At 43.3% G+C, this 57,671-nt stretch carries 51 protein-coding genes, 1 other RNA gene and 1 pseudogene (1 of these 53 running past the window's edge); 12 read left to right on the forward strand and 41 right to left on the reverse strand.

Going from position 1 to position 57,671, the window contains the following annotated elements; all coding sequences use genetic code 11:
- The 3 genes and pseudogenes from MHN81_RS28265 to MHN81_RS17635 all read right to left on the reverse strand — a co-directional run.
- Positions 1 to 164 (reverse strand): annotated as a pseudogene (locus MHN81_RS28265) (endonuclease); the annotation flags it as partial.
- Between the two features lie 133 nt (positions 165 to 297).
- Positions 298 to 394, reverse strand: an RNA gene (gene ffs, locus MHN81_RS17630) — signal recognition particle sRNA small type.
- A gap of 147 nt (positions 395 to 541) precedes the next feature.
- On the reverse strand, positions 542 to 1,456 hold the full coding sequence (locus tag MHN81_RS17635) for a DUF3014 domain-containing protein (protein WP_239426326.1): 915 nt from the start codon (positions 1,454 to 1,456) through the stop codon (positions 542 to 544).
- 361 nt (positions 1,457 to 1,817) lie between these two features.
- On the opposite strand from MHN81_RS17635, the gene MHN81_RS17640 reads away from it, so the two are divergent.
- On the forward strand, positions 1,818 to 2,963 hold the full coding sequence (locus MHN81_RS17640; RefSeq protein WP_023401871.1) for a patatin-like phospholipase family protein: 1,146 nt from the start codon (positions 1,818 to 1,820) through the stop codon (positions 2,961 to 2,963).
- Here MHN81_RS17640 and MHN81_RS17645 read toward each other — a convergent pair.
- Positions 2,960 to 4,957: a monovalent cation:proton antiporter family protein gene (locus MHN81_RS17645; RefSeq protein WP_036977359.1), complete on the reverse strand. Its 1,998-nt coding sequence runs from the start codon at positions 4,955 to 4,957 to the stop codon at positions 2,960 to 2,962. The two genes, MHN81_RS17640 and MHN81_RS17645, sit on opposite strands and share 4 nt — an antisense overlap.
- 196 nt (positions 4,958 to 5,153) lie before the next feature.
- Between MHN81_RS17645 and MHN81_RS17650 the strand changes: the two genes are divergently transcribed.
- Complete coding sequence (locus tag MHN81_RS17650; RefSeq protein ID WP_023401869.1) at positions 5,154 to 6,050, forward strand: GGDEF domain-containing protein; 897 nt, start codon at positions 5,154 to 5,156, stop codon at positions 6,048 to 6,050.
- A gap of 42 nt (positions 6,051 to 6,092) precedes the next feature.
- Here MHN81_RS17650 and MHN81_RS17655 read toward each other — a convergent pair whose 3' ends face one another.
- The gene (locus tag MHN81_RS17655) at positions 6,093 to 6,434 is read right to left on the reverse strand and encodes a hypothetical protein (protein ID WP_023401868.1); all 342 of its coding nucleotides are present in this window, start codon (positions 6,432 to 6,434) and stop codon (positions 6,093 to 6,095) included.
- Positions 6,424 to 7,746: a tRNA lysidine(34) synthetase TilS gene (gene tilS / locus MHN81_RS17660; RefSeq protein WP_239426327.1), complete on the reverse strand. Its 1,323-nt coding sequence runs from the start codon at positions 7,744 to 7,746 to the stop codon at positions 6,424 to 6,426. The genes MHN81_RS17655 and tilS overlap by 11 nt, the downstream gene beginning before the upstream one ends.
- A 666-nt stretch (positions 7,747 to 8,412) precedes the next feature.
- Here tilS and accA point away from each other — a divergent pair.
- Positions 8,413 to 9,372 (forward strand): acetyl-CoA carboxylase carboxyl transferase subunit alpha, encoded by a 960-nt coding sequence (gene accA, locus MHN81_RS17665; protein ID WP_023401866.1) that lies wholly within the window; start codon positions 8,413 to 8,415, stop codon positions 9,370 to 9,372.
- Between the two features lie 71 nt (positions 9,373 to 9,443).
- Here the strand turns inward: accA and dnaE are convergent, their stop codons facing one another.
- The 16 genes from dnaE to rpsB form a co-directional block, all read right to left on the reverse strand.
- Positions 9,444 to 12,935, reverse strand: coding sequence for a DNA polymerase III subunit alpha (gene dnaE, locus MHN81_RS17670; protein WP_023401865.1), 3,492 nt, complete (start codon positions 12,933 to 12,935; stop codon positions 9,444 to 9,446).
- 2 nt (positions 12,936 to 12,937) lie between these two features.
- Entirely contained in the window at positions 12,938 to 13,531 is a 594-nt protein-coding gene (gene rnhB / locus MHN81_RS17675; protein WP_023401864.1) for a ribonuclease HII, read from the reverse strand.
- On the reverse strand, positions 13,521 to 14,675 hold the full coding sequence (lpxB, locus tag MHN81_RS17680) for a lipid-A-disaccharide synthase (protein ID WP_239426328.1): 1,155 nt from the start codon (positions 14,673 to 14,675) through the stop codon (positions 13,521 to 13,523). The genes rnhB and lpxB overlap by 11 nt, the downstream gene beginning before the upstream one ends.
- Before the next feature lie 112 nt (positions 14,676 to 14,787).
- The gene (gene lpxA, locus MHN81_RS17685) at positions 14,788 to 15,558 is read right to left on the reverse strand and encodes an acyl-ACP--UDP-N-acetylglucosamine O-acyltransferase (RefSeq protein ID WP_239426329.1); all 771 of its coding nucleotides are present in this window, start codon (positions 15,556 to 15,558) and stop codon (positions 14,788 to 14,790) included.
- Positions 15,559 to 15,560: 2 nt separating this feature from the next.
- Positions 15,561 to 16,013 carry a 3-hydroxyacyl-ACP dehydratase FabZ gene (gene fabZ, locus MHN81_RS17690; RefSeq protein WP_023401861.1) on the reverse strand — a complete coding sequence of 151 codons (453 nt, stop codon included), beginning with the start codon at positions 16,011 to 16,013 and terminating at the stop codon, positions 15,561 to 15,563.
- Positions 16,014 to 16,024: 11 nt separating this feature from the next.
- The gene (lpxD, locus tag MHN81_RS17695; protein WP_023401860.1) at positions 16,025 to 17,065 is read right to left on the reverse strand and encodes a UDP-3-O-(3-hydroxymyristoyl)glucosamine N-acyltransferase; all 1,041 of its coding nucleotides are present in this window, start codon (positions 17,063 to 17,065) and stop codon (positions 16,025 to 16,027) included.
- On the reverse strand, positions 17,065 to 17,583 hold the full coding sequence (locus tag MHN81_RS17700) for an OmpH family outer membrane protein (protein WP_023401859.1): 519 nt from the start codon (positions 17,581 to 17,583) through the stop codon (positions 17,065 to 17,067). Before MHN81_RS17700 ends, lpxD begins: the two co-directional genes overlap by 1 nt.
- Before the next feature lie 11 nt (positions 17,584 to 17,594).
- The gene (gene bamA, locus MHN81_RS17705; protein WP_023401858.1) at positions 17,595 to 20,066 is read right to left on the reverse strand and encodes an outer membrane protein assembly factor BamA; all 2,472 of its coding nucleotides are present in this window, start codon (positions 20,064 to 20,066) and stop codon (positions 17,595 to 17,597) included.
- A 72-nt stretch (positions 20,067 to 20,138) separates the two neighbouring features.
- Positions 20,139 to 21,491 carry a sigma E protease regulator RseP gene (gene rseP, locus MHN81_RS17710; protein WP_239426330.1) on the reverse strand — a complete coding sequence of 451 codons (1,353 nt, stop codon included), beginning with the start codon at positions 21,489 to 21,491 and terminating at the stop codon, positions 20,139 to 20,141.
- On the reverse strand, positions 21,491 to 22,699 hold the full coding sequence (ispC, locus tag MHN81_RS17715) for a 1-deoxy-D-xylulose-5-phosphate reductoisomerase (RefSeq protein WP_023401856.1): 1,209 nt from the start codon (positions 22,697 to 22,699) through the stop codon (positions 21,491 to 21,493). Before ispC ends, rseP begins: the two co-directional genes overlap by 1 nt.
- Positions 22,696 to 23,562, reverse strand: a complete 867-nt coding sequence (locus MHN81_RS17720) for a phosphatidate cytidylyltransferase (RefSeq protein ID WP_036977315.1) — start codon at positions 23,560 to 23,562, stop codon at positions 22,696 to 22,698. Before MHN81_RS17720 ends, ispC begins: the two co-directional genes overlap by 4 nt.
- Positions 23,563 to 23,573: 11 nt before the next feature.
- On the reverse strand, positions 23,574 to 24,347 hold the full coding sequence (locus MHN81_RS17725; RefSeq protein WP_023401854.1) for an isoprenyl transferase: 774 nt from the start codon (positions 24,345 to 24,347) through the stop codon (positions 23,574 to 23,576).
- A 218-nt stretch (positions 24,348 to 24,565) separates the two neighbouring features.
- The gene (gene frr / locus MHN81_RS17730) at positions 24,566 to 25,123 is read right to left on the reverse strand and encodes a ribosome recycling factor (RefSeq protein WP_023401853.1); all 558 of its coding nucleotides are present in this window, start codon (positions 25,121 to 25,123) and stop codon (positions 24,566 to 24,568) included.
- A gap of 104 nt (positions 25,124 to 25,227) precedes the next feature.
- The gene (gene pyrH / locus MHN81_RS17735; protein ID WP_023401852.1) at positions 25,228 to 25,968 is read right to left on the reverse strand and encodes a UMP kinase; all 741 of its coding nucleotides are present in this window, start codon (positions 25,966 to 25,968) and stop codon (positions 25,228 to 25,230) included.
- A gap of 141 nt (positions 25,969 to 26,109) precedes the next feature.
- Positions 26,110 to 26,961 carry a translation elongation factor Ts gene (tsf, locus tag MHN81_RS17740; protein WP_023401851.1) on the reverse strand — a complete coding sequence of 284 codons (852 nt, stop codon included), beginning with the start codon at positions 26,959 to 26,961 and terminating at the stop codon, positions 26,110 to 26,112.
- A 104-nt stretch (positions 26,962 to 27,065) separates the two neighbouring features.
- Positions 27,066 to 27,794 (reverse strand): 30S ribosomal protein S2, encoded by a 729-nt coding sequence (gene rpsB / locus MHN81_RS17745; RefSeq protein WP_023401850.1) that lies wholly within the window; start codon positions 27,792 to 27,794, stop codon positions 27,066 to 27,068.
- A 290-nt stretch (positions 27,795 to 28,084) separates the two neighbouring features.
- Here rpsB and map point away from each other — a divergent pair, with 290 nt between their 5' ends.
- The 3 genes from map (at position 28,085) to dapD (ending at position 32,522) form a co-directional block, all read left to right on the forward strand.
- The gene (gene map / locus MHN81_RS17750) at positions 28,085 to 28,873 is read left to right on the forward strand and encodes a type I methionyl aminopeptidase (RefSeq protein WP_023401849.1); all 789 of its coding nucleotides are present in this window, start codon (positions 28,085 to 28,087) and stop codon (positions 28,871 to 28,873) included.
- Positions 28,874 to 29,064: 191 nt separating this feature from the next.
- Complete coding sequence (gene glnD, locus MHN81_RS17755) at positions 29,065 to 31,683, forward strand: [protein-PII] uridylyltransferase (protein WP_239426331.1); 2,619 nt, start codon at positions 29,065 to 29,067, stop codon at positions 31,681 to 31,683.
- 11 nt (positions 31,684 to 31,694) lie between these two features.
- Positions 31,695 to 32,522, forward strand: a complete 828-nt coding sequence (dapD, locus tag MHN81_RS17760) for a 2,3,4,5-tetrahydropyridine-2,6-dicarboxylate N-succinyltransferase (protein ID WP_023401847.1) — start codon at positions 31,695 to 31,697, stop codon at positions 32,520 to 32,522.
- Between the two features lie 454 nt (positions 32,523 to 32,976).
- On the opposite strand, the gene putP is transcribed toward dapD, so the two are convergent.
- Entirely contained in the window at positions 32,977 to 34,455 is a 1,479-nt protein-coding gene (putP, locus tag MHN81_RS17765) for a sodium/proline symporter PutP (protein ID WP_036977311.1), read from the reverse strand.
- Between the two features lie 275 nt (positions 34,456 to 34,730).
- Between putP and MHN81_RS17770 the strand changes: the two genes are divergently transcribed.
- The gene (locus tag MHN81_RS17770) at positions 34,731 to 35,954 is read left to right on the forward strand and encodes an HDOD domain-containing protein (RefSeq protein ID WP_239426332.1); all 1,224 of its coding nucleotides are present in this window, start codon (positions 34,731 to 34,733) and stop codon (positions 35,952 to 35,954) included.
- Between the two features lie 229 nt (positions 35,955 to 36,183).
- On the forward strand, positions 36,184 to 38,211 hold the full coding sequence (locus tag MHN81_RS17775; RefSeq protein WP_239426333.1) for a TonB-dependent copper receptor: 2,028 nt from the start codon (positions 36,184 to 36,186) through the stop codon (positions 38,209 to 38,211).
- Positions 38,212 to 38,273: 62 nt separating this feature from the next.
- Here the strand turns inward: MHN81_RS17775 and MHN81_RS17780 are convergent, their stop codons facing one another.
- Genes MHN81_RS17780 through ccmA form a run of 10 tightly spaced genes read right to left on the reverse strand, consistent with a single transcriptional unit; the run spans position 38,274 to position 46,012 of the window.
- Positions 38,274 to 39,005, reverse strand: coding sequence for a VacJ family lipoprotein (locus MHN81_RS17780; RefSeq protein ID WP_239426334.1), 732 nt, complete (start codon positions 39,003 to 39,005; stop codon positions 38,274 to 38,276).
- A complete protein-coding gene (gene ccmI, locus MHN81_RS17785; protein WP_239426335.1) occupies positions 39,006 to 40,280 on the reverse strand; it encodes a c-type cytochrome biogenesis protein CcmI in 1,275 nt (424 codons plus the stop codon).
- Complete coding sequence (locus tag MHN81_RS17790; RefSeq protein ID WP_239426370.1) at positions 40,277 to 40,729, reverse strand: cytochrome c-type biogenesis protein; 453 nt, start codon at positions 40,727 to 40,729, stop codon at positions 40,277 to 40,279. Before MHN81_RS17790 ends, ccmI begins: the two co-directional genes overlap by 4 nt.
- Positions 40,730 to 40,752: 23 nt before the next feature.
- Positions 40,753 to 41,322 carry a redoxin family protein gene (locus MHN81_RS17795; RefSeq protein ID WP_239426336.1) on the reverse strand — a complete coding sequence of 190 codons (570 nt, stop codon included), beginning with the start codon at positions 41,320 to 41,322 and terminating at the stop codon, positions 40,753 to 40,755.
- Positions 41,319 to 43,277, reverse strand: a complete 1,959-nt coding sequence (locus tag MHN81_RS17800) for a heme lyase CcmF/NrfE family subunit (RefSeq protein ID WP_239426337.1) — start codon at positions 43,275 to 43,277, stop codon at positions 41,319 to 41,321. The genes MHN81_RS17795 and MHN81_RS17800 overlap by 4 nt, the downstream gene beginning before the upstream one ends.
- A gap of 1 nt (position 43,278) precedes the next feature.
- Positions 43,279 to 43,758, reverse strand: coding sequence for a cytochrome c maturation protein CcmE (gene ccmE / locus MHN81_RS17805; RefSeq protein ID WP_023401837.1), 480 nt, complete (start codon positions 43,756 to 43,758; stop codon positions 43,279 to 43,281).
- A complete protein-coding gene (gene ccmD / locus MHN81_RS17810) occupies positions 43,755 to 43,961 on the reverse strand; it encodes a heme exporter protein CcmD (RefSeq protein ID WP_063383319.1) in 207 nt (68 codons plus the stop codon). The genes ccmE and ccmD overlap by 4 nt, the downstream gene beginning before the upstream one ends.
- Positions 43,962 to 43,963: 2 nt before the next feature.
- Complete coding sequence (locus MHN81_RS17815; protein WP_023401835.1) at positions 43,964 to 44,701, reverse strand: heme ABC transporter permease; 738 nt, start codon at positions 44,699 to 44,701, stop codon at positions 43,964 to 43,966.
- Between the two features lies 1 nt (position 44,702).
- A complete protein-coding gene (gene ccmB, locus MHN81_RS17820; protein ID WP_023401834.1) occupies positions 44,703 to 45,389 on the reverse strand; it encodes a heme exporter protein CcmB in 687 nt (228 codons plus the stop codon).
- The gene (gene ccmA / locus MHN81_RS17825; RefSeq protein ID WP_080672674.1) at positions 45,389 to 46,012 is read right to left on the reverse strand and encodes a cytochrome c biogenesis heme-transporting ATPase CcmA; all 624 of its coding nucleotides are present in this window, start codon (positions 46,010 to 46,012) and stop codon (positions 45,389 to 45,391) included. The genes ccmB and ccmA overlap by 1 nt, the downstream gene beginning before the upstream one ends.
- Before the next feature lie 105 nt (positions 46,013 to 46,117).
- Here ccmA and MHN81_RS17830 point away from each other — a divergent pair, with 105 nt between their 5' ends.
- The 3 genes from MHN81_RS17830 (at position 46,118) to MHN81_RS17840 (ending at position 50,020) form a co-directional block, all read left to right on the forward strand.
- Positions 46,118 to 48,622, forward strand: coding sequence for a hypothetical protein (locus MHN81_RS17830; RefSeq protein ID WP_239426338.1), 2,505 nt, complete (start codon positions 46,118 to 46,120; stop codon positions 48,620 to 48,622).
- A 2-nt stretch (positions 48,623 to 48,624) separates the two neighbouring features.
- On the forward strand, positions 48,625 to 48,921 hold the full coding sequence (locus MHN81_RS17835; RefSeq protein ID WP_023401831.1) for an EscU/YscU/HrcU family type III secretion system export apparatus switch protein: 297 nt from the start codon (positions 48,625 to 48,627) through the stop codon (positions 48,919 to 48,921).
- Between the two features lie 226 nt (positions 48,922 to 49,147).
- Positions 49,148 to 50,020 carry a PD40 domain-containing protein gene (locus MHN81_RS17840; RefSeq protein WP_023401830.1) on the forward strand — a complete coding sequence of 291 codons (873 nt, stop codon included), beginning with the start codon at positions 49,148 to 49,150 and terminating at the stop codon, positions 50,018 to 50,020.
- A gap of 512 nt (positions 50,021 to 50,532) precedes the next feature.
- Here the strand turns inward: MHN81_RS17840 and MHN81_RS17845 are convergent.
- Positions 50,533 to 51,444: a glycosyltransferase gene (locus tag MHN81_RS17845; RefSeq protein ID WP_239426339.1), complete on the reverse strand. Its 912-nt coding sequence runs from the start codon at positions 51,442 to 51,444 to the stop codon at positions 50,533 to 50,535.
- Between the two features lie 98 nt (positions 51,445 to 51,542).
- Here MHN81_RS17845 and MHN81_RS17850 point away from each other — a divergent pair, with 98 nt between their 5' ends.
- On the forward strand, positions 51,543 to 51,761 hold the full coding sequence (locus MHN81_RS17850) for a hypothetical protein (RefSeq protein ID WP_023401827.1): 219 nt from the start codon (positions 51,543 to 51,545) through the stop codon (positions 51,759 to 51,761).
- 92 nt (positions 51,762 to 51,853) lie between these two features.
- Here the strand turns inward: MHN81_RS17850 and MHN81_RS17855 are convergent, their stop codons facing one another.
- The 7 genes from MHN81_RS17855 to MHN81_RS17885 form a co-directional block, all read right to left on the reverse strand.
- Entirely contained in the window at positions 51,854 to 52,972 is a 1,119-nt protein-coding gene (locus MHN81_RS17855) for a serine hydrolase domain-containing protein (protein WP_239426340.1), read from the reverse strand.
- Positions 52,973 to 53,149: 177 nt separating this feature from the next.
- Complete coding sequence (locus MHN81_RS17860; protein ID WP_023401825.1) at positions 53,150 to 53,575, reverse strand: DUF2802 domain-containing protein; 426 nt, start codon at positions 53,573 to 53,575, stop codon at positions 53,150 to 53,152.
- Between the two features lie 3 nt (positions 53,576 to 53,578).
- Positions 53,579 to 54,076: a chemotaxis protein CheW gene (locus MHN81_RS17865; protein ID WP_023401824.1), complete on the reverse strand. Its 498-nt coding sequence runs from the start codon at positions 54,074 to 54,076 to the stop codon at positions 53,579 to 53,581.
- A gap of 24 nt (positions 54,077 to 54,100) precedes the next feature.
- Positions 54,101 to 54,886 carry a chemotaxis protein CheW gene (locus tag MHN81_RS17870; RefSeq protein ID WP_023401823.1) on the reverse strand — a complete coding sequence of 262 codons (786 nt, stop codon included), beginning with the start codon at positions 54,884 to 54,886 and terminating at the stop codon, positions 54,101 to 54,103.
- Positions 54,879 to 55,664 (reverse strand): ParA family protein, encoded by a 786-nt coding sequence (locus tag MHN81_RS17875; RefSeq protein ID WP_023401822.1) that lies wholly within the window; start codon positions 55,662 to 55,664, stop codon positions 54,879 to 54,881. Before MHN81_RS17875 ends, MHN81_RS17870 begins: the two co-directional genes overlap by 8 nt.
- A 58-nt stretch (positions 55,665 to 55,722) precedes the next feature.
- Positions 55,723 to 56,877, reverse strand: coding sequence for a chemotaxis response regulator protein-glutamate methylesterase (locus MHN81_RS17880; protein ID WP_023401821.1), 1,155 nt, complete (start codon positions 56,875 to 56,877; stop codon positions 55,723 to 55,725).
- 84 nt (positions 56,878 to 56,961) lie between these two features.
- On the reverse strand, positions 56,962 to 57,671 hold the 3' end of the coding sequence (locus tag MHN81_RS17885) for a chemotaxis protein CheA (protein WP_023401820.1). It continues 1,549 nt past the right edge of the window; only the last 710 of its 2,259 coding nucleotides appear in the window; its start codon lies beyond the right edge, outside the window — the gene reads right to left on this strand; the stop codon is at positions 56,962 to 56,964.

Raw genomic sequence — 57,671 nt, forward strand, 5'->3', positions numbered from 1 at the left:
ACTAACGGTTGAGCCTCAAAAGCTTTTATTTCACGAGAGTATTCAAAGTGAAAACACGCATCGAACTCTAAGGATGATTCAACTAAGCAAGTGGCTTTGTTCTTTTGACTTGCGAACTTGTAGAGGTTTTTGACTCTGGAGCGACTTATTTTGTGCCTGATCATAACCATCACCGAATATGCGAGACGATCTAAAAGTAGGCTATGCAGGGTTATAATTCAATTTTTATGCGGGGTTTTACTACAAATTTGCAGACTTACACTTCAAACAACATCAATGAGGAAATTTGGGTGGTAGTCTTACCAGCCACATCCCGGCACACAAGTCATCCGCTGTGGCTGCTTCCTTCCGGACCTGACCAGGTTCACGAACTATTGTTGCGAGAGGACCAATAAGACTACCATTGAGGGCCTTGTTTGGCGCGGGTTGAATTATGGCGATTTTCTTACTGGGATGCAAGCGAAAACTAAAAAAGCTTGCTCGTTTGCTGTTTGTTTAAGCAAGTAAGCAAGCTTTTGATTATTTGAGTATTAAATTTGTACTAGTTAGCCAATGCACGCTGAAAAGCTTGTAGGCGCTTTTTGGCTTTTTTCATATTTTCAGGGCCCATACGCAAGAACAGTTTTTGTGCATCTGACAACTGCTCCCACTCTGCGTAAGCATACTTATAGGTCACTGACTCTTGAATAAGCGGCAAGTTTGACTCTGGAATAGGCGTTTCAAGTAACTCGCCCAGCGCTTCTTGTAAGGTATAATCAAATTCGCCGCCGTTGTAGCCAATCTCTTCATAGGCTTCATTGATAAGCGGCTTATACTGCTCATATAAACGCACAAGTTGCGCGGTGCTCATTGAGTTCAACATATTTACATAAGGCGTGTAGCGCTCAAAGCTATTCGGGTCCGTGATAATTAAGTCATCTTCAATGACCATAAAGTTATCGGCTGGTTTACTCACAGGGTAATGTTTTTTAGCCACTTTACCTTGCGCTAAATTGTCAATAAACACCACACTGCGCCTAACCATATCTTCTGTTACCAGCAGCTCCATCGCCTGTTTGCTCAGATAGTTTGCAACTGTGTCACGCACACTATTGTCGCTGTCATCTAAACTTGGTAGTACAGGTTCTACTGGCTCTTGAGGTCTTGGCTCAGGTTCTGTCACTTGAGACACCGTTGGCTCTTCAACCACTGGTTCTGGCTCAACACTTGGTGCAACCTCAGCTGATTTGTTTTGCTCAGCTTCTTGACGCGCTGTATTCACAACGGTTTTAGGGGTTTCTTCAGGCACGACGACATCCTGTCGAAATTTTGTATTTTCTGCGGGCTTACTATCTTTGTTCGCTAATACAAATACAGCCACAATGATCAAGGCAACCACTGCGATTGCCGCAAGAAGTAATTGACTGTTAGAAGGCTTTTTATTTGTCCTTGGTTCTGCTGAACTGTGCTCTGACATGGAGGCTCCGTAAAATTCGCTTAAAAAACTCGGCGGCTAAGGCATTTACCTCGGCGGCACTTTGTAATTAAAACACAAACTAAAAGATATCTCATCTGCGTCAACGCGCATTAACGAGAGTTTATCTCAAACTCGCACCGATTTGCTGACAATTACATGAACACCCGCGCAAACAAGCACCAAATCGACAATAAACCACATAATCATGACACTTTTTTACCACTTAATATTTGTCAAAATTACGTAACAGGCTGATATTTATAAGAGATGTAAAATATACATTCGTCATCAATTGATTATAGTATAAGAAAGCGACTTGTTTTTATCGTTGCAACTTACACCCTACTTCGAAGGAACAAATATGAAAAAAGTACAGTGTAAAATTGGCAAGCCGCATATCGCGTTGTTACTTACCGGTGGTGGAGCGAGAGCGGCATATCAAGTGGGTGTACTCAAGGCCATTGCGCTGAGTTTACCCAGAAGTGCCCCTCTACCATTTAAAATTATCAATGGGACTTCTGCCGGGGCTATCAACTCCACCGGCCTTGCGTGTTACTCCTCTAACATGCACCTCGCCATTCGAAAAATTGAATGGATCTGGAAAAATTTTCATACCAACATGGTGTATAAAAGTACATTGCTCGGCGCATTCGGACACTTATTTAATAACGTTATGCGCAGTTTTCAAGCTGATTACTTAAATCACCCACCAGCCAGTTTACTCGACAACACGCCGTTACGTGTCTTGCTAGAAGAGGTGCTTGATTTGGCGAGAATTGACCGAAATATTCAACGTGGTTTTATTGATGCTTTATCAGTGACCGTATCGAGTTACTCCAGTGGAAAATCGGTGGCATTTTTTCAGTCAAAGGAAGCCAAACCGTGGCAGCGCGCTAAACGAGAGGGCATTCAAACCCAGCTGAATATAGACCACCTTATGGCTTCTAGTGCTATTCCCATGGTGTTTCCAAGTGTTAGAGTTAAACATAACTATTATGGCGACGGTTCCATCCACCAGCTCTCGCCTTTGAGCCCATCAATACACCTAGGTGCAAGCAAGATATTCATCATTGGTGTTGAACAACCAAAAGTACAACAACCCCTTGGCTATGAGCCCCACTTCCCGGGTATGTCTGTCGTCGCTGGCCACTTGTTAGATAGTATTTTTAGCGATACTTTGCAGTCGGATTTAGAGCGACTTGAACGAGTCAACCGCACACTCAGTTTGCTGCCAGCCAGAGATAAACACAAAGAGTTAAAACGCGTTGATACACTTATTGTCAACCCATCACATAACTTCAATGAATTGGCTATCGATTTTTACGACGACCTCCCCATTGCGGTGAAGCTCCTACTGAGAACCATAGGTGTGAAAAAGCATTCTCAATCAAGTTTAACCAGTTACTTGTTGTTTGAAAAAAGCTATACCCAAGAGCTCATTAATATTGGATATCAAGACGGGCTAGAGCGACTGGATGAGATCAAAGCATTTTTAGAGTTAGATTAAGGCAAACCGTCTAGAATAAACTGCTCTGCCCGCTCTACCCGTCTTGGTTTGCCTTTGAGCAATAGCACATCGCTCGATTGCAGCAAAATATCTTCATCAGGCATGGAAATTTCAATACCATCACGTCTGAGCGCCTTAACCACCACTTTATGTCTAACGAGTTGTAACTCTGAGATGGTTTTATCCACTGCATAGGCATCTTCGGGCAGCGCAACCGCATGTAAATACTCTAGTCTATCGGTCACAAAGCTAGAGTGATTGTTTCCATACTCGTTCATTTCATCTGGACTGCCGGTAAAAAAGCCATGGAGGTATTCATAGCGATTCTGCCGCTCTTTACTCACCCGCTTAAATATTCGACGCATCGGCACCCCTGACATATAAAGCACATGAGAAACCAGCATGAGGCTTGCTTCCAAAGACTCCGGGACCACTTCAGTCACACCCAGTTGCTTTAAGTCCTCCAAATGGGTGTCATCTTGCATTCTTACCAAGATTTTTACTTCAGGGGCGTAGTGCTTCAAAGCATCTATTACTATTTGGCTTTGCTCAAAGTCATCCATGGTCACAATTACCAACCGCGCTTTATTGACACAGGCCGATTTTAAAATGGCCTTTTGCCCCGCGTGGCCAAAAATAACAGGCTCTCCTGCAGTTTGCGCTTCTTGCACAATAATTGGATTGCGCTCAATGGCGATATAAGGGATTGCTTCTGGTTTTAAAAATCGTGCGATAGTTTGCCCAACACGGGCATAACCAAAGATCACCACATGATCTTTCACTGTATTTTCTTTAAATCCCGCATAAGAAAAATCAGATTTGTGTTCACCATCTAATTTGAACAATTTAAGTAACCGCTCAATTTCTCCAATTAAGTACGGTGTAAGGGCCATAGATAACACACCGAGTGCAATCAAAAATGAGGCTGTATCTGGGGTTAGTAAATTATGCTGTCCTGCTAGGGCAACCAACACAAAACCAAACTCCCCCATTTGCCAAAGCATCACACCCGATGCCAGAGCATCTCTTTTCCTCTCCCCCATCAACTGGGCGCTAAAATAAATAATGGTTACTTTAGCCAACAACAACGCAGCAAGTGCCGCCACAATATAGCCAAATGCTGTTATCACATAAGCCACATCTAATTGCATGCCGACGGTCACGAAAAACAGACCCATTAAGATATCTCTAAATGGCCTTATTTCTGCTTCAAGCTGATGCCGGTATTGGCTCTCTCCGAGCATCATGCCTGCCAAAAATGCCCCCAGAGCCATTGATAACCCAAATGCATAGGTAAGCGCACCGGCACACAAAGCGACCACGAGCGTCGTTAAAACAAACAGTTCATCGGTCCTTGCCAGTGCAACCTCATTGAACACTTTGGGTAGTATCCACTTACCAATTGCCCATAGTAGCAAACACACAAAAGCGCCCTTAGCCAAAGCTAAGACCAGCGCGCCAACTAAAACTTGATTGTCGGTACTCGCCATAAGCGGAAAGATAATCAGCATGGGCACTACTGCGATGTCTTGAAACAGTAAAACCCCTATTGCAAGCTGGCCTTTACGCATATTCAACATACCGCTTTCTTTCATGATTTTTACGACGACAGCTGTTGAAGAGAGTGAAACAATACAGGCAATCATGAGAGACTCTGAGCCACTATAGCCAAATAACGAAACCAGCGATGTGCCGATTAGAATAGACAGCAAGACCTGTGCACTGCCTAAGCCAAATACCACACTGCGCATGGCCATTAGTTTAGGGATAGAAAATTCCAACCCCAAACTAAACAGCAAAAAAACAATTCCCACTTCAGCTATTAAATGGATCTCATGGCTGTTATCTATCAAGCCATAACCTGCGGCTACCAAACCAGTGAGTAAATAGGCTAAGATCGGCGGCAGCCCTACTCTTTTAAATGACCAAACCAAAATTACCGCACATAAAAGAAGAGCGACAACATCGGCAAAATGACCATGTACGGCGTTCATGAGCCCGGCGATGATTTTATCGGAAAAAAGCCCGGCAAAATTTTGCTGCAAACTGCCCCCTAAGTGTCAAAGAATTGTTTTGGATTATTTTTCATACAATTTAACTATAGCAACCAACTGTTTTTCAGCCAGTTTAATTTTTTGGCACGAAACTCGCTTATATGTTCGGGAATGTTGTAATTAGGGGAATTACCAGATGGAAAATGTCCATATTTTGGCACAACGAACGCCGACGCGCGGTGATTATGTTCCGTTCGCTACCGAACAGTACGTATCGCAAGCGCCTGAACAACCCAATGTGCTCGTTGAAAAGCTGCAAACAACGCTAGAGGTCAATGGTATTTTAGATATCTTTGCTTCTTACGTTAAGCGCATAACTGATCTTGCAGGGCTGCAGTTTCATTCAAACCAAGGACTGTTTCAAACTCAACAAGGTGACAACCAACTTAAGCCTTATACATTTGATCTAGACCTAGAGGGTCAGCACTTAGGGCAATTGGTATATTTCAGCAAATACAGTCTCAGTGGCACGATACGCGCACGCTTAATGCAACTGCATGCCTGTCTGCTTTACCCGTTAAGAAATGCCTTGATGTACCACCGAGTGCTGCAACTGGCAACGAAAGATACACTGACCGGGCTTTATAACCGTAGCCAGTTTAATGAATACCTGGATACTAAGCTTGAGCGCAGTCGTCGACAACATCGTAATTTCAGCTTGATGCTGTTAGACCTAGATAACTTTAAACAAGTGAACGATGAATATGGTCACAAAAAAGGTGATGAGGTACTCATTGGCTTTGCTAGCATATTAACCTCGAGTATTCGAGCAACTGATGCCGTATTCAGATTTGGCGGAGATGAGTTTGCGATCTTAATTGACGACCCTGCATTTACAACCAATAAAGTCATTGCTGAACGCATTATGCAACGTGTCAATAGCAATAGCCTTTTGGCCAAACACCAAGTTACCACCAGCATTGGCTTTACACTGGCGTCGAGCCAAGATTGTTCAAATGAGATCTTTGCCCGAGCAGACAGTGGTTTATACAAAGCAAAACAAGCCGGTAGAAATTGCGCACGGGCGGTTTAGCATATTCGGTACTTACCATCCCCTAATTGGTAAGTACCTCCCTTAACGCTGACTAGACAGCAGTTTAAATAGCCAAAGGAAAATGGCAAAACCACAAAAAAATCCACTTATCACCCAACCCAATGCCCAAAAATCGGGAAGCTCGCTTAACACGATAGACAACATAGGTGCTAACAGGCCTAAAATAAAATAACTTCCGCCTTTACCGTGCCAATACGCTAACAAAAGCCCGGCAGACAACGTCCCTACACCAAGTGATAACAAAAGATTTAGCCAATTTAGTGGAGAGCAGAGCGACAATAATATAAAAATCACCACACACGTAATGACAACAATGGGGGCTTTATTCGCCAAAGATTGACCTATTTGATTATTATTCTGCATCTTGGATCTGCCAATTAATGCCTGACTTTTCGGCATAATCTGAATTAATAAAATAACCTGCTACCGCAATGAGCGTCTCATTGTAATAGACCATGGGTATTCGCGTGCGCTCCCAACTGGGCACTCTGGCCTCTTTCAACCAATGCTTGACGGTATTACGACCGGGTTTACCAAATGGCTTTATTTTATCGTTTAGACGACCAAAGCGAATGGCCACGGACTCTGCTGCAAGCGGCTTTCTCACACCCTCACTTGAAATCGTAAGCAGTGTACGCCCATCAGCCAATTTCATCTCAGCGGTTAGGCTAATATTCTCAATGTCGGCCAACTCAATGTGATTTTTTGGTACCCAGTACAACAAGGCGTTGTAACGTTTAACAGATCCAGTGCGCAGCTCGATATTCACTTGTGCGTCCTCTCGTCCGTTAATCGCTTGGTCAATAATTTGTGCCAACTGCTTTTGCGACGGCATGCTGACGCCTTGTTTGGCAAACCAAGCTCGGACAACATTGCTTTGCCTAAGTGCTGACAAAGTTGCTAGTCGTACTATATCAAGTTGCTCATTGTCGCTGCATGATTCTAAGTCACTCTGTGAGATCTCATCAACCAAAGCTTGCTGCGCCTGCAATAACGATATTGATCTTAAAACGCTAGGAACAAAGCCACTAAAACGGGATTTTAAAAGTGGGATCACTTGATTACGTAAAAAGTTTCTGTCAAATACGTCGCTGTGGTTTGATTCATCTTCAATGTGTGTCAATGAAAAGGTCTGAGCAAACGCCTCGATATCTTTTCTCTCGATGCCCAGCAAAGGTCTAATACAATCCCGCCCACTAGCTAGCTGCGTTTTTGCCCGCATAGCCCCGAGTCCCTGTAAGCCAGAGCCTCGTTTGAGGCGAATTAAAAACGTTTCAATTTGATCGTCAGCATGTTGTCCAAGCACTAAAACTGCGCCTTCACTGGCATGCGTATCCAGTGCTAAATAACGCGCATCCCTTGCTTGCGCTTCCAAGCTGGTTCGTGATTTAGCTTGTATATCTACACTAACTGCGCGAAAGGGAACTGCCAGCTTTGCGCATAACTGTGTACAAAACTGCTGCCACATCAAAGCATTGTCAGATAAACCATGATTAACATAGATGGCTTGAAGTTTGACCGTTCCATTTAACTTGGCATATTGATGGCATAAATGTAGTAGTACCACAGAATCAACCCCGCCGGACAACGCAACACACAGCTTCTGCTGTAAGCCATTGTGATTTTGCTGCTCAAGCGCGGTGACAAACTTTTTATAAACGTTGGTCGATTCCATACTATTTCCTCTAACAATCCCGTGCGTTATACCTGATCCTCCCTAAATTGCAATGCGATATACGATGACAGCTACTTTATTGTGCGCCAGATCAGCGCTTGCTCAAAACCTGCCCTTGGTTTAAGTAATATTATTCTCCCAGAGATATATAATTTTGTTTCTCAAATAGGCTAGCCTTTAAACGCCACAACAACTTAATTATACAAAAAAACAATTTTACCAATTGCTGTGAACTGACATTGATTTATTGTAAAAGGTATTTTCAATATTTACATCGATAAAACAAACCCGAAATTAATTGACATCAGTGCTAAAATCTAGGTAAATCCCTACTTATGTTTAAAAAGTCGCATTATCTTGCTGGTCTGTTTTCAAGATGCAGCTCGGGGCAGTATAATGTGCATAAAATTGTATGTGATGACAGAGAACTCGCCTTCACGAAGGAAAAACAGTTAAAAAATGAAGAAGGTAAATGTAGCTAAAATACGCTATCTTCTGCAAAAACTGACTTAAATAAGCGATACTAACACTTAGTTTAAGCTCCATTTAGCACATTAGACTATGCTGAATATTATGCTGAAAAATAACTGAGTCACGGCATTTTGAATCTGTACTCTCTACATAAAACCGAGACAAACTTTAAAAAATTATCAGATAGGTTAGAAAATGAGCTTAAATTATCTAGAATTTGAACTTCCAGTAGCTGAATTAGAGCAAAAAATTAAAGAGCTACAAGCTGTTAGTCGCTCAGGTTCTTTGGACCTAAGTCTGGAAGAAGAAATCAGCAAGCTAAAAGAAAAAAGTGTTCAGCTTACTGAAAAAATTTACTCAGAACTAAACCCATGGCAGCTACTACAACTTGCTCGCCACCCAATGCGCCCTCACGCAAGTGATTACATCAAGCGCATGTTTACAGAATTCGACGAGTTTGCTGGCGACCGTGCATTTGCAAACGATCCTGCGATCATTGGCGGTACAGCACGACTAGATGGCAAGCCTGTTATGGTTATCGCACAGGAAAAAGGCCGCGACACAGCGGAGAAAATCAAACGTAACTTCGGTATGCCACGCCCAGAAGGTTACCGTAAAGCAAAGCGTCTAATGGAAATGGCAGAGCGTTTTAAAATGCCTGTTATCACATTAATTGATACACAGGGTGCATACCCAGGTATCGGTGCAGAAGAACGTGGTCAAAGTGAAGCTATCGCAATGAACTTAAAAGTGATGGCTGCATTAAAAGTACCTACAATCTGTAGTGTTATCGGTGAAGGTGGTTCTGGTGGTGCACTTGCCATTGGTGTAGGTGACCGCGTAAACATGTTACGTTACAGCACATATTCTGTAATCACACCAGAAGGTTGTGCATCAATCCTTTGGAAAAGCGCAGAAAAAGCACCGCTTGCAGCTGAAGCCATGGGTGTTTCTGCACAGCGTATTAAAGACAATAACCTTATCAATGAAATCGTATCTGAGCCGCTAGGCGGCGCACACCGCGATTACGATACTGCGGCGAGAAACCTAAAAGCACAAATTCTAAAAGATCTTGATGCAGTTTCTAAGCTAAGCCAAGAAGAAATGCTAGAGCAAAGATATCAGCGCTTAATGTCATTTGGTTATTGCAACTAAAGAGAACACAAATTGAAAAGGCCACCAAGTATTACTTGGTGGCCTTTTTTGTGTCTCGCTTTTGAGCTGAATTAGTCGAATATCAATTCAACTTCTTGCCCTGTGAGCTTTTTCAACGCTCGGATCAGCTCATCACTGGGCGTCACACACCACTGTGTACCTAACGTCAAATCAGCCGTCGCATCGGGTCGATGGTATTCTATAATCACTTGGCACGTACCAAACTTATATGGCTCAAGTACACGTTTTAGATCTTCGCCAAAGCCTGCGTCAATTTGCGTCATACTGAGTGTCATTTTAAGTGCATTGATGCGCTTTTCTCGCGCTTGAGCAATGGTATTCACGTCTCTGGCGGTCATGGTTATCCCCCCGGAGAAGTTATCAAAACTCACTTGTCCGGTGATCACCAATACCTGATTAACCTGTAGCAACTCTTCGTACATTTCAAACTGCTCAGGGAAGAAACGAACATCAATACGCGCACTCTTATCGTCTAACGTGATCAATCCCCAGCGATTGCCCTTTTTGTTTATTAACGTGCGGGCGTTAATGACAAGTCCGGCAGCAGTCGATTGCATATCCCTATTTGTAGGCTGTAAATCCACTAACTTGCCTGAGGTATAATGCTTTAATTCTTTACGGTATTGATTAATTGGATGACCGGTCAAATATAACCCAAGGGTCTCTTTTTCACCATGTAACCATTCGTTATCACTCAGCGGCGGTGCATGTACAAAGGCCTGTGCCACCTCATCTGGTTCAACAGCAAGTAAGCCAAATAAGTCGGACTGACCAAGTTGCTCTGCCTTGTGGTGCTGCTCGGCGGACTTCATAGCGTCTTTTAAGCTTGCCAGTAAAGTGGCGCGGCCGCCTTGCTTTTTCTCTGGACCAAGCTTATCTAGTGCACCCGCATAAATAAGCTTTTCAATTACACGACGGTTCAACCGTTTCAGATCAACACGCGCACAAAAATCAAATAGGTCTTTAAACTCACCGCCTTGTTCACGCGCTTCCAAAATGGCTTCTACAGGGCCTTCACCGACCCCTTTTATAGCGCCAATACCGTAAACAATTTCCCCTTGTAGATTAACAGCAAACTTGTACACGCCTGCATTTACATCAGGTGGGAGCAAGGTCAATTTCATGTTTTCACATTCATCAACCAAGGTGACGATTTTGTCGGTGTTATCCATATCTGCCGACATAACCGCAGCCATAAACTCTGCGGGAAAGTGGGTTTTCATCCATAGCGTTTGATAAGAAACAAGCGCGTAGGCAGCCGAGTGAGATTTGTTAAAACCGTAGCCCGCAAACTTTTCTACAAGATCGAAGATCTTCATCGCAAGTTCGCCGTCAACACCGTTATTTATTGATCCCTCTTCAAAGGTTGAACGCTGCTTTGCCATTTCCTCAGGTTTTTTCTTACCCATCGCACGACGTAATAAGTCAGCGCCACCAAGGCTATAGCCCGCCAATACCTGGGCGATTTGCATTACCTGTTCCTGATACAGGATGATCCCGTAGGTTGGCTCTAGAATTGGAGCCAAGCTCTCGTGCTGATATTGTGCATCTGGAAATGATATTTCTTCTCGACCGTGCTTACGGTCGATAAAGTTATCTACCATTCCCGATTGCAGAGGACCTGGACGGAAAAGTGCAACCAGTGCGATCATATCCTCAAAGCAGTCCGGCTTTAGACGGCGAATAAGATCTTTCATACCACGCGATTCTAGCTGGAAAACGGCGGTTGTTTCGGCTCTGAGTAACACTTCAAAGCTGGCATGGTCGTCAAGTGGGATGGCATTTATATCGACAAATGATTTCCCTTCACGCGCCAAGCGCTCATTGGCCATGTCCAACGCCCATTGTAAGATCGTCAAGGTTCTTAGACCAAGGAAGTCAAACTTAACCAGACCGGCAGTCTCTACGTCGTTTTTATCGAACTGCGTAACCGGGAATTTACCCTCTTCGTCACAGTAAAGTGCGGCAAAGTCAGTAATACTGGTTGGCGAGATAACAACACCACCTGCGTGTTTACCTGCGTTACGAGTACAGCCTTCAAGGATGCGGCATTTATCGATTAACTCTTTAACCTCGTCATCGCCATCATAAGCTTCTGGCAGCCTTGGTTCGACTTCAAAAGCTTTGGCAAGTGTCATACCCGGATCGCCCGGTACTAACTTTGAAATACGATCGACAAAGCCGTAAGGGTGTCCGAGTACTCGACCTACATCTCGAATTACGGCTTTGGCCGCCATGGTACCAAACGTGATGATCTGTGATACCGCTTGTCGCCCGTATAGTTTGGCAACGTGATCGATTACCTCATCTCGTCTATCCATACAGAAGTCGACGTCAAAGTCCGGCATTGATACACGTTCTGGGTTCAAGAATCGTTCGAATAGTAAGTCGAACTCAAGTGGGTCAAGATCTGTGATTTTGAGTGCATAAGCAACCAGTGAACCTGCACCCGAGCCTCGACCAGGGCCAACTGGAATATTGTTATCTTTGCTCCACTGGATGAACTCCATTACAATTAAGAAGTAACCTGGGAATCCCATTTGGTTGATTACATCTAGCTCAATTCTGAGACGATCATCATATTCAACACGCTTAACTTTGCGGTCTTCTTCGTCAGGAAATAAAAATTGTAAACGCTCTTCAAGGCCATCCTCTGACACCTTAACCAAGAAATCGTCAATTTTTAAATCGCCAGTTGGATAGTCTGGTAGAAAGTATGTGCCTAGCTGTACCGTCACGTTACAACGCTTGGCGATCTCAACTGTATTCTCAAGGGCTTCGGGAATATCACTGAACAGTTCAGCCATTTGTTCTGGCGTTTTTAGATATTGTTCCTTAGAAAAGCGTTTGGGTCTGTTTTTATCTTCTAGGGTGTAACCATCGTGAATAGCAACGCGGATCTCATGCGCTTCAAAGTCTTCTTCATGCAAGAAAACCACTTCATTGGTTGCTACAACAGGTAAGTTTCGCTCTGTTGCCAAGGCAACAGCAGCGTGCAAATACTCTTCTTCTTGCTCACGTTCAGTACGATGAAGCTCCAAATAATAATGATCTGCAAAGTGTTCTTCATAGAATGCGAGCGTGTCTGCTACAAGCTGCGGGTTGCCTTTGAGCAACGCCTTTCCGACATCGCCATCTTTCGCACCAGAGAGTAGGATCAACCCCTCTTTATATTGTGCTAACCACGCTTTGTCGACGACTGGGCGATGAAACACATGACCACGCAAAAAGGCTTCTGAAATCAGCAATGTCAGGTTTTTATAACCTTCATTGTTTTTTGCTAAAACCACTATACGGCAAGGTTCTTCAGGGAACTCATCACTTTTAAGCCACAGATCTGCGCCAACCATTGGCTTGATCCCTGCGCCATGAGCACCCCCATAAAAACGTACCAAACCACATAAGTTCATTTGGTCCGTAATTGCAAAGGCTGGCATTTCAAGCTCTTGCGCTCGAGCCACAATCGGCTTGGTTTTAGCCAAGCCATCTACCATAGAAAAATCGCTGTGTACGCGTAAATGTACAAAATTAGGCGTTGGCATAATTACGACTGCTCCGCTAGGATGCGCTGTACAGGCTTAAAGCTTTTTCGATGATGCGGCGTAACACCATGCTCGGCCAATGCTGCAAAATGCGCTTTGGTCGGATAACCTTTGTGACCAGCAAAACCAAACTCTGGATATTGTGCATCTAGTTCAATCATTTCATTATCACGCGTCACTTTAGCCAAAATAGACGCGGCACTGATCTCGGCTACTAAGCTATCCCCTTTGACCACGGCTTGTGCAGGAACTGAAATATCAGGTAGGCGATTGCCATCGACAAACACAAACTCAGCAGGGATTTTTAAACCTTCTACCGCACGTTTCATCGCCAACATAGTTGCGTGTAAAATATTCAGCTCATCGATCTCTTCGACAGTTGCGCGAGCAATACAGTAACACAGTGCCTTTTCTTTGATTTCCTCAGCAAGCGCGTTGCGTTTCTTTTCAGAGAGTTTTTTAGAGTCTGTTAGTCCTTCAATTGGTTTGGACGGATCTAAAATAACTGCGGCGGTTACCACATCACCAACAAGAGGGCCACGCCCAACTTCGTCTACACCCGCAATATGATTAACTTCTGGACGCTCAATCTGCATCTATAACCTCCGCAACAGCAACCGCTGCTTGTTCACTGGCATTCAAACGAATGTCTTTATGTATTTCATAAAAGCGCTCTATCAAGGCTGAGTTATCCCCTCTTAATAACGGCAATAGCGCATCTGTTAGCGCATCAGGGTTACAATCATCTTGTAAAAACTCAGCAACAAGCGGCGCATCAGCCAACAAATTAGGCAGTGAAAAGTGTTTAATGTTAAACGTGAAAAATGTGCTGAATATTTTGTAGCTGAGGGTTTTAAGGCGATAGCCAACCACCATTGGCTTTTTATACAGCATAGCTTCTAGGGTAGCAGTACCCGACGCCAATAACACCGCATCAGCAGCACTCATCGCCAATGAAGACTTGCCATCTAATAAGATGGGTCTCAGCTCTGGCGCGACTTTATTCAGTATTTGGGAAAATTGCTTTTGACGCTTTTCATTCACCAAAGGAACGACAATTTTTAAGTCTGGAATTTTATCTACCAACTGTTTTGCAGTCAGTAAATAGGTCTCACTCAATAGCCCTACTTCTGAGCCTCGACTCCCTGGAAGCAGCGCCAGCACCGTATCTGATTCACCTAACCCAATTTCACGCCTTGCAGCCAATGTATCTGATTCAAGTGGAATTTCATCCGCTAATGTATGACCCACAAATGTACACGGTACTTCATATTTGTCATAAAATGCTTTCTCAAATGGAAGTAGCGACAAAACCAAATTGGTTGCTTCTGCAATAGTATGGATGCGTTTTGGGCGCCAGGCCCACACGGACGGGCTCACGTATTGAACAGTTTTAATACCTGCAGCCTTGAGCGGCTTCTCGACGCGAAGATTAAAATCAGGTGCATCAACACCAATAAAAACGTCTGGTGGGTTGTCGATAAAGTAATTTACCAGCTCTTTGCGGATCTTAAGCAACCTAGGGAGGCGGCCGAGCACTTCCACAAGTCCCATAACTGCCAACTCTTCCATATCAAATAGGCTTTGGCAGCCTTGCGCTTGCATTTTAGGGCCCGCGATACCGACAAATTGAGCATTGGGAAAGCGCTTTTTTAACGCCTTAATAAGGCCTGCGCCAAGGATATCGCCAGATAACTCGCCTGCGACGATCCCGACGGTGATTAATTTTTCGTTTGCCATTTTTGTTCTTCTAGAAAATAAAAAACGCCATACTAAGTATGGCGTTATTATATCAGAACCAGCTCTTTGTTATCTGATAAATTACAATAAGGCGACAAAGAGCGCGCTTGGATTAGCGAACTAGTCCGCGTTCTGATGTCGCAATAAAGTCAAGCATTTGCTGAACAGCAGGAAATTGCTTTGCCTCATCTTGTAATGCAGCGACAGCTTCATCCAATTTAAGTCCTTTGCGGAACAAAGCTTTGTATGCTCTGCGAGTTGCCATTACTTCGTCAGACTCAAAACCTCTTCGTTTTAAGCCCTCGGTGTTAATAGCAACAGGTCTTGCTGGTGTGCCTGTAGTCGTTACAAAAGGCGGGACATCTTGATTGACCCCTGAGTACATACCAACAAAGGCATGAGCACCCACTTTACAGAATTGGTGTACACCAGAGTTACCCGCAAGAATAACCCAATCACCAATATGAACATGACCAGCAACACTTGCGTTGTTCGCAAAAATTACGTTACTACCGATGACAGCATCATGTGCTACATGGGTATACGCCATGAATAAGTTGTTACTACCAATGATGGTCACACCTTGATCTTGGATAGTGCCACGGTGGATCGTTGCACACTCTCTGATCACATTGTTGTCACCAATAATCAATTTGGTTGGTTCATCCTTGTACTTTTTATCTTGACAGGCTTCGCCTACCGAAGCGAATTGGAAAATATGGTTTCCTGAACCTATCTCACTTGGGCCTTTAATTACGACGTGCGATTCTATTTTACAGTCGTCACCGATAACGACATCATTACCGATATAACTGTAAGGTCCAACCGAGACATTGTTTCCTAATTTAGCGCCAGGCTCAATAATTGCAGTAGGATGGATCACGCTTAAAACTCTCTTCTAGCACACATAATTTCAGCACTACACACAACATTGCCGTCAACTTTCGCCTCAGCTGAAAACTTCCAGATGTTGCGGCGCTCTTTAACAAACTGTACGTGTAAATGCATCGTATCACCAGGAACAACTGGCTGCTTAAATCTAGCGTTGTCGATGGCTGCAAATAAGTATAGCTCATTATCACTGCGGTTCTCGACAGTCTTAAAACCGAGTAGACCCGTTGCCTGAGCAAGTGCTTCTAAGATCATTACGCCTGGGAAAATCGGTTGATCAGGGAAGTGGCCGGTAAAGATTGGCTCATTTGCCGTCACATTTTTTACTGCGTGTAAATACTCTCCGGGCTTATGATCGACAACCTTATCCACTAGTAGCATAGGGTAACGATGAGGAAGTAACTTCAAGATTTCTTGAATATCAAAGCTGTTTAATTCGTTGGCCAAAATAGTACCTTTTATTTATCCGTATGTTGTAACTGCTCGGTAAGATTCTCGAGAGCTTTAATGCGCGCTTTAAAATCAGAAAGATTACGCAAATGGGCAATACTCTTGCGCCACTCTTTGTTGGTGGTATGTGGCATACCTGATGAGTACACTCCAGGCTTAGTGATGCCTTTAGTAACCATACTCATACCAGTAATCACAACGCCATCGCACACCTCGTTATGGCCGTTAATAGCTACCATGCCGCCGATTTGGCAGTACTTACCGATTTTTACGCTTCCGGCAAGTACCGTACAACCCGCTATTGCAGTGCCATAACCAACTTCAACGTTGTGTGCAATTTGAATTTGATTGTCGAGAATGACATTATCGTGAATGATTGTATTGTCAATCGCCCCTCGGTCAATTGAAGTACACGCACCGACTTCAACGCGATCACCAATGATCACAGTACCAATCTGTGGTATTTTGACCCACTCACCTGATTCATTAGCGTAGCCAAAGCCATCACTGCCAATCACACTGCCTGATTGAAACAAACAATGTTCGCCAATTTCTACTTCATGGTAAACTGTGACGTTGGCCCAGAGCTTCGTGCCAGCGCCAATACGTGCATGCTGTCCAATAAAACTGCCAGCGCCAATTTCAACATCGTCACCAATCACAGCACCAGCTTCTATAACAGCATTTGCGGCAATTTTAACATTGTTGCCTAAAGAGGCACTCTCGTCTATCACGGCACTGCTGTGTATTGAGTTCGCCGCGCTTGGCGTTGTATCCATATATTGCGCAAGTTTTGCATAGGCCACGTACGGGTTATCACAAATGAGTTTGTTACCCGAAAAATAAGCCGCATCTTCCGCCGATAAGATCACAGCGCCAGCTTGCGTTGATTCAAGCTGGCTGCGGTATTTTTTATTTGCCAAAAATGCGATGTCTTGATCTTTCGCATTGAGTAAAGTGGCAATTTTTACAATTGGCTGATCCGCATTCCCCTCAAGGGTTGCTCCTAAATGATCAGCCAGTTGCGACAACGTATAGTGTTTAGTCATTACTTTTTGCTAACTGCTTCAACAATATCATCCGACAGATCGCTAACTTTATCAGGGTTGAAGTAGATTGTCGTTTCTTTTAGTCTAACTTCGTCAAACTTTCCTTTTTTAGCAACATTTTCAATTGCATCTAGGATCAGTTTTTGTATTTTTGCTAACTCTTGGTTTTGACGCTGTTTAATTTCTTGCTCAAGCGGGCGACCTTTCTCAGCAAGTGTTTTTTGCATGCCTTGGATTTTGTTGCGTAGCGCTGTTTTTTGCTCTTCGCTCATTGTCGCACTTTCACGCTTAAACTTTTCAGCTTCAAAACGGATGTCACCTTGTAGTTTTTCAAGTTCTTGGCGACGCTCTGAGAATTCACTTTTCAAAGTTTGTTCAATTTTTGCCATTTGTGGCAACTGCGAGTAAACAGTCTGCATATCAACAATGCCCACTTTATGTGCAAATGCATTGATTGAGTTACCCATTAATAACGCTGCTAAAATACCCATAGCAGAGGTTTTAAAAATCTTTTTCACAATTAAACTCCTTAGAATGTATTACTGATGTTGAAGCTGATGTTCTTAGTATCATCGTCATCTTCTTTCTTCAGCGGATACGCAAAACTAATTAACATTGGTCCCATCGGTGAGATCCATTGAATAGACATACCGGTTGAAACCCTAAAACGGCTTGGATCAGAGAAATCAGACAGTTGATTATACTGATGCTCTGGCAGGTTTGCGTAGCGGTCTACGTCAAACTCAGTATCCCAAACGTTTGCCGCATCGACAAAGAAACTCGTTCTAACAGAACTTGTGTTTTCGTCATCTAGGAATGGTGTCGGCACAATCATTTCAGCACCAAATACGGCTTTCGCATTACCACCAATACGACCAGCTGTAATCAATTGGTCGAACGCTGGATCGCCCCCGATAATGTTACTATCCGAGCCATCTGGGAGAGGAGAACCAATAATAGATTGAGGTCTACGTTGTACCGCAAGTGGTAGTATCGTATTTCGCTCAAAACCTCTCAATTCCATCTCAGTGATACGATAGAACTCTTGGAACGGAAGAACTTGATCAAAGCCATTTTCCGAACCGTAACCATTACCATATGCCAATGATGCTCTGGTTGAGAACACCCAACGGTGATCATTACTCACAGGCCAATAAAAACGCGAATCGTAACTTAATTTAAAGTAATTTAAATCAGAGTTTGGCGTCGTAATATTAAAGTTGGCATTTTGACGAGAGCCATCTGTTGGGAACATACCACGGTTTACTGTAATACGTGACCAGCCAATCCCTAACTCATACTTAGTGAAATCATACCCACCATCTGGGTCATTTGGATCTTGGAAGGTTAGTCTGAGAACTCGAGTCTGTTCATAATCAGCGATTCGGTCAAGTTCTTCTTCAACCCAACGGAAACTAAAGTTCAAACGGTTAACCGGGTTAATTGGAATACCAAAATGCGTACCAATACCGTAACTACGAGAGTCGTAATCAATTAGACCAATTTCAGAACCATCAAACTTACTGAAGAAGACACTACTACCTTGAGAAATACCATCAGGCGTGAAATATGGATCTGTGTACGATACGCTATAGCGTGTAGACGCCTTTGACGTATTGACGTTAAACGCGACTTGGTCACCAGAGCCTAAAAAGTTTGACTCACTCACACCGACATTAAACTGTAAGCCCGCATAAGAACCGTACGCAACACCTGCTTGGAAACTACCAGCAGGTTGTTCTTTAACGTTAAAATCTACATCTACTTGATCGTCCACACCAGGGATTGGTTTGACTTCAAAATCCACGGTCTCCATGTACGGTAGACGTTGAATTTGCAGTTTAGAACGCTCAAGGCTTTGATTAGATAGCCACGCACCTTCAAGTTGTGTCATTTCTCTTCGAACAACGTGATCGGCTGTACTTTGGTTACCATTGACAAGAATACGACGAACATAAACACGCTTGCCCGGATCTACGGATAAGGTTAAATGCACTTCTTTGTTTTCATCATCAATATCTGGAATTGTACGTACTTCAGCATTGGCATAACCAAAGCGTGCTAAGTAACCCTTGATGAATTCTTCTGATGAAGTAACCAATGAACCGTTATATAGCTCACCAGACTTTAACGGAATGACGCTTTCTATCAACTCTTCACGTCCAAGTAAATCACCGATAAAGTCAAACCCTTTAACCGTGTACTTTTCACCTTCTGAGATGTTTGCGGTCACGTAAACTGACTCGCGCTCAGGGCTAACAGAAACTTGCGTTGAGTCGATATTAAATCTCAAATAGCCTCGATCAAGATAGTAGCTACGGATTTTCTCCAAATCGCCTTCAATCGTTTGCTTTTGATAACGATCGCTAGATAAGAACTTCCACCAAGGCAAATCTTGCTGAGACTCCACTAATCGAAGTAATTGCTCGTCAGAGAATAACTCATTACCAACAAGGTTAATCTGACGCACAGAAGCTGCATCGCCTTCATCAAACTCAAACTTAAGCTTAACTCGGTTACGTGGCAACTCGACGATGCTTACTTCCATTTTTGCATTGTATTTACCAATACTATGGAAGAACTCGATAAGACCTTTTTCAATCCCGTCGATAACCGTTCTATCTAGAGTTTCACCTGTTCGAATGTCTTTACCATCCAAACTTTCCTGCAACTGTTCATCTTTTATGTCTTTGTTGCCGTCAAATTCAATTGAAGCGATGGTTGGACGCTCTTTCACCTTGAAAACAATTTGATTACCATCACGGTAAGCAGAAATATCGTCGAAATGCCCTGATGAAAACAGTGCCTTAATGGTTTTTGAAACCGTATAGTTATCAACTTCATCACCAACGTTAATTGGAATATGAGTCAAGGCTGCACCTAGTGCAACACGTTGTAACCCTTCAACTTTTAAATCTTCTACGATAAAGGAGTTTTGCCCTAGAGCAGCAAAACTAGCGCCAAGTAAACTCGTTACAGCTAAATGTTTTTTTATAGGCATTTTGTTATCTTTATCCTTTACAGCTTACGGCGAACTACGCGCCACGTGCGCTACCGCCCTTATTCTAAGAGCCTAGAGCCTCGATACATCATTAAACAGTGCAAAACAGGTCAGTGCCAGCAACATCATTGCTCCCAGCTTATAACCTAACTCTTGTGTCTTTTCAGAGACCGGTTTTTTTCGAATTAGTTCAATTAAGTAATACATCAAATGTCCGCCATCCAACATCGGCAGCGGTAAAAGGTTAAAAACCCCTAAGTTGACGCTTATCAGAGCTAGAAAGCTCAAAAAGGCAACTAATCCATAACTAACACTGTCACCAGCCCCTACTGCAATTCCAACAGGCCCACTGATATTTTTCACAGAGACTTGGCCTGTGATCAGGTTGCCTATCATATCGAAGCTCAGCATGGTCAGGGCATAGGTTTTCTGAACGCCAAGCACGATACTATCGAACACACCATACTGTCTAGTCTCAATGTACCCTGAAGGCCAACTTTTCTGTCTAGGTACAACCCCTAAATACCCAATGGATGTTCCCTGCGAAGTTTCACGGGCATCTGGTGTAATATTCAACGTTACTGTCTGATTGTCTCTCAGTACAGTGAGCACACTTTGTTTGTTGGGTGATAACTGGACTAGCTCGACAAATTGTGACCAACTAGAAACCTGCTCTTGGTTAAACGATACAACCACATCGCCAACTTGCACGCCCGCTTTTTGAGCAGCTGAGTGTTCTGCTACCAATGCTAGCTCTGTTGTAATATCAGGCCGATATGGCGTTATACCGATTGACGTCAATGGCGCTACATCCCGCTCATCTAGCTTCCAACCATCGACATTGAGTGCTCTTATCGCAATTTGGCCTTGTTTGTCTGTCACCTTAATATCTAAGCGCTGCTCACCGAGGCTTGATATCACTGCAAAGTTTACATCTTGCCAAGAGGTGACTTCTTCGTCTGCGATACGTTTGATGACATCTCCCGGTTGCACTCCTGCTTGATAGGCAATTGAGTTTGGTACAATAGTACCGACCACAGGCTTTATATTCTGTACGCCGATGATATACATTATTGCTAACGCAAATATTGCAAACAAGAAATTAGCCAATGGTCCAGCAACGGCAACCGCCATTCTGGCGTAGACGGACTTACTATCTAAGGTGCGCGTTCGGTCATGTTCTGCCACATCATCCACGCGAGAGTCCAACATTCTGACATAACCACCTAAGGGGATCACTGAAATGGCGTATTCTGTGCCGAGTTTGTCGTACCAAGTGATAAGAGGCTTACCAAAGCCTATTGAGAAACGCAGAACTTTCACACCGGCTTTTCTGGCAACCCAAAAGTGTCCATATTCATGTACTGCGACTAAAATACTGAGCGCAACAACGAAAGAACCAAGATTCCAGAAAAAATCAATCATTAGCGCATCTGCCTCATAACAAGTTCATTAGCACATCTGCGAGCTTCTGAGTCTGCGTCCATGATCTCCTCCAATGAGTTCACTTCACTCAGTGCACTCATTGACAAAACTTGCTCATTCACTTTGAAAATATCCATAAAGCCAATTTGGTTTTTCAAAAACGCTGCCACTGACACTTCATTCGCGGCATTGAGCGTAGTCGTGGCGGCTTGGCCTAGACGACACGCTTCTATTGCTAATTTTAAATTTGGATAGCGAGCGTAGTCTGGCTCGGTAAACGTAAAATCTCTCATGTCAGAAAAATCGAGAGGCTTTACACCCGCATCAATGCGCTCAGGGTAAGCTAACCCGTATGCAATAGGTGTTCGCATATCTGGTTGTCCCATTTGAGCGATAACAGAACCATCTTGATACTGTACCATTGAGTGGATCATGCTCTGCGGGTGGATCACGACCTCTATATCATCAGCCTGACAATCAAATAACCACTTGGCTTCGATAAACTCAAGGCCCTTATTCATCATCGTAGCAGAATCAACGGAGATTTTTTGGCCCATAGACCAATTCGGGTGAGCGACGGCTTCTGCAACCGTAACAGCATCTAGCGTTTTTATATCGCGGTTTAAGAAAGGTCCACCAGATCCCGTTAAGAGTATTTTTCGTATCCCCAAAGGCGCAAAGTTGGTTTGAATACCTTGTTGCATTTGACGAGGCATGCATTGAAATATTGCGTTGTGCTCACTGTCTATCGGCAGTAGTGTCGCACCGTGGCGCTTCACTTTATCCATAAACAACTTGCCAGACATGACCAATGACTCTTTGTTGGCCAGTAATACTTTTTTGCCAGCCTCGACCGCAGCTAATGTCGGCAGTAGCCCCGCAGCGCCAACAATGGCAGACATCACAATATCTACATCACTGTGCGCTGAAACGTCGCACATGGCTTGGGTGCCGCTAAGGACTTCTGTGTCTACATCCTGCAAGCGCGTTCTCAAAGACCGAGCTGCGGCTTCGTCATGCATAACCACATATTTAGGTTTGTGGAGTATGACTTGTTGGTGAACCACATCGACGTTTTTACCGGCAACAAGAGCAAAAACATTAAAGCGTTCTTTGTTTCGGCTGATTACATCTAAGGTTGATGTACCGATAGAGCCACTAGAACCGAGTATAACTACTTGCTCAGTCACTGACTTTACTGCGCTCATAACGTCACCGTCCACGCATAAAGTAACGCGAATATAGGTGCCGCAGCTGTCAGGCTATCTATGCGATCTAAAATTCCGCCGTGACCAGGCAAGCAACTTCCTGAGTCTTTCAACCCTGCTTCTCGTTTAAACATACTCTCAAGCAGATCACCAATCGCCGAAAATAGCGCAATAACGACCGTCAATAAACCGTACATTAACCAGTGTTTGTGTCCAACGTCTGCGCAAAAACAAAAAATTAAAACAAACACAACAGCCGTAAGCAGCCCACCAATAAGCCCTTCGATTGTTTTGTTCGGGCTCACATTTGGCATAAGCTTTCTCTTACCGAGATTTTTACCGGCAAAATAAGCACCAATATCTGCACTCCAAACAATGCCCAGCACGACCATAATTAACACTGAACCAAACTGTTCAGACGAATGGTATTCTGCGCTTCTTAGGACATTCAAAGCTAGCCATAAAGGGATGAGCGTTAAAAAGCCTGCGATCCCAGGCATAACCATCCCTTGGCTCCAAGACTTAGCCATTTTTGGATATCGCAGTACAAGCAGCGTCGCAACAATCCACCACGCCGCTGCAAGCGTAAATATATAATTGGCATCTGCGACTAACTTTTTCCCTTGCCAAAGACTTTCAATTGGCCAGTGAAAGTGCAATGTCGCAATCAATACACCCGTCACAGCAACATAGGCCAACCGATACAGTGGCTTGGTGATACCCATTAACGACGCCCATTCCCAGGCACCTAGTAACACAATTGATGCGGCTATCACACTAAATAGGTTCAGTGGGGTATAAAATACTAAAATTAGCGCCAGCGGTGCGAGCACAGCTGACGTCATAATGCGTTGTTTTAACAAACTGTATACCTTTAACTTGTTGAATTGCTCTCGGCGAGTAGTTGTTTTATTTGTTCACCTGTGCAACCAAAGCGCCTTTCTCTAGAAATATAGCAAGCGATAGCTTCTGAGAAAGCTTCTTCGTCAAAATCAGGCCAAAGAGTCTCTGTAAAATACAGCTCTGCGTATGCAGCTTGCCAGAGCAAGAAATTGCTTATCCGGTAATCTCCTCCAGTACGGATGAGAAGGTCTAGTGGGCTTTGATCAGCCATAGTTAGCTGTTTTGATAAAGCTTCTTCAGTGATATCAGCTACATCCAGCTCGCCACTTTTTACTTGTGATGCTAAAGATTGAGCTGCCGTGATGATATCCCATCGGCCTCCATAGTTTGCAGCGATATTTAATTGCAAGCCAGAATTCTCGGCAGTTAATGCATGAGCGCTGTGTACTTTATCTTGCAAGCTTTGAGGAAACTTTGATATATCGCCAATAATATTCAGTTTTACATTATTTTTATGTAACTTTTTTACTTCTTTACTCAAGACGAAAAGGAATAATTCCATCAAGGTACTGACTTCATCCTCAGGTCTACGCCAGTTTTCACTGCTAAATGCGAACAGAGTTAAAGACTCTATGCCTAATTTAGAGCAAAACTGTACAGCGCTGCGAACAGAGTCTACACCCTTTTTATGACCATAAGCTCTTGGGCGTTTACGGGCTTGAGCCCAACGTCCATTGCCATCCATAATTATGGCAACATGCTTTGGTAGTGATTGTTGAGAAATCGCGTCAGCGTTTAAAACCATAGTACTATTTTAAATAAAAAAAACGCCGCCTAGTATAGCGCAGTCGTCGCTGCAAACCTAATAAAATTCTTTATCTTCAAATTACAAAAAAACTGCTGAAATTTTACACCGAAACTTTATGAGTATGTAAATATCCTAAATCCGCAATAATTTTTACCTCTGAACAAGAAAAAAGCCGCTATAAAGCGGCTCTTCGTTTAAAGCTTTGGTGGCTGGAATTAGATTTCCATCAGCTCAGCTTCTTTTGCACTTAACTGTGTGTCCATTTCTTTAATGTGCGCATCTGTGATCTTTTGGATTTGATCTTCAGCTTGGCGCGCTTCATCTTCAGAAATTTCTTTGTCTTTTAGTAGTGCTTTGATGTCACCATTCGCATCGCGGCGAATGTTACGCACTGCTACGCGGCCGCCTTCTACTTCGCCACGAACAATTTTGATTAAGTCTTTACGACGTTCTTCTGTAAGTGGAGGAAGCGGTACACGAATAACAGTGCCAGCTGACATTGGGTTTAGACCCAAATCAGAAGCCATAATCGCTTTTTCAACCGCTTGCGCTAATGACTTATCGAAGACATTGATAGCAAGTGTACGAGAATCTTCGACAGTTACGTTCGCAACCTGGTTAAGTGGCGTATCAGCGCCATAGTATGAAACTGAAATACCATCAAGTAGTGCTGGGTGAGCACGACCAGTGCGAATTTTAGATAGTTGGCTAGCTAGCGCTGCCACACTTTTTTTCATGCGCTCTTGAGCGTCTTTTTGGATATCATTAATCACAGTTGCAATCCTATTTTTACTGTTCCAACCTCTAGCTAAATCACGCTATTTAGGCTGGGTTATTCTAAGAGAATGGGGCCTCAAGCCCCATTCTCAATTGCTGTTTATTCCGCTGCTTTTTTCGACGTGATCAGGGTACCTTCATCTTCACCCATGATGACACGCTTCAAAGCACCTGGCTTGTTCATGTTAAATACGCTTAACGGCATATTGTGGTCACGAGCCAAAGTGAATGCAGCTAAATCCATTACTTTTAGTTCTTTATCAATTATTTCGTCATGAGTCAGCTGGCTATACAAAGTTGCTTCAGGGTTTTTAACAGGATCATCACTGTAAACACCGTCTACTTTCGTTGCTTTGATTACTGTGTCAGCTTCAATTTCAATACCGCGTAAACACGCAGCTGAATCAGTGGTAAAGAATGGGTTGCCGGTACCTGCTGAAAAGATAACAACACGGCCTGATTTTAACAAGCTAATTGCCTCAGCCCAATTGTACGCATCACACACACCATTTAGTGGAATTGCAGACATCAAACGGGCATTAACGAACGCTCTGTGCAATGCATCGCGCATCGCCAAGCCATTCATCACTGTCGCTAACATGCCCATATGGTCACCAACAACACGGTTCATACCCGCTTCCGCTAATGATCCGCCGCGTAAAAAGTTACCGCCGCCGATAACCAAACCCACTTCTACGTCGAGTTCTACAAGCTCTTTGATTTCTTGCGCCATACGATCCAATACTTTTGGATCAATACCAAAGCCTTCATCTCCCATTAAAGCTTCACCGCTTAATTTAAGAAGAACGCGTCTAAAAACAGGTTTTCGATTGATAGTCATAATTTCCGGGCCAAGTTAAAATTGAGACAAAAAATAACCGCGCTTATGATAGACATAAATGCGCGGTTATTTTAGAGAATTTTCTTCATTGACGCAAAAGCAAATCAACACTTTTATGTCAATAAGATTATTCTATTGCGATTATTCGCCTTTTGCAGCAGCGATCTGTGCAGCAACTTCAGCAGCGAAGTCTTCTTCTTTCTTCTCGATACCTTCACCAACTTCTAGGCGAATGAATGAAGAAACAGTAGCACCTTTCTCTTTAAGGTACTCACCTACAGACTTCTTAGGCTCCATGATGAAAGCTTGACCAGTAAGAGAAATCTCACCAGTGAACTTCTTCATGCGGCCAACAACCATTTTTTCTGCGATTTCAGCAGGCTTGCCTTCGTTCATAGCGATTTCAACCTGAACCGCTTTTTCTTTCTCTACAACGTCAGCTGGTACGTCTTCTGGGTTTAGGTAGTCAGGCTTAGAAGCAGCAACGTGCATTGCAACGTGCTTAAGAGTTTCTTCGTCAGCATCACCAGTTACAACAACACCGATACGGTCGCCGTGACGGTATGCAGATAGCTTGTCACCATCGATGTACTCAACGCGACGAACGTTGATGTTTTCACCGATTTTAGCAACTAGAGCAACACGTGTTTCTTCGAACTTTGCTTGAAGGTCAGCAATTGTCGCTTTAGTAGCAACAGCGTCGTCAAGAACAGTGTTAGCGAAACCTAGGAAGTTTTCGTCTTTAGCAACGAAGTCAGTTTGACAGTTAACTTCAAGAAGTGCAGCGAAGCCTTCGCCTTGCTTGATAAGGATTGTACCTTCAGCAGCGATGTTACCTGCTTTTTTAGCAGCTTTAGCAGCACCACTTTTACGCATGTTTTCGATCGCTAGATCGATGTCACCGTTAGTTTCAGTTAGTGCTTTTTTACAATCCATCATGCCAGCGCCAGTACGCTCGCGAAGTTCTTTAACTAGGGCAGCAGTTACAGCCATTAGAATATCCTCAATTCTGAATTCGGTTTTTTGATAAGCGAATTACCGCTTGTAAAGAATATCAAGCCTTCATCACATTTGGATGAAGACTTGATGACAGCTAATTACTCAGCTTCTACGAAATCGTCGTTTTCTGCTTGAGCAACGATGTTGCTTTCACGACCTTCAGTGATAGCAGTTGCAACAGCTTTAGTGTAAAGCTGGATTGCGCGGATCGCATCGTCGTTACCTGGGATGATGAAGTCAACACCATCTGGGTTTGAGTTAGTATCAACAACAGATACTACTGGAATACCTAGGTTGTTAGCTTCGCGGATAGCGATGTGCTCGTGGTCAGCATCGATTACGAAGATAGCGTCAGGTAGACCGCCCATATCTTTGATACCGCCAAGGCTCTTCTCAAGCTTTTCCATTTCACGCGTTTTCATTAGCGCTTCTTTCTTAGTAAGCTTCTCGAAAGTACCGTCTTGGCTTTGAGTCTCAAGGTCTTTAAGACGCTTGATTGATTGACGAACTGTTTTCCAGTTAGTCAACATACCACCTAACCAACGGTGATTTACGTAGAACTGCTCACTTGAGATAGCTGCTTCTTTAACTGCTTCACCAGCTGCGCGCTTAGTACCAACGAAAAGGATTTTACCTTTGTTAGATGCAACGTTTGATAAAAACTTAAGTGCATCGTTGAAAAGTGGAACTGTCTTTTCTAGGTTGATGATGTGAACGCGGTTACGTGCACCGAAGATGAACGGCTTCATCTTAGGGTTCCAGTAACGTGCTTGGTGACCGAAGTGAACACCAGCTTGAAGCATATCGCGCATTGAAACGTTTGCCATTGTATTTTCCTCTATTTTAGTAGGGTTAGGCCTCCACATATCCCATAGCACCAACATGCTTATTGCGTATCTTTAACCGATACAAACATGCACCCAAGTGTATGTGTCGATATGTGTGTGTGTTAAAATTAAATTTTGCTTGTCTTAAGTACAAACAACCTCTAGATCAAATCTAGAAGATTTATTTGTAAAAAGACGGCGCGCTTTATACCATATAAAATAAATTAACTCAATGATGAGAACAAAAATTGCTCGTCATTGCTTTGTGAAAATTATGACTTGGAGTCTCAATGAGTGCAGTGATTAAAACCCCTGAAGAAATCGAAAAAATGCGTGTTGCCGGTAGGTTAGCGGCTGAAGTATTGGAAATGATCGAAGAGTATGTGAAGCCTGGGGTTACCACAGACGAATTAAACACAATTTGTCATAATTACATTGTGGATGTTCAAGGTTGCATTCCGGCGCCACTCAATTATCACGGATTTCCAAAGTCAATTTGTACCTCAGTTAACCATGTAATCTGTCACGGTATCCCAAATGAAAAGCCACTTAAAGAAGGCGACATTATCAATATTGATGTCACAGTCATCAAAGATGGTTACCATGGCGATACGTCAAAAATGTTCTACGTTGGCAAGCCAAGCATTCAAGGCAAGCGCCTAAGCGAAATCACTCAAGAGTCTCTTTACCTTGCTATTAAAATGGTAAAACCGGGTGTACGTCTTGGTGACATCGGTGCCGCAATTCAAAAATATGCTGAAGGTTTCAATTATTCAATCGTTCGTGAATATTGCGGTCACGGTATTGGCGCACAATTTCACGAAGACCCGCAAGTCATGCACTATGGTAAACCAGGTACAGGCGAAACCTTAAAAGCAGGTATGTGTTTAACAATCGAGCCTATGGTTAATGCTGGTAAACGCCAGTGTAAACTGCTCAAAGATGACTGGACAGTCGTAACTAAAGATCGCAGTCTATCCGCACAGTGGGAACACACCTTGTTGGTTACAGACAACGGTGTTGAAATCCTAACTCACCGTAAAGACGACACCATAGATCGTATTATTGAGCACGGATAATACAATTGTAGCTGCTTGCAAGGTCAAGCAGCTACCTACACAGCAACGGTCTAAAAATTGGCATAATTTTAGGTAAAAATTACGCAATTAGATGACTTCTGAAATAAAACCAATAAAAACGCGCGCTCCCTGCTTCAAGTCATTCCAATATACAAGTAAACTGACTTTATCTCGTGTTCCAAGGATATCTCGTGGCGTTACCCAATAAAGTAAAGTTGCTGCTCGAACAAGCAGAACAGCTCAATGATTACAAAGGCTGCCTGACCTATTTTTATAAGTGGCTAAATAATCAGTTTTCAAAACAACCTGTTAGATTACTCATCAACGCTCGCTCTGAATTTATCGACACCCTGCTTAAGGAACTGTTTGTTCAAACTGGATTGTCTAAATTCCCTCAATTGGCATTGATTGGCATTGGTGGATACGGGCGTGGTGAACTCCACCCATTTTCAGATATTGACTTTCTGTTGCTTACAGATGGCGAACCCAGTGAAGAATTGCGACATGCATTAGAAGTGTTTGTTACTTATTTGTGGGATCTAAACCTCGATATCGGTCACAGTGTACGAACCCATGAGCAAGTCTTGGAGCAAAAACGTAAAGATGTTCACTTTACCACCAGCTTGCTTGAAAGCAGACTTATTTGCGGTAACCTTGTTGAGTTCGAACGGTTAAAAAGTCACATCGTCAAGACACCAATTTGGCGCTCAGACGACTTTTTTATCGCCAAAGTTAAAGAGCAAAAGTTACGACGAAAAAAATGCCACGGTACCGCCTATAACCTCGAGCCAAATATTAAAGAAAACCCTGGTGGACTCAGAGATCTGCAAACCATTTTTTGGGTCGCAAAAAAGCATTTCCACGCAGAAACGCTTGAGGAGCTAATCGGTCACGGTTATTTAACGCACGAAGAATATCAAGAGCTGATGGAATGTCTGGAAAATCTATGGAATATACGCTTTGCTTTACACCTTGCGGCTGGCCGTAGTGAAAACCGTTTGTTATTCGACTACCAACCTCATGCTGCCGAATTGCTGGGCTTTGGCTCAGAAGGCAAACCGTCAGTTGAACGTATGATGAAACGCCTCTTCCGCATCATGAGCCGAGTGCGAGAAATGAATCAAATGCTGCTGGCTTATTTCGAGCAAAGTATTTTGCCGGAACAAGATGCACTTGTTATTACGCCTTTAGATGCGCACTTTGAGCGGATCGGGAACAAAATTCGAGTCAAAGACCCATCAGCCTTCTTTTTGAGAGAAAACCTCTTAGTGCTCTTTGAGCATATTGCTGATAACACTGATATCACCGACATTGATCCAAATACCATACGATCGGTTCGCCAAGTAAGAAGGCGCCTTCTTGGAGATTTGCAAGATTATGCAGCGTGTCGAGATGCATTTATGCGTCTGCTCAAACATCCAAATGGTATGGGTCGCGCTTTCACGCTCATGCACAAGCATGGGATCATTGCAGCCTACCTACCCCAGTGGCGTAGCATTTTCGGTCAAATGCAATTTGATTTATTCCATGCGTACACAGTCGATGAGCACACCCATAAACTGATCAATAACATTCATAAATATCGCGATAAGCAGCTTAACAAGGCGTTTCCAATTTGTGCTGAAATCATGACCCGCATGGATAAGCCTGAACTCCTTTATCTGGCTGGTATTTTCCATGACATTGCCAAAGGTAGAGGTGGTGACCACTCTGAATTAGGCGCTGTCGATGCCAACGCGTTTGCTAGCATGCATAAGTTAACGCCCTCTGACGCTAAGCTGGTCGCTTGGTTGGTAGAGCACCACTTGCTCATGTCTGTGACAGCACAGCGCAAAGATATTAATGACCCTGACGTTATCAATGAATTTGCCTCCAAGGTTAAAAACGAAAGGCAGCTAGATTATCTGTATTGCCTGACCGTTGCAGACATTCGTGCAACCAATGATAATTTGTGGAATGACTGGAAAAACACCCTGTTAAGAGAGCTCTATTTACATGCTCAAAGAGCTTTGAGGCTAGGCCTAGAACACCCAATGGATATGCGTGATCAGATACGAGATAAAAAAGCGCAAGCCATGCAAAGACTGATTGAGTCGGGACATTTAGAAGAAAAAGTAACCAAGCTTTGGTCTCGATTTAAACCCAACTATTTCACTGGCTTTAGTGAAGAACAAATTTCCTGGCAAAGTGAGTACCTACTTTCACTAAATGAGCAGAGTACATCAGGCGTTGCTGTATCTGAAAAACCCATGCATGGCGGTACTCAGGTGTTTGTTTATGCACCATATGAAGCCAGTTTATTTGCCAAGTTAGTTTCAGTGATCGGAAGCAAAAAAGCGCAAATCCAACACGCTCAAGTCATGACTACAAAAGATGGCTATGTGGTCTTTAGTTTCGTTATATTGGAAGTCAATGGCGACGCCATCAGTGGCAGTAGAGCCAAAAACTTACGCCGCGGCCTCGATAGTATTCTCGCAGATCCTAAAAAGAAGATACGCTTAAAGAAAAACCGCTCGCAGCGCTTTAAAGATTTTAATATCAAACCAAAGGTTATTGTCCGTCCACATGCTCGTGATGATAGAAACTTAGTCGAGATTCAGGCTGTGGATATTCAGGGCCTATTAACCAAAATTGCGGAAGTATTGCAGGTTCACAACCTACATATCCACGCCGCGCGGATCACCACAGTGGGCGAACGCGCAGAGGACTTTTTCGTAGTCTCAAATGAACATTATTTAGCCTTGAGTGAAGATGAAAAAACAGCTTTACATCATTCACTTATGAAAAAATTAAACGCCGAATCTGAATAAACGAGGAAACTATGTCGGATTTAAAAAGCATTATTGAACAAGCGTGGGAAAACCGCGATAACATTACACCTTCATCTGTCGCGCCAGAAGTGAAAAAAGCGATTGTGGATTCACTAGAGTTGCTCGACAAGGGCGCTGCTCGCGTAGCGGAAAAAGTCAGTGGTGAATGGGTGGTACACCAGTGGTTGAAAAAAGCCGTACTATTGTCGTTTAGAATTCGTGACAATCAACCTATGAGTGATGGTGTAAACCAGTTTTACGACAAGGTACCGCTTAAGTTCAGTGACTATACACCTGAGCAATTTCAGCAAGGTGGTATGCGCGTAGTGCCTAACGCCGTTGCTCGTCAAGGCAGTTTCGTTGGTAAGAACGTCGTGTTAATGCCGTCATACGTAAATATTGGCGCGTATGTAGATGAAGGGACAATGGTCGATACATGGGCTACTGTTGGTTCATGTGCGCAGATCGGTAAAAACGTTCACCTTTCTGGTGGTGTAGGCATTGGTGGCGTGCTTGAACCGCTTCAGGCAAACCCAACTATCATCGAAGACAACTGTTTTATTGGTGCCCGCTCGGAGATCGTTGAAGGTGTAATCGTCGAGGAAGGCGCAGTGATTTCAATGGGTGTTTATATTTCTCAAAGCACACGCATTTATGACCGAGAAACTGGCGAAATTCACTATGGTCGAGTGCCTGCGGGCTCAGTCGTTGTGCCTGGTTCTCTGCCAAGCAAAGACGGTACACATAGCCTATATGCCGCAATTATTGTTAAAAAAGTAGACCAACAGACACGTGAAAAAGTGGGTGTGAACGCCCTGCTTCGCTCTGTTCAGGACTAAGAATCCCCTGCCGTGCAAGCTTTTTGCACGGCTGCTTTGACAACCGCTTTCAAGGTTGCTTACAACCCTATCTGTGTGTGGTTAAAATCAAGCCACATTTAAACGTGGGGCAATCACAATGATATCAATCATTCGCCAACTCACTGTCACTGCACTTTTCTTTATATGACAGGGTGTGCTAACACAACCACTGTGCATATTTATGCCAAGTACACTCCCAATAAAGCGTGCATCAACTTGCATAACGCGTTGCAGAAGCAAGGTTTTGCTGTCAAAACCAATACGCTTGATTTTCCAACCACAATCTCCCGCAATACAATTTTACATTCATTGATGTTACTAGACCCAGATGCACTGCAGCTGGTAAAACAAACAGCACAAAATAGTGGGTTTCAAACAACCAAAACAAAAAAGGTGGGCCAAGCCCACCTTATAAAATACATGTAATTTTGTTTTACAAACCGCGATGCATTTCTTCAAACTTTTCTTCGATAGTTGCCGAAGGGGGTGAAGTCATTAAACTGACAGCGACAATCGCAATAGACGCGGCGATGAATCCCGGTACAATTTCATAAATAAATCCGCTTGGACTTTGCCCTGCAATGGTAAATGGTGCATAGATCCAAACCAATACAGTTGTGGCACCAACCACCATACCTGCCAGCGCGCCTGAGAAGTTCATACGCTTCCAAAACAGACTAAATAGTACCAATGGACCAAATGCAGCACCAAACCCGGCCCACGCGTTGCTCACTAAGCTCAAGATGGTACTTTCTCTGTCATGGGCAAGATAAATCGCAAGAACAGAAACCGCAGCCACACTAATACGCCCGACTAAAACAAGTTCTTTGTCCTTCGCATTTGGTTTAATAAACACTTTGTAAAAGTCTTCTGTCAATGAGCTTGAGCTGACTAACAACTGCGAAGAAATGGTGCTCATGATAGCAGCTAAAATTGCAGCCAATAAAAATCCAGCTATCAATGGGTGGAATAACAATTCTGACAAGACCAAGAAAATTGTTTCAGCATCTTTGACAACGATATTGTTTTCATGAGCGTATGCAGCGCCAAATAGACCTGTTGTGATAGCCCCAATCGTCGCAACAACCATCCAACTCATACCTATGTTTCTAGCCGTCGGCATATCTTTAACACTGCGAACAGACATGAAACGTACAATGATGTGCGGTTGACCAAAATAACCCAAACCCCAAGACATCGCAGAGATAATACCGATCACGCCACCAGCACCAACCCAAGTTAACATCTCTGGATTTAACTCATTCAATGTCGCAACGAGCGGCTGATCTAACAAGCTGAATGTCACTAGTGGCACTAATACAAGCGCAATGAACATAATGCAGCCTTGTACAAAATCAGTCAGGCTAACGGCCAAGAAACCACCAAATAACGTATAAAGAACAACAACACCGGTTGTTACGTATAAGCCAGTTTCGTAGCTCATGCCAAATGAGTTTTCAAATAACTTGCCACCAGCTACCACGCCTGACGAAGTATATAAGGTGAAGAACACAATAATTACGATCGCAGAAACAATACGAAGTGCATTGCTGTTATCTTCAAATCGATTAGCAAAATAATCCGGAATGGTGATTGCGTCGTTGGCAACCTCGGTATAAACACGCAATCTAGGTGCGACAAGCAAATAGTTCAAAAATGCGCCAATAACTAAGCCCACAGCGATCCAGGTACTGCTGAACCCAGTTAAAAACATCGCGCCAGGCAAACCCATTAAGATCCAACCACTCATATCAGAGGCACCTGCTGACAGTGCCGCTACACTCGGCGGTAAATTTCGACCGCCCAACATATAGCCTGATACATCATCGGTAGATTTACGATAGGCATAAAGGCCAATAGCCAGCATTGCCGCAAAATACAAAGCCAGCGATATCATTGTGCCAATTTCCAAAATGACCTCCGTCAATAAAGAGCTTCTCTCCGAATAGCAGTTAATCAAGTCAATAACTGATATTGGAACAAAAGCCAAATACAAAGGCGCACTATATCACGGCTCCACTCGGCCCCCAAGTAAGTGAGATTAAATAGGTTCTATTGCACATTTAGCACTCTAAAATATTACCCTTTAGTACGAAAATACTAAGAAAGTGTAAATTTCATAATGAAATACGTTGTAGATTGCCTTATATTGAAATGAAATGAAGTAACTACTGGGTGTCTCGTTCCATGTATTTTTATGCCGCTAGGCAACCTATTTTAAATATAAATAAAGAAGTCGTCGGCTATGAACTGTTGTTTCGCGATGGCGTAGACAATGTGTTTCCAAATGTTGATGATGTAGAAGCAACTTCCAAACTCATCGAAGGAAGTCAGTTTAACTTTGGCCTAGAAGATCTTACTGATGGTAAACCTGCCTACATCAACTTCACTTTAGAAACTATTTTAAAGGGTTACCCCACCATGATGGGGCGCGACCAATTGATAGTCGAAATACTGGAAACTGTGCAGCCGGGTAAACGGTTGCTCGCCGCAGTTCAAGACTTGAAGTCCAAGGGCTATAAGCTCGTTTTAGACGACTACAAACATCAAAAGGTGTGGCGCCATTTTTATCCATTTATAGATCAAATCAAAGTGGATATGCTAGTAACCAGTATTGAAGAGATCCACGAACTCAAACAGGCTATTGAACCCTACACAAATATTGAGTTAGTCGCCGAAAAAGTTGAAACTTACGAGCAATATCAGCTTGCACTAGAGCTAGGCTTCACTCTGTTTCAAGGCTTTTTCTTCGCCAAGCCCGAAATGGTGCAAACAAAGGCACTGCCACCATCAGAAATGACCTTGGCCGAGCTTTTATATGAAACATCCAGCGTCGATGTTGACCTCAAGCGCATTACGCAAGTTTTTGAGCGCGACGTTAATCTAAGCTACAAATTGTTGCGCTATTCTAATTCAGCGGCATTCAAACGTAGAGCTGAAATCTCCACCATCAAACAAGCACTCGTGGTACTTGGCAACCAAGAGCTGAAAAAGTTTCTGTCACTGCTGTTTGCGTCTCAAGTGGCATCAGAAAAACCAATGGAGCTGATTAGATTATCCCTCACTCGAGCGAGGTTTTGTGAGCTAATAGCTATCAAACACAATAAAATGAAAGACACTGGTATGGCATTTTTGACCGGTATGATGTCTTTGATGGATGCCATCTTGGATGAAACCATGCAAAGTGTCATGCAAAAACTGCCCTTAACCATAGATATCAAAGATGCTTTATTGCATGGTGAAGGTATGCTAGCGAAATATTTGCGCCTTGTGACGTCGTACGAACAAGCCAACTGGAATGACGCGTCACAGTTAACAGAGCAACTAAACCTTCAGGCTCAATCACTACCTGAGCTGTATAAAGACGCATTACAGTGGTGCGATCAACAGATAGAAGCAATGGGAATATAAAACTCATTGCTAGATTCACATAAGTGATGGCATATCATATGCCATCGCCTATCTAGAACATTAAATTGACCTAAATCAACAAACCTTGTGGCAGCTATTCAAGTGCGACATTATGTCACATCCCATCCTACCTCCACCTCAGTAAAATACGCGCCAGAATAATCTATTTGTAATTAAATCAACTGCATCACTAACTGTTGCGTTGATATATATACCTATGAGGACAAAGATGAAAAAGCGCCTGATCTGCACGGTTATAACAGCAGCAATTGCTTGGCAAGGGCACGCACAATCGGATCAAACGATGGAGCATATTGAGGTAATTGCGCCAATGCATAGCCCACTCGATATTAAAACAGACCCCAAGGCAACCAGACAACCGCTCCCAGCGCAAGATGGTGCAGATCTGTTATCGAGTATTGCTGGATTTTCGTTAGTAAAAAAAGGCGGCGCAAGCAGCGACCCTGTATTTAGGGGAATGGCAGGATCACGTATTAACATCATCACAGATGGTGGCGTTACACTTGGCGGCTGCGGTGGCAGAATGGACCCACCTACCGCATATATCACACCACAAACATATGACACCCTAACGGTTATCAAAGGTCCACAAACTGTCTTATATGGACCGGGAAATAGTGCTGCAACAGTTGTCTTCGAGCGCGAATCAGAACGCCTATTAGAAAGAGGTACAACTGGCTTTATTAACACTACAATCGGCGCTTTTGGTAAACGCGTCTTAAATAGTGATATAAAAACGGGTACGCAAGATTATTTTGCTCGAGTGGCTGCCAGCTATAGTGAAGCCGACGACTATCAAGATGGTGATGGCACGCACATACATTCAGCATATGAGAAATGGAATGTAGATTCACAATTTGCCTACACCCCTGACGACTCGACTTTGTATAGTGTCAGTATTGGCCGCAGTGACGGCGAGGTAGCGTATGCCGACAGAATGATGGACGGCAGCCTTTTTGACCGCACGCAAGTCGCTTTGCAAATGACAAAAAGTGAACTAGATGGCTTTGTCACCAGTATCGAAGCCAATGTGTTTTTCAACGACATAGATCACATCATGGACAACCACAGCTTGCGCCAGTTTATGCCAAACATGATGATGAAAACCCCGGTTTCCTCAAATCCTGACAGGCGTACTTGGGGAGGAAAAATCCTCTTAAACTCTCAATTAAATGATCAGATAAGTTTGGCTTACGGATTAGATCACCAACAAAATCGTCATCGACTTAGGATCAGCCGAGATCTCGTCAATATGCCCATTGAATCATTGGTACGATTGGAGACCGCCGAATTCGAGCAAACCGGCTTATTCGCTGAAGCTGAATATAACCTTGGGCAAAGCAGCCAATGGGTAAGTGGTTTACGAATTGACAGCTGGGAAGCCATAGACAGACGCCAAACTCGCTCTGTTATGATGCAAGTTGTACCGAACCCGACTGCTGATCTCTCGCGAGATGACACATTGATCAGCGGCTTTACTCGTTATCAAGCGCAATCTAAAAACAGCAGTTACTACATAGGTGTCGGCCGAACAGAACGTTTTCCAGACTATTGGGAGCTGATGGGAGGCGGTCGCGGTGGAGTTAATAGCCCTAGCGCATTTTTAGTCGACCATGAGACAACGAACCAGCTAGATATTGGCTGGCTTGGTCAATCAAAGTCCGTTACTCACTCAGTCTCCGTTTTTATCAATCGTATCGACAATTACCTGCTCACAGACAACCTATATGAAAAAATGGGGATGACCAGCAAAGTAACGCGAAATATAGACGCACAAACTTATGGCTTTGAAGCTGAAAGTCGCTACAACGTGAATAAAAACCTCGTGACCACCGCAAGCATCAACTATGTCAAAGGTGAAAATCGCACTGATGATATTGCACTTGCCCAGCAACCCCCTTTGCAAGTTCGCTTTGCACTCAGTTATATCAAAGGCAAGTGGCAGTTTGGCAGTTTGTGGCGAATCGTTCAAAAACAGCACCGTGTTGCCATTGGCCAAGGTAACATTGCAGGTCAAGATGTCTCAAAAAGCCACGGATTTGGTACGCTAGCACTAAATATGTCGTACTCTCACCACGATGATCTCGTCTTTAATTTGGGTGTCGACAATGTGTTTGATAAAACCTATGCCGAGCACTTGAGCCGGTCCGGTACAATGGTAAGTGGTTACCCACAAACCGCGAAAGTCAATGAAGCTGGTAGGACACTTTGGCTCAATATGAACTGGAAATTTTAGAAAGTAACCATCTGAAAAAAATAAAAAAAGCCAGCTAACGCTGGCTTTTTTATACGCACGACTTAAAGGTTTTCTAAGAAGTCATCATCGAAGTCTTCCGGCTCTTCCTCCATAGGAGGGTTGCCATCATGGAGTTCATAAAGTTGCCTTTGAAAATACACATCTTTTAAAAAGGTGTACGGATCCAAAGACTCATTTAGTAACTTCTCTTGCGACATCAGAGATGCACGCGCCTCTACCGCTCTCAATGCAAACACAATTAACGTTTGCGGTGTCGTCAAAGCGATTTCAGGTAATACAAGGTTGTCTACCAAATCACCCGCTGTATTGCGAACGGTAGAAGGGCCCATTGCTGGTAACATTATATACGCACCGTCACCCACTCCCCACACACCAAGAGTTTGACCAAAGTCTTCATCTTTATGCTCAAGGCCTATTTCTTTGGCAACATCAAACAGACCTAAAACACCTACTGTTGAATTGATCAAGAAACGTGCAACATTGATACCTGCATCACCGGGTTTTCCCTGTAATGCGGCATTTATAGCGTCAGTAGGCGCTGCAATATTGGTAGTAAAGTTTACAATGCTACTGCGCACGGGTGTTGGTGTAATTGCGACATACCCTTTCGCAGCTGGGCGCAAAATATAGGCATCAAGCACATCCATATTGAAGTCATAGATGGGCCTATTCATTGATTGCAACGGATCACGGGGATCTTGTTTCACCTCGGGGACCTGCGCACAGCCAACGAGCATGAACGCAAGCGCTGCACCGACAATTTTTTTATACATTTAGCTTCCTGTGCTGGTTATAACACGACTTATAGTGACACTAACCTGTTGACGCAAATCCTTATTCAGCGTGATCACATCAGAATGTCCTTCAAGCTCACCAGCTTGTGTCATAACCGAGTCATCAACCGAGATACGCGCCGTTATCACAACTTCATCGAAATTGGACAACTTCAGATCTGGCAACATTGCCATACTATCATTCAAAGTGACATCTAAAGGCAAGTTAAAAACTGTAAGTTTTTGCACTGCAAGTGGCATTCTTGGTCCGTTTGCTGCTTTTGCAAACACAAACAAAGTCGCGTTGTCGGGTAATTGAGCTTTTAACTTATCATCAAGGTAAACACGCACACTTAATTCAGGGCTCGCGGCACCTATCGGCGAAGCACTTTCGCCGAGCTTTTTAGTAACTTCATCAATGCGTTGTTTGATCATGTTATAGCGCGGGTCGTTAGGTTGCACTGTTGTCAATAAAAGCTCAAAAGCTGACTTTGCTTCCAACCAGTCTTCCCGTTGATACGCAATTAAAGCTAGTAGCGACACGGCATCAATATTCTGCGGGTCCTTTCTCAATACGCTCGAAAGCATTCTTGCGGCACGATTAACGCTCGACTCAGATCCCTCGATCAACAGTGCCTGGCTGTAATTGACTAACACATTATGGTTATCTGGTTGCATAGCCAGCGCTTTATCAAATGCTTGCATCGCCATTTCGTAGTCATTCAATGACATCGCAACACGGCCTAATAACATCCATGCAACAGCATCATCGCCACTGTTTGCTAATTTAGTGCGTAGTCCCAATGCAAAAGCTTGTAGCTCATTCGCTGATAGCGGTTCGCCTGTTTGCAACACGGCTCTTTCACCATATTCTGGCAACTTTTCAACGGCTTTTTGCCAATTGGCAATTTGTTGATGACTGCCAGTAAAATAGTAAAAGACACTGCTGACAACAAGCGTAAACGCAATGCCCGTCGCTCCAAGCACCAAGTTGTTGCCGCGAGTGTCCAGAGTTTGCTCAGGTGATAGCTCATTAAGCAATCGCCTTTTTAACTCGATAACAGACTCTTCAAAATCAGTTTTTCCAATACGCTGGTTTTCTAGTTCGCCCTTTAGTTCATCTAATCTTTGATGATAAATATCAATACGCTGCGCATTGGCATCATGATCAACTGACACAACCTTTTCTTTTCGTAAAAAGGGCACAACCACAAATAGGCAACTCAAAACTGCCAATAGGGCAAAAATTCCCCACATTTGTGTTAATTCAATCATTGATGACGCTCCTTACGCTGATATTGCGCTATCAACTTTTCTAGCTGCTTCTCCTCTTGCGCACTCCACTGCTGTTTTTTTGCCGCTTTCTTTTGTCTAAATACAATAAAGCCAAAGCCCAAAACAACAATTATGACAGGTAAAACCCAAAGAATTATAGTCGCAGGCGTGACAGGAGGCTGGTAGTGCACAAAATAACCGTATCTATCAATCATATAATCAATTATTTCTTGCTTCGAGTTCCCTTCATGAACCAATGACAGCACTTTGTCCCGCAGATCTTTGGCGACCACGGCATCGGAGTCCGCTATATTTTGATTCTGACACTTAGGGCAACGCAGCTCCAATGTGAGCTCTTTAAATGTTTGCGCTTGCGCCGCATTTTTAAATTCGTATTGATCTTCTGCCGCATTAACCACCACGGTACTAGAAAATAACAACACAATCATAAGGATCACAGTTCTAATTTTCATTACTGTATCTCCTCTAGAACAGGTAGAAACTTACTACGCCAGACTCTTTGGTTAATGTCCCCAGTATGATGCAATAAGATGGTGCCTTGTTTATCCACTAGAAAAGTTTCAGGTGCGCCAGATACACCCAAGTCCAATGCCAAGCTGCGTTCCAAATCAAGTATATTAAATTGATATGGGTTGCCCGCCCGGCCAAGCATTGTCTGTACTTCATCTCTCAAGGCGTGAATATCAAAGTGATCGCCAAAGTCAGGATCATAGGCTTGCTCGTAATACAAACCGACAATTTTAACCCCCTGCTCACGCAGCCTAGTTAGATAACCCAGCTCCGCAATACAAGTTGGACACCAAGTACCCCAGACATTCATTAAGTACACTTCACCCAACAACTCTTTTTCTGTCCAGCGAGTTTGCTCATCCATTAAATCTGGTAAATTAAAACTCGGCATAGTTTGCCCAAGGCGACCGGTTTGCAATTCTCTTGGGTTGCCAAAAAGCCCTTGATAAAGAAACACACATAACAATACAAAAATCAAAAATGGCAAAAAGGCCAGTATTTTTCGATTCATAGTGACTCCTGAGCGACTTTTTTAACACGACGACGGTAGCGTTTATCTGCAAGTACAATGAAGCCAGCCAGTGAAATTAAAATCCCCCCTAGCCACATCCAACGTACATAAGGCTTGTGATAAATGCGTAAAGACCAAGCACCTCGACTCATTTGCTCGCCCAGTGCCAAATACAAATCACGGAAAAAACCATCGTCAATCGCGGCTTCTGTCATAAATTGCATACCAATATCGTATAAACGTTTCTCTGCGTACAATTCAGTAACCACATTTTCTTGTTTAAGCACCGTCACCACACCAGCATACCCGCTGTAGTTAGGTCCTCGGATCTCTTTCACACCCTCAAAACGGTATTGATATTCGTTCAGTGTTGCAATATCCCCGGGTTTCATAGCCACAGAACGCTCTACCGAATATGCAGAGGTCAGAGTGACGCCAGCAATAACAAATGCAAGCCCAACATGGCCCAATACCATTGCCCAATAACTGAGCCCTAGTCTCTTAAACCCCTCTGTTATAGAACTTTGCAAAGAGACTCTTTGTAACAAGTCTGCCGCAGTAGCAAATACAATCCACACAGCCAAAGCAGTCGCTACAAACGTTAACCCAGAGACCATGTCATAGCTGGAGAACAGCCATGCAGCGGTAGCCACCAAACTTAGGCCTATCGTTACCAACCACTTTTTAGCCATTGCTGACAACTTGTTCTGCTTCCATCTGAGCATTGGCGCAATTCCCAAAAGTAGCGCAAATGGCACAATGATGATTGAAAACATTTGATTAAAAAATGGTACACCTATAGAAATTGACCCTAAGCCCAACTCTTTATGGATCATTGGCAGTAAAGTACCAAGCAGTACAATCAGAGTCGCAACGACCAAGAAGATATTATTCAGCCACAGTGCAACTTCTCGAGAGACAAAACGATAACGTCCTTCACTATGAACCTGAGACACTCGAGCAGCATACAGTGCTAAGCTGCCACCGACGACAACAGCAAGGAATGACAGAATATATAAACCTCTATCAGGGTCCGTTGCAAAAGCATGTACAGAAACAATGATCCCTGATCGAACAATAAAGGTGCCCAATAAACACAAACTAAATGCCGCAATGGCGAGCAACACCGTCCATGATTTGAACACACCGCGTTTTTCCGTCGCGGCCAAAGAATGCAATAGCGCGGTAGCCACAAGCCAGGGCATCAAAGAGGCGTTCTCTACAGGATCCCAAAACCACCAGCCTCCCCAGCCTAACTCTGCATATGCCCACCAGCTTCCTATCGTTATACCCAAGGTAAGAAAGGCCCATGCAACCATTGTCCATGGACGCGACCACTTAGCCCAAGTGTTGTCCAGTTTGCCAGTCAGCAAAGCCGCAATGGCAAAAGAAAATGATACGGAAAGACCTACATACCCCATATAGAGTAAAGGTGGATGAATGATCATACCAGGGTCTTGAAGTAGCGGGTTTAAGTCTCGGCCTTCTACTGGGAAGTATGGCAGCAAGCGCTCAAATGGGCTCGACATCCACAGGGTGTATAGCATAAAACCAACCCCTAAAAAGCCAAGTACGCCCAATACTCTGGCTCTTAGCACCCAAGGTAAGGATTTAGACATCATTGCAACCAGTGCTGTCCAACTAGATTGCATCACAAGCCACAACAAAATGGCGCCTTCGTGCCCACCCCAAGTCGAAGTAACTTTGTAATACCATGGAAGAGTACTACTGGAATGGTGAGCAACATATGCCACCGTGAAATCATCTGTGAGGGTAACGTAGATCAAAACCCCAAATGAAAAAAGTACAAATAAACACTGCCCTAATGCCAACGCAGGTGCAGCTCGCATTAATCTCAAGTTACCCGTGTATGCCCCCCACAAGGGAAAAATACACAGTAAGAGGCTTAACGCCATAGCTAAAACTAGAGCGAAATATCCTATTTCTGGGACCATACTAGTTCTCGCTATTTAAATTATATTTTGGTTTTTCGTGTTTGATCCCTTTGACTGCCTCAGCAACTTCTGAGGGCATGTACTCCTCATCATGCTTTGCCAGTACTTCAAAGGCTTCAATAACGTCTGACTCTATTAGAGTCCCCTGAGCAACGATCCCCTGCCCTTCACGGAACAAATCAGGTAAAATTCCCTGATATCGAATAGTCACCAAAGGCCCTGTATCTATCAGCTTAAACTCTACATCTAAGGATGTTTCGTCACGCACAACCGAACCTGGCACCACCATACCGCCAATACGCAGTTTCTGCCCTATTTCAGGTTTCTCATTTTCAGGCCCCTTACCATTAACTAGCTCACTCGGGGTATAAAACAGATTAATGTTCTCTTGCAACGCATATAACGTAAGACCAACTGCTGAACCGATTCCAAAAATAACCGCCAATACAGTAAACATACGTTTTTTTCGTCTTGGATTCATACTTGCGCCTCCAATTCTTTGGCCTTTTTAATACGTTCTTCTCTGGCCATTTGGGACTTCACTTCTTGTTTTAATTTTTTATTTTCATAAAGTGAAGAGAATAACAAACCTAATATGATCCCTGCACAACTTCCATAAGAAAGCCATACATAAAACCCATAACCGCCCATGGCGATAAAGTCGCTCAATGATTCAAACTGCATAATCAACCTCGACTAACTAATTGACGGACCCAAGGGCGATGCTTCTCAACCTGCACAATTTCATTTTTAAGGCGGATCAGAGAAAGCGCGCCTACCAAGGCTGCAAAACCTAGAATATTGATCAACAACGGCCACAGCATAGTAGGGTCAATAGCCGATGTATCAAACTTAGTGATGGTTGCTCCTTGATGCAATGTGTTCCACCACTCCACCGAAAAATGGATGATAGGTAGGTTAACTACGCCAACAATTGCCAAAATACAAGCAGCCTTGCCCCCTGCTTTTTTATCTTCAAAGGCGTGAAACAAAGACAGCACACCCAGATACAAGAACAACAAAATTAACTCCGATGTGAGCCTTGCATCCCATACCCACCAAGCTCCCCACATAGGTTTGCCCCACGCAGATCCAGTGATCAATGCGATGGCAGTCATTGCAGCGCCTACCGGAGCAATCGCAATCACTGCAAGTTCTGCATTACGCAACTGCCAAACCAACGCAATAATGGCCGCAATGGCCATTGAAGAATATGCCCCCATAGACAAAATAGCCGACGGCACATGAATAAAGATAATCCGGTAACTATCCTTTTGTTGGTAATCCGCAGGAGCATAAGCAAGCCCCCAGACCCATCCAACGACAATACATAGCACGGACACCACGGCAAAGTACGGAAGCAAGGTGTTACACAACTGGTAAGCACGCTCCGCTTTGGCATAAGGATGTAACCACTTCCACATTTTAACTTACACTCACTCTTAAAGCTGACGATATAGCAATTGGTGCGGTGACAAAAGCGACGGCTAACATCGCACCAAGGATCGCAAGTTGTCCACTATATGCTAAAGACATTATGCTTGTATCAATAGCAGACGTTGCAAAAATTAATACCGGTATATACAGTGGCAAAACAAGTAAACTCATTAAAATACCACCTTTTTGCAGACCGACGGTCAGGCCTGCACCTATGGCACCAATAAAACTCAGTAAAGGGGTGCCAATTAATAACGTTAATATAGTTGCACCAAGTGCTTGTGATTCTAAATTCATCAACAAGGCAAATACTGGTGCCATGATCACCATGGGTAGCCCGGCTGTCGTCCAGTGAGCAGCCACCTTGGCTAAAACTGCTAACGACAATGGGTAGGGAGAAGCAATTAATTGCTCAAGTGATCCATCCATGTAATCATCACGAAAAATCTTATCTAACCCTAACATAGTTGATAATAGTGCTGCGACCCAAATAATGCCTGGTGCCATTCGCGCCAATAACCCGGGTTCAGGTCCGATAGCTAGAGGAAAAAGGGTGATTACAATCAAGAAGAATAATAGTGGGTTAACTATCTCGGCGCGCTGCCTAAATGCCAAAGTGAGGTCTTTTTTATATACCGTACAAAATAGAGTCCAATATGAGTTACTTACGTGCATCAGTGACGGTACTCCAAAACCAAGGTCTGTAATGAAGCAAATGTATCTGTCAAATCTTGATGAGTTGTTAACAAAATTGCGCCTCCCTTGTCTAAATGTTGCTGAAATCGGGATTGCAACATGGCGACCCCCTTCTTATCAAGGGCGGTAAAAGGTTCATCCAAGATCCACAATTTAGCGTCATTAAGCCATAACCGAACCAAGGCAACACGTCTTTGCTGTCCAGCAGATAAGGTTCGCACAGGGACATCTTCAAGACCGACCAAACCAAGTTTGCCTAAGAGGGAATAAATTTCCGTTTCGGTACTAGTATAACCATGAACGCTAAGCCAATGGGTGACATTTTCGTAGGCGGTAAGCTGCTGATTGACACCTGTTTTATGGCCAATAAAGAGTAATGACTGGGCATACCCATCGTAATCTTCGTCAATATTTTTCATATTAAACAAAACGTTACCACCATCAGGTTGAGAGAAACCGGCTATGATTCTCAACAGTGACGTTTTCCCTGCACCATTTGGGCCTTCTATTTGCATGATTTGACCAGATAACAATGAAAAGTTAAGTGATTCGAACAAACAACGGTCTTGTTTGATACAAGTTAAAGCCTTAATCTCTAGCAAAATTTGTTATTCTCACGACCCCAAAAGTGGGCGTAAGTCTATCATAGTGATATGGTAATACGTATATCACGTTGCGACCAATTACCGAAAATTTGATTTAGAATAATGAATAAGCAAACAATTCCTGTACAACATCAGACAAATGTGTCATCTACAACACCTTATTCACAAGGTCGCAACACTCAGCCGCAACTTGATGCAGAAAAAACGTTTTTGGCTCGTAATATTGTAATTAAGCCAGATTCAATTCAAATGGAAGTGGCATTAGATGGGCGTTGGCAACCCGTTCGACTAAGTAGCCAAGCAAATGTAGAACAGGCTTTAAAATTGCCTGAGGCTCAGTTAAAATTGGATGCAACAGGTACTGTCCTTACGCTGACCACACCCGAGGCTAAACTCTCTCTTAAATCGGCTCAGTCGCTACTCAGTTTGCTGGGCGTGTTAAAAGGGTTTGGTGATCACAGCGCCATTCAAACCGATGCTCAGATCAAACAAACTTCTGGTATGCAACTAACATTACCAAAACTAGGAATTAACGTGCCTATTCCACCCAGTGTCGGTAGCTTGCTCCAACAAGAATCAAAATTAATAGCCAGTCTAAGTGCCAAAAGCGATAAGATATTGATGCAAGTATTTAATATGTTTGGTGACAAATTACATCAAATGCCTATTGCAAAAAAAGCAATTGCTCAGCTAGTTGGACAACTTAGCCAGAAAGAACCTAATTATGTGCAACTGACACAAAACAAAGGCACGCTAAAACTTGGTCGAAATCAACACAACATGACGCAGCTGCAGACACCAACGCCCTCTGAATTAAACCAACTACAAAAGCAAGTTTGGCACAGTGCAAAACTCAGCAGTCCTCACGATGGTATCGAGGTAGCGATTGCAACCAAATCAACCACAATCAAACTCACCACCTCACTGAAGAGTATATTGCCCAAGTTAGATACACATGAATTTCAAGAGCAACTAAAAGTCGCCACTCGCAGGCAAAGTGAACCAACTTTAAAGTATGACAAGCCACTGTTTAACGTGTCATTGGCGGATATCAAACAAACAGTCAAGCAAGCACTGCAATCTATCACCCAAACGCCATTTTTTAACCGTGCTGCGAAACAGAGCACAGCCCAAACGAATCAGACAATCCAACAGTCAATACCTGCTATATCTTCAACCAATTTGAGCTATTTGCACAAACCATTGGTTACACCTGCAGCAATACGTCCAAATAGCTCATTGCTGATGACGCTTAGTGAAGGTATCAAACAAAACTTTTCAGGACTTGATAAACTTAATACCTCGCCTAATACGCCTCAGGCTGCAAACCAGCCAAGCAATACTGTTTCACCAAAAGCAACAATACAACCAAGTACGGTACATAGTGATAACGCGCAAAAACAACAAAATAAAGTGCCAGGTGCCGAGCCGCCAGCAACATCGTCAAAACCGGTTTTCCCCTCTGCAAATAGCAGCAATATAAAAATCCCATTCGAAGCGCGTATGCAGCTACTCCAGCAAGTATTCGCCGCAGCCTTGCCAAAAGCAACGGCCCCCATTGCCGCTGAACAGCTCAATTTAACGCAAACCAAGTTGGGATCGCAGCCGCCCCTAGATAATTCAATACCGATGCGCAGCGCACAAGGTAAAGCAATTACGAGCACACCGTCATTAGCGCTTGCTCACATTCTCACCAAACCTTTGCGCGAATCAAGTTTAGCTCAAGAACAGACCCCTGATCACAAAGATCCTGCATTGTTAAGTGAAAAGATATCTGAAAAAATAGCCTTCAGAAGCGGCCAATCCGCGGACCTAACACGCCTTGTTCACCAGGCTTTTTCACGCTTGATGGATGAGAGTAAAGCAACCCCTGAAACGGTTAGTCAGGATCTCTTTAGCCGATTGCCCAGCATTGCAACACCACTCAATACCGGCGTGCCAATTACCAGCTTTACCCAAGCATTAGACAAGCTACTTGTAACCTTATTGGGCACACAATTAAGTACGCAAACTGACAGTCAATTACCCAAGAATGTGACTCAAGAACAACGTGTTGCAACTATGGTTGAAACTTTGTTCCCAGGCAACAAACTACAGCAACCAAAACAGTTTATTCAAGCCGTTAACTTGACCGCACAACAAAGTTTGGTTGAGGATCTCGGCTTTATTCAAAATGCCATGTCTGCGGCCAATCAAACCCAAGCACTTGGGCAAAAATTTGATAGTGAGAGTCAGCTATTAATCAATTTGTTTCTGCCAATGAAAACACCGCCTGAATGTAAACAGAGTGAACTACAAATTGGCAATTATAAAAAACCAGGTAAGGCTGGGCTTCCAGATAAGCAAGTATGGTTTGTCAGACTAAACTTTGATTATGAAGCTCTTGGTCAATTGAGCGTGCAAGCAGAACTTATGGACAAAGCTGTCGATTGTGAAATCATTGGCGATAGTACAAGCGTATGCCAACTTGCAGCGCCGCATATTGATGCACTGCGCAGCAAACTTGCTGCCCATGGTTTACAAGTCGGAGATATTGAATTACGCGAAGATGCTGTCCAAGTAAGGCAGTTTTATGATAAACATGCCATCGTCAATATAAAGGTATAAAAATGGAACAAAAAACAGCCGTCGGGCTATTATATGAAGCTGGTAAATCACCCGAAGTTGTATGCAAGGGCTTTGGGGATCTTGCCGAAGAGATCATCGCACTTGCAAAAGAAAAAGAGATCATGATCCATGAAGATGCGGCATTGGTTAAAACACTAGGGCAACTTGACTTACACGAAGAAATACCAAAAGAACTCTACTATGTTATCGCAGAGCTCATCGCTTTTTCATATGTCTTACGCGGTAAATTCCCACCTGGATGGAAAAACTTTCAGGGTAAATTGAATATAAAAGCCTAGGAAAGTAAGACCTTAATAACAGCAGCTAATACTGAATTATTTTTGCCACAACAATCAGTAGGTAAATGATATCAATGAATATAAATTAGTCCCTTCATGATCAATTGATAAATCAGCAGGAAATCATTACAACATCAAGTATCGTGAAAAAACGTACCTTATTATATGTGTAAATTAAATACGCATGTCCTAGCTTGCTAGGGTCATTCGAATATAAGGTAATCCCATGAAACAAACAAACTTGATTGGCACGCTTGTTTTATCTGCCGTATTTATTTCAGTAGCTGCTAATAGCAATGAAACTCCTTCGTCTGATCTCAATCCATATTTAGGTGAACAGCCTCCTGGTCTAACACCCAAACCTTTTGCTCCAGGCAAAGTCACGACAAAGCACTACGAGCTCACAGGGTTATTCTCTCATGACATGTCTTCATTCTATTTGATACGCAATGGAGGGTCTTACACAGCCCCAACATTGACAAGGTTTAAAAATGAAAAAGGTCAGTGGCATGAGGAAATCGTTTCAAAACGAGTTGGCACCCCGTTTATTTCCCCTGATGGCCAAACTATGTATTTAAGTAGCCGCTACAAAACCAAAACTGGTGATAAATGGTCCGAAATAAAAAAGCTACCGGCACCATTTGGTACGTTACCGACAATGCGCCTGACAGTGTCAGCAAAAGGAACCTACTTTTTTGATGAATTTAAAAAAGATTTCACTGGCGACATCCGTTACGCTCGATTGATTAAAGGAGAATATGAGACTCCCAAGCTTTTAAGTAAAAACATCAACGCCGGAAAAAGCTTCCACCCATTTATTGCTCCAGATGAGTCCTACTTGATTTTTGATACCACCCGAGCTGGAGGGTTTGGTGGTTCAGATCTCTATATCAGCTTCAAATCTTCCGATGGTAGCTGGGGAGATCCGATAAATATGGGCGACAAAATTAATACACCAGCATGGGAAGCATTGGCCAATGTTACACCTGATGGAAAATACCTTTTTTTCAATCGAAATATGAATATTGGCAACTATGACAATGTCGATATTTTCTGGGTCGATGCACAAATCATTAATAATTTAAAATCACAGCAGTAACGCTTTTAAAACAGCTCAATCAATTGCAACCTTTAAGGATTGCCTCTCACACTTGAGCAATAAAAAGTTGTCTAATAATTTAATGTCATATGGTTGTCCCGTCAATAAACACCGAGGCGGTCTCATTGCCAACCTCTCCTCTATCTCGGCGATAGAATCGGGCTTGCGTCCCTCCTGGATATGAAAATGTTGAATAGCTTCCAAAATCACCATGCTATGCAATTCCATACTATCCCGATTGGCATCTTCGGGAGAATAAAAACAAAACAGATCTAGTAGCAAGGCTACTGCTAATACAAAAATTGGTGAAAAAAACAAACAGCGCTTTAGCATAGGTATACTTCATTACTCAAACTCTCCCGACAAATAATACTTCACCACACATTCAGCACTGCTAAACAATGTCTCGTGATATAAACCGAACATGCAGTTTGAGTAACAGGCTCCAAGTAATTACAAAATGTCTGCATATTCGCAGCGCTTCTCTGAGCAGTTGCTTAATGAATTATTGCCTATGCAGAAAAACTCGCATTGTAAGCCAAGAACTCTTCGAAGCTGTGTTTATTGAGGAAAGACAAATAGTATTCACGATGGGCTTGGACTTCTTCGCGCATATCATCTAGCAAATCTCGTGCACCTTCCACTTGATTCACACCGTTCAAAAAGCGGTTCACCATGTGATCTGCTAATGCCTTTGGCTGCAATACCGACGCAATATAAAGCTGGTTGTAAACATTTAGAGTTTGGGAGCATTCGTATGGATATATTTCTCGATATACATGACCCACAGAGAGTTCATGAAGCAATGCGCAGCGCCCACCAAACATAAAAGCTTTCGCACTCAAAAACTGCTCATCACCACCCCACTGAAGTAAACCAGATAACCCACCAAGCTGCTCATAAAAGCTTTTATTAAAGCAATACGCCGCGCCAAAAATACAAGGTACTGAATGATCATCAGTCGGATTAACTAACCACTTTGTCGCGAGAAAATCTTGTACATTGTCAAATGGTATGAACGCACCACAACCTTGGGGTGCATCGCTAACAACCTCCCAGTTTAGATTTAAATATACTGAGCGTGCGCAAAAAATAGTGTTGGGTTCGTGTAAAACTCTCTCAAGCACCAGCTTATCCCAACCTGTCTGGAAAAACTGCATATGCGCATCTAGAAACATCACGGCTTCATTACTCGCAAGTTTGACACCCAGATCCCTACATGCTGCAACGCCGATCCTGAATGAGTTACGAATGTATTCACAGTGATATTGCTTAGCAATCGACTCGTAAACAAAATCATCATCACTGGCATCGTTAATCAAAACCACCTCGACATCACCTGTGACAGTACTAAAAATGCTAGATAAGGTTTTTTCAACGTTAACCCCTTCGTTTAAAAAGGGAATAATTATACTCAAACTCATGCCGACTCCTTGACGTACCGATTAAATGTTGTACTACAGTACCATATAGGGTACATTTACACAAAATTAACCTAAATAGAACAAACAAGGAGTGAACAATGAAACCTTCAATGAACAAAAAGCATTTGAAGCAACTAATGAAAAATGGCAATGCCATGCAAGATGCAACACCCAAAGTTGCAGGAGGGTTTGGATCTTTGCCCCCTACAGATCCAATGAGGGACTGTAAAGTGACCAAAGGCCATACCGGCTGTATTGCTTGCATGCCAACCCAAGAGTATTCTTGCCGTGACGGTTGCACGACTAAGTGGAATTAACATAACGGGTTATTGAGCCTAAGTTTGAAGTTTGCAGTCTCAGACTTAATTAACAAAATAGACGTCAATTACTGGATCTCGTTATACCAACTTTAAAATATATACCAACCTTTGTATCTGGCCCAGGCTATCAGACGAGAATAAGTGTCTGGCAAGACGTGCTGCTGTAGTGAACTAATGAGGCGGCTGCTCCAAACGCCATCAAGATTACCATTTGTTAGGTAGATAAAAAGCATATATTCACCCGTTACCTGATTTAGCATCGCCGTTACTCGCAATAAAGCTCCACCATCATGTCCAACACTCTGCCAACGCCCCATTTTTTCAACGTGCCAACCAGAAGCAAAATAATTCATATCGCCATTGGTGAGCTTACTTTGCTGCCAAAGCTCTCGCAAGAGCGCAACATTCACCAGCTTGCCTGACATTAATCCTGATAAAAAACTATTTAAGTCGTGTGTCGTGGAGTATGCACCAGTGTGAGAGTTAGCGTATGCAGGAAAAACATATCGATTAGCCACAAGGTCTTGTCCACCGCCGGGAAGATATGACGCAACTGAATTACTGGTATTGGAACGTCCATGCAGATATGTGTTTGACATTAGTAATGGATTAAATATGCGTTCCTCTACTAGCGTTTCGTATGATTGTGCAGTAACTGCCTCCAGCAGTAACTTAATCAGCAAATAATTGGTTTGTGTATATGTTATTTTCTCATTTGGTTCTGATATTGGCTGAAAACCCTGCAGTGCTATCATTACTTCTTCAATGGAGCTCGGCGCGACCACCTGACCATCCGTTACTGTAAAGTACTCAGGTATGCCCGATGTATGGTTGAGTAATGAACGTAAGGGAGTTTTTTGCCATTGCTGCGGTAAATTTAAATAGTCACCTATATTATCTTCTAAGCTTAATTGCCCTTTTTCTAATAGCTGATAAACAAGTACATTAGCAAACAGCTTACTCACAGAAAAAATAGGAAAGACGCTATGCTCATCTAGAGCCTGGGGCAGGCTGGAACTCGGTGAATTCGTAGCGAACTTAAAAATCACCTTACCATTTTTATTTACAAGAGCAGCTTGAGCCGGTATACCATGCGCTGCTGCATTGTCGACAACCTGCTGTTCTAATTGTTGTTGCAGTCCATCTACTGTTTGAGTGCAGCCTATAACAGTCCACAACACAATTAAGCCTATCAATATTTTGAACACTGTTCCTCCTTGGAACAAAATAACAGCCAGATAAATACGGCGGAACCATTTTAAGTTGCAGACGGCTCACTATCGCTAGAATAAGCCACACATAGTGAGTGAATTTTTTAAAGGTTAAACTTAGCAAAGCTCGTTAAAGCCTTAAAACTAAAAAGGCGCCATTTGGCACCTTTTAATTTAAGACTTATTATGTAAAGACATAAGTAGTTCAGCTTCAGCCCTTGGCAGCTCACATTCCCTCATGATCTCCTCAAGGTCAGCACCGAGCTCCACCATTTTGACAGCCCGAGAATATATTTTTGCGTCTGGGTCATCGTATTTTTGCGCTGCTTGCTGCTGCGCCAAATCTTTGGCAAAACTCTCACAAGCGACAAGACGCTTTCCGATACTTAGTACACTTGCCCTAACTTCAGCAATTTCGCTTCTTAAAATGCTAATTTGTTCTGCATCATTTTGTGTTTGTTTAAGCAATCTAGCATTACTTTGCTGGGTCTGATGTATCCGCTTACTAAACACAAAAAGCAAACCCAAGCACAGCAAGCTAATCAAGCTCGCCGCTATTACAAGTACAATAAGTACATCATCTAATGTTACTGCCGCCACAATTTACAGATGACTCAACTCATCCCACTCATCATCGCTGAGTAGTTTGTTAAGATCGACTAAAATCAGTAGCTCACCTTCGCGGTTAGAAACACCTTGGATAAACTTAGCACTTTCTTCGGTGCCAATATTTGGCGCGCTGTCAATTTCTGAGCTGCGCAAATAAACAACCTCAGCAACACTGTCTACTAAAATGCCAATGACTTGCTTTTCAGCCTCAATAATAACAATACGAGAGTTGTCAGTTACTTCAGCACTCATCAGTCCAAAACGGGCACGCGTGTCTATAACGGTTACAACATTACCACGTAAATTGATAATACCTAACACATAACTTGGTGCACCTGGAACAGGGGCTATTTCAGTGTAACGAAGCACTTCTTGCACCTGCATTACATTGATACCGTACGTTTCTTCCTCTAGTTTGTATGTCACCCACTGCAGGACTTCATCATTACTATCGGCATTTTTATCTGCAGAAAGTATTCTTTCTTGGCTCATGATTAAACTCCAGATTGATGCTAGTTACTGCTCTCGGCTATCGAGGCCTTGTTCTAGCAACCTATTTAAATTCTCTACGTCAATAAGCGCACACATTTTTTCTTTGATAACACCAGCAAGCCATGGACGCTTGCCACATGCTGTTCGCCACTTAACATCATCTGCTGAGAGCGTGATATTATTCACTAGCTTTTCCGCTAACAACCCCCAGGGGCTGTCTCCTAGCATGATTAAATATTGATAGTTAAGCTGAGATTCTAACTCAGGGGTATACTTTTCAGGCATAACCCAACGCGCCGTATCGACAACATTTAACTTTTCTTCGCGGTTTAACATCACACCTTTAAACCACTTCGGTTTACCAAATAGCTGGTTGACCTCTGTCAGCTGATGAATTCCACCAAGTGCCTGTAAAGGAACCGCTAACGTTAACCCTGCCACTTCAAAGAATAAAGCCTGAAATTCACCCTCGATAAAAGCTTCCTTTGCAGCACTTTGCGCGGGAGCTTGTTCTTTGATAATAGTTGTATTTTCAGTTATCTCAAGCTCTTGAGTTGGCTTCACCGGAGTTTCTTGCAGAACTTCCTCTACAGGAACCTCCTGAGTCTGAACTTTCAGCTCAACTTTTGCTTTCGGTTCTTCTATTGCCTCGGCTTGTTTGAGTAGCTGCTCTTGCTTTTGAGCATCTGGGATAGATTCAAGCAACTTTGCAACGGGTGCAAGTGCAACATCCTGATCTTCCTCTTCTTGCAGTAGGGCACCAAGATATTGTTTCATCACTTGTTCGTTTGCAAACAGGTGCTTACTCATTCTTACCTCTTTCTAATTCACCAATATGCTCAAGCAAAGCTCGATACGCATATACTCCCCTTGATTTTGGGCAGAATTGTACCGGAACCTTTTGCGCCAAGCTAGCATCTCTGAATTTAGTATCAACTGGGATAACACCTGGCCAGACTTTATCCCGATATGACTCAACCAAAGATTTGTAGGCTTCTAGCGACGCTTTTGTACGCTTATCATACATTGTAGGAACTATAGTATATTGATATTGCTTAGAATGCGAACTTTGCATTAATGTCATTGTTCGCATCATTCTATCTAGACCTTTAAGCGCTAAAAACTCGGTTTGTACTGGGATTAATATTCGCTCACTTGCAGCCAATGCATTGACCATCAGTACTCCAAGCACTGGGGGACAGTCTAAAATCGCATAGTCATAATACTCGCTGATTTTCGCAAGCGCTTTTTTTAGTATCAGCCCCATACCAGAGCGGTTTCCCATGCTTCTATCCAGTGTTGCAATGGCCATAGTTGCTGGCAAAATATCTAGATTTTCAACAGTAGAAGGACATAGCGCTTGTAAGATCTCTTCGCTTTGCATATTAGAGCCGCGTATAAAAATATCATATACGCTCACCTCTAAATCTTCAGAGTCTATTCCAAAGTAATAGGTTAGTGATGCATGTGGATCCGTATCAATCAATAATACTCTCTTACCTTCAGCGGCCAAAATACCGCCTAAGCTCACAGCTGTGGTTGTTTTGCCCACACCACCTTTTTGATTAGCTACCGTCCAAATTTTCACTTTATTATTTTATTCCTTTGTGACTCATGGCAAAGCTGTTTTAACAATTCAATATGCCTTAAGCAATCCCCAGCTCTTTATTGATACGTAAAGCTACATCTTGCAATGCTAAGCTTTCAGATGATAAACCAGCAGCGGTAACTGCTTGTGGCATACCATAAACAACACACGTTTTTTCATCTTGTGCCCAAATGGTTGCTCCTACTTGCTTGAGCATACGAGAACCGTCTCTGCCATCAGCGCCCATTCCAGTCAAAACAATCGCCAATACATCACCTGAGTATGCTTTTGCCGTACTCGCAAAAGTTACATCAACACAAGGTTTATATGTAATTCTCGGGCTATCATCTTCAAACACTTTTAATGATTTGCTGCCGCCTCTCGACTCAACCATCATCTGTTTGCCACCTGGCGCAAGATAAGCGACACCCGGCATCAATTTGTCACCCTGCTCAGCTTCTTTCACCTTAATTTTACACAAGCTATTCAATCGCTGAGCAAAAGCTGGTGTGAACGCCGCTGGCATATGCTGAATAAGCAATATCGGATGAGGGAAGTTAGCGGGCAATTGAGTTAATATTGTTTGCAGAGCTACCGGACCACCTGTCGATGTACCAATGGCGACGACCTTATATGATTTGCCAGATGCCTTGAAACTTCTTTGTGTTGTTGTCTCTGGTGTTGCTCTTTGGAAGCTTCTATCCGGCTGCGAGACTGTTGAGGTAGAACGTAAACTTGATGGCGCCGGTTTCGCTGCTGGACTAGCTGGAGTCGCGGGTTTAGGCGAGGTCATTGGCCTCGTAAATCGACTAACTCGCTTCCTACCAATTTCTTTAACTTTGGTCTGCAACGCCCGTGTAGCATCTTCGCTATTTCGTGCAATGTCTTCAAACTTTTTGGGCAAAAAGTCAACCGCACCTGCGTCTAGTGCGTCTAAAGTGGCGCTTGCCCCTTCTCTTGTTAACGACGAGAACATTAAGATTGGCGTCGGGTTACTTTGCATTATTTTTTTAACGGCGCTGATACCGTCTAATACAGGCATTTCAACATCCATTGTAATTACGTCAGGGCGTAATTTACTGGCTTTCTCAACGGCCTCTTGACCATTTACTGCAAAATCAATGACTTCAATACCAGCATCTTTTTCCAGTATTTCACTTACACGACGACGAAAAAAACTTGAGTCATCAACAACTAATACTTTTACTGCCATTGGCATCGCTCTTTTTTATGTTACAGATCCGAAAAGTGGTGCCCTTGGCACCACTAATTCGGTGACAGCAAAAAGCGTCAAACGCTATTTGCCCGCGTAATGCTTCAACATACTTGGTACATCCAAAATCAATGCAATCCCGCCATCCGATGTGATGGTCGCACCTGCCATGCCTGGAGTACCTTGTAGTAAAGAATCGAGTGGTTTAATGACCACTTCCTCTTGACCTATTAATGAATCAACTACAAAACCAACTTGTTTAGTACCGATTTGTACTATCACCACGTGGCCTTCAGCTTTCTTCTGACTGATGTCAGTGCCTTTGACTAACCAATGTTCAAGATAAAAGAGTGGTATCGCTTTTTCTCTCACAATAATAGTCAATTGCCCATCAACTACATTGGTTTTAGTTAAATCGAGGTGGAAGATTTCGCTTACCCCAGCCAACGGCAAGGCAAACGTCTGCTCTCCAACCATCACCATTAATGTAGGTAAAATAGCAAGTGTGAGTGGCACTTTAATTTCTAATATGGTGCCCACTCCCAGCTCTGACTGAATGTTCACTTGGCCATTAAGCTGAGTAATTTTGGTTTTTACAACATCCATTCCAACACCTCGGCCCGAGATGTCAGATATTTGTTCTTTAGTCGAAAATCCTGGTGCAAAGATCAGGTTATATGCCTCTGTATCCGACAACCTGCTTGCCTGATCAGAATCAATTACGCCTTTACTAATCGCTATTTTCTTCAGTTTTTCAGGGTCCATACCGGCACCATCATCTCTGATGGTCAATA

This window comes from Pseudoalteromonas sp. Of7M-16 (genome assembly GCF_022347805.1).
GTDB lineage: Bacteria > Pseudomonadota > Gammaproteobacteria > Enterobacterales > Alteromonadaceae > Pseudoalteromonas > Pseudoalteromonas luteoviolacea_F.

Coding starts and splice junctions, on each gene's coding strand:
- MHN81_RS17635 (WP_239426326.1), bottom strand. CDS start 1,456: ATGTCAGAGCACAGTTCAGCAGAACCAAGGACAAATAAAAAGCCTTCT.
- MHN81_RS17640 (WP_023401871.1), top strand. CDS start 1,818: ATGAAAAAAGTACAGTGTAAAATTGGCAAGCCGCATATCGCGTTGTTA.
- MHN81_RS17645 (WP_036977359.1), bottom strand. CDS start 4,957: ATGAACGCCGTACATGGTCATTTTGCCGATGTTGTCGCTCTTCTTTTA.
- MHN81_RS17650 (WP_023401869.1), top strand. CDS start 5,154: ATGGAAAATGTCCATATTTTGGCACAACGAACGCCGACGCGCGGTGAT.
- MHN81_RS17655 (WP_023401868.1), bottom strand. CDS start 6,434: ATGCAGAATAATAATCAAATAGGTCAATCTTTGGCGAATAAAGCCCCC.
- tilS (WP_239426327.1), bottom strand. CDS start 7,746: ATGGAATCGACCAACGTTTATAAAAAGTTTGTCACCGCGCTTGAGCAG.
- accA (WP_023401866.1), top strand. CDS start 8,413: ATGAGCTTAAATTATCTAGAATTTGAACTTCCAGTAGCTGAATTAGAG.
- dnaE (WP_023401865.1), bottom strand. CDS start 12,935: ATGCCAACGCCTAATTTTGTACATTTACGCGTACACAGCGATTTTTCT.
- rnhB (WP_023401864.1), bottom strand. CDS start 13,531: ATGCAGATTGAGCGTCCAGAAGTTAATCATATTGCGGGTGTAGACGAA.
- lpxB (WP_239426328.1), bottom strand. CDS start 14,675: ATGGCAAACGAAAAATTAATCACCGTCGGGATCGTCGCAGGCGAGTTA.
- lpxD (WP_023401860.1), bottom strand. CDS start 17,065: ATGACTAAACACTATACGTTGTCGCAACTGGCTGATCATTTAGGAGCA.
- bamA (WP_023401858.1), bottom strand. CDS start 20,066: ATGCCTATAAAAAAACATTTAGCTGTAACGAGTTTACTTGGCGCTAGT.
- rseP (WP_239426330.1), bottom strand. CDS start 21,491: ATGATTGATTTTTTCTGGAATCTTGGTTCTTTCGTTGTTGCGCTCAGT.
- ispC (WP_023401856.1), bottom strand. CDS start 22,699: ATGAGCGCAGTAAAGTCAGTGACTGAGCAAGTAGTTATACTCGGTTCT.
- MHN81_RS17725 (WP_023401854.1), bottom strand. CDS start 24,347: ATGGTTTTAAACGCTGACGCGATTTCTCAACAATCACTACCAAAGCAT.
- pyrH (WP_023401852.1), bottom strand. CDS start 25,968: ATGACTATCAATCGAAAACCTGTTTTTAGACGCGTTCTTCTTAAATTA.
- tsf (WP_023401851.1), bottom strand. CDS start 26,961: ATGGCTGTAACTGCTGCCCTAGTTAAAGAACTTCGCGAGCGTACTGGC.
- rpsB (WP_023401850.1), bottom strand. CDS start 27,794: ATGGCAAACGTTTCAATGCGCGATATGCTTCAAGCTGGTGTTCACTTC.
- map (WP_023401849.1), top strand. CDS start 28,085: ATGAGTGCAGTGATTAAAACCCCTGAAGAAATCGAAAAAATGCGTGTT.
- dapD (WP_023401847.1), top strand. CDS start 31,695: ATGTCGGATTTAAAAAGCATTATTGAACAAGCGTGGGAAAACCGCGAT.
- MHN81_RS17770 (WP_239426332.1), top strand. CDS start 34,731: ATGTATTTTTATGCCGCTAGGCAACCTATTTTAAATATAAATAAAGAA.
- MHN81_RS17775 (WP_239426333.1), top strand. CDS start 36,184: ATGAAAAAGCGCCTGATCTGCACGGTTATAACAGCAGCAATTGCTTGG.
- MHN81_RS17780 (WP_239426334.1), bottom strand. CDS start 39,005: ATGTATAAAAAAATTGTCGGTGCAGCGCTTGCGTTCATGCTCGTTGGC.
- ccmI (WP_239426335.1), bottom strand. CDS start 40,280: ATGATTGAATTAACACAAATGTGGGGAATTTTTGCCCTATTGGCAGTT.
- MHN81_RS17790 (WP_239426370.1), bottom strand. CDS start 40,729: ATGATTGTGTTGTTATTTTCTAGTACCGTGGTGGTTAATGCGGCAGAA.
- MHN81_RS17795 (WP_239426336.1), bottom strand. CDS start 41,322: ATGAATCGAAAAATACTGGCCTTTTTGCCATTTTTGATTTTTGTATTG.
- MHN81_RS17800 (WP_239426337.1), bottom strand. CDS start 43,277: ATGGTCCCAGAAATAGGATATTTCGCTCTAGTTTTAGCTATGGCGTTA.
- ccmE (WP_023401837.1), bottom strand. CDS start 43,758: ATGAATCCAAGACGAAAAAAACGTATGTTTACTGTATTGGCGGTTATT.
- ccmD (WP_063383319.1), bottom strand. CDS start 43,961: ATGCAGTTTGAATCATTGAGCGACTTTATCGCCATGGGCGGTTATGGG.
- MHN81_RS17815 (WP_023401835.1), bottom strand. CDS start 44,701: ATGTGGAAGTGGTTACATCCTTATGCCAAAGCGGAGCGTGCTTACCAG.
- ccmB (WP_023401834.1), bottom strand. CDS start 45,389: ATGCACGTAAGTAACTCATATTGGACTCTATTTTGTACGGTATATAAA.
- MHN81_RS17830 (WP_239426338.1), top strand. CDS start 46,118: ATGAATAAGCAAACAATTCCTGTACAACATCAGACAAATGTGTCATCT.
- MHN81_RS17835 (WP_023401831.1), top strand. CDS start 48,625: ATGGAACAAAAAACAGCCGTCGGGCTATTATATGAAGCTGGTAAATCA.
- MHN81_RS17840 (WP_023401830.1), top strand. CDS start 49,148: ATGAAACAAACAAACTTGATTGGCACGCTTGTTTTATCTGCCGTATTT.
- MHN81_RS17845 (WP_239426339.1), bottom strand. CDS start 51,444: ATGAGTTTGAGTATAATTATTCCCTTTTTAAACGAAGGGGTTAACGTT.
- MHN81_RS17850 (WP_023401827.1), top strand. CDS start 51,543: ATGAAACCTTCAATGAACAAAAAGCATTTGAAGCAACTAATGAAAAAT.
- MHN81_RS17865 (WP_023401824.1), bottom strand. CDS start 54,076: ATGAGCCAAGAAAGAATACTTTCTGCAGATAAAAATGCCGATAGTAAT.
- MHN81_RS17870 (WP_023401823.1), bottom strand. CDS start 54,886: ATGAGTAAGCACCTGTTTGCAAACGAACAAGTGATGAAACAATATCTT.
- MHN81_RS17880 (WP_023401821.1), bottom strand. CDS start 56,877: ATGGCAGTAAAAGTATTAGTTGTTGATGACTCAAGTTTTTTTCGTCGT.